Annotated in this window: 46 protein-coding genes and 1 riboswitch (1 of these 47 only partly in view); of the genes, 25 read left to right on the top strand and 21 right to left on the bottom strand. The window is 72.4% G+C overall.

The annotated features are described in order from the left end of the window. Nucleotides 1-189 precede the first annotated feature (189 nt). Nucleotides 190-1,221 (bottom strand): DNA topoisomerase IB, encoded by a 1,032-nt coding sequence (locus V9U70_RS22805; RefSeq protein ID WP_336678041.1) that lies wholly within the window; start codon nt 1,219-1,221, stop codon nt 190-192. A gap of 322 nt (nt 1,222-1,543) precedes the next feature. On the opposite strand from V9U70_RS22805, the gene V9U70_RS22800 reads away from it, so the two are divergent. Further along, complete coding sequence (locus V9U70_RS22800; RefSeq protein ID WP_336678040.1) at nt 1,544-2,356, top strand: serine hydrolase domain-containing protein; 813 nt, start codon at nt 1,544-1,546, stop codon at nt 2,354-2,356. On the opposite strand, the gene V9U70_RS22795 is transcribed toward V9U70_RS22800, so the two are convergent. Further along, complete coding sequence (locus V9U70_RS22795; protein WP_336678037.1) at nt 2,325-2,798, bottom strand: ATP-binding protein; 474 nt, start codon at nt 2,796-2,798, stop codon at nt 2,325-2,327. The genes V9U70_RS22800 and V9U70_RS22795 overlap by 32 nt on opposite strands. Nucleotides 2,799-2,880: 82 nt before the next feature. Between V9U70_RS22795 and V9U70_RS22790 the strand changes: the two genes are divergently transcribed. The 3 genes from V9U70_RS22790 to V9U70_RS22780 all read left to right on the top strand — a co-directional run bounded on the left by V9U70_RS22790 (nt 2,881) and on the right by V9U70_RS22780 (nt 5,564). Further along, nucleotides 2,881-3,705 (top strand): helix-turn-helix domain-containing protein, encoded by an 825-nt coding sequence (locus tag V9U70_RS22790; protein WP_336678035.1) that lies wholly within the window; start codon nt 2,881-2,883, stop codon nt 3,703-3,705. After that, the gene (locus V9U70_RS22785; protein WP_336678033.1) at nt 3,689-3,958 is read left to right on the top strand and encodes a DUF397 domain-containing protein; all 270 of its coding nucleotides are present in this window, start codon (nt 3,689-3,691) and stop codon (nt 3,956-3,958) included. The genes V9U70_RS22790 and V9U70_RS22785 overlap by 17 nt, the downstream gene beginning before the upstream one ends. 193 nt (nt 3,959-4,151) lie before the next feature. Further along, complete coding sequence (locus V9U70_RS22780; protein ID WP_336678032.1) at nt 4,152-5,564, top strand: MFS transporter; 1,413 nt, start codon at nt 4,152-4,154, stop codon at nt 5,562-5,564. Nucleotides 5,565-5,648: 84 nt separating this feature from the next. Here V9U70_RS22780 and V9U70_RS22775 read toward each other — a convergent pair whose 3' ends face one another. Next, entirely contained in the window at nt 5,649-6,320 is a 672-nt protein-coding gene (locus V9U70_RS22775; RefSeq protein ID WP_336678030.1) for a pirin family protein, read from the bottom strand. 103 nt (nt 6,321-6,423) lie between these two features. Here V9U70_RS22775 and V9U70_RS22770 point away from each other — a divergent pair, with 103 nt between their 5' ends. The 5 genes from V9U70_RS22770 to fabF all read left to right on the top strand — a co-directional run bounded on the left by V9U70_RS22770 (nt 6,424) and on the right by fabF (nt 11,293). Beyond that, on the top strand, nt 6,424-7,623 hold the full coding sequence (locus tag V9U70_RS22770; RefSeq protein WP_336678029.1) for a PucR family transcriptional regulator: 1,200 nt from the start codon (nt 6,424-6,426) through the stop codon (nt 7,621-7,623). A gap of 89 nt (nt 7,624-7,712) precedes the next feature. Further along, nucleotides 7,713-8,627 (top strand): ACP S-malonyltransferase, encoded by a 915-nt coding sequence (locus tag V9U70_RS22765; RefSeq protein WP_336678027.1) that lies wholly within the window; start codon nt 7,713-7,715, stop codon nt 8,625-8,627. A gap of 13 nt (nt 8,628-8,640) precedes the next feature. Then, entirely contained in the window at nt 8,641-9,642 is a 1,002-nt protein-coding gene (locus tag V9U70_RS22760; RefSeq protein ID WP_336678026.1) for a ketoacyl-ACP synthase III, read from the top strand. 63 nt (nt 9,643-9,705) lie between these two features. Next, nucleotides 9,706-9,954, top strand: a complete 249-nt coding sequence (locus V9U70_RS22755) for an acyl carrier protein (RefSeq protein WP_336678024.1) — start codon at nt 9,706-9,708, stop codon at nt 9,952-9,954. A 76-nt stretch (nt 9,955-10,030) separates the two neighbouring features. Next, nucleotides 10,031-11,293 (top strand): beta-ketoacyl-ACP synthase II, encoded by a 1,263-nt coding sequence (gene fabF, locus V9U70_RS22750; protein ID WP_336678022.1) that lies wholly within the window; start codon nt 10,031-10,033, stop codon nt 11,291-11,293. 126 nt (nt 11,294-11,419) lie between these two features. Here the strand turns inward: fabF and V9U70_RS22745 are convergent, their stop codons facing one another. After that, nucleotides 11,420-11,914 (bottom strand): DUF3145 domain-containing protein, encoded by a 495-nt coding sequence (locus tag V9U70_RS22745; RefSeq protein WP_336678020.1) that lies wholly within the window; start codon nt 11,912-11,914, stop codon nt 11,420-11,422. A gap of 372 nt (nt 11,915-12,286) precedes the next feature. Between V9U70_RS22745 and V9U70_RS22740 the strand changes: the two genes are divergently transcribed. Both V9U70_RS22740 and V9U70_RS22735 read left to right on the top strand, forming a co-directional pair. Beyond that, complete coding sequence (locus V9U70_RS22740; RefSeq protein ID WP_336678018.1) at nt 12,287-13,222, top strand: SGNH/GDSL hydrolase family protein; 936 nt, start codon at nt 12,287-12,289, stop codon at nt 13,220-13,222. Between the two features lie 250 nt (nt 13,223-13,472). After that, nucleotides 13,473-14,672 carry an amidinotransferase gene (locus V9U70_RS22735; RefSeq protein WP_336678016.1) on the top strand — a complete coding sequence of 400 codons (1,200 nt, stop codon included), beginning with the start codon at nt 13,473-13,475 and terminating at the stop codon, nt 14,670-14,672. On the opposite strand, the gene V9U70_RS22730 is transcribed toward V9U70_RS22735, so the two are convergent. The 3 genes from V9U70_RS22730 to V9U70_RS22720 all read right to left on the bottom strand — a co-directional run bounded on the left by V9U70_RS22730 (nt 14,660) and on the right by V9U70_RS22720 (nt 17,087). Continuing rightward, nucleotides 14,660-15,457, bottom strand: a complete 798-nt coding sequence (locus tag V9U70_RS22730) for an EI24 domain-containing protein (protein WP_336678014.1) — start codon at nt 15,455-15,457, stop codon at nt 14,660-14,662. The genes V9U70_RS22735 and V9U70_RS22730 overlap by 13 nt on opposite strands. A gap of 81 nt (nt 15,458-15,538) precedes the next feature. Then, on the bottom strand, nt 15,539-15,967 hold the full coding sequence (locus V9U70_RS22725) for an organic hydroperoxide resistance protein (RefSeq protein ID WP_336678013.1): 429 nt from the start codon (nt 15,965-15,967) through the stop codon (nt 15,539-15,541). Nucleotides 15,968-16,067: 100 nt separating this feature from the next. Beyond that, nucleotides 16,068-17,087 (bottom strand): NADP-dependent oxidoreductase, encoded by a 1,020-nt coding sequence (locus V9U70_RS22720; protein ID WP_336678012.1) that lies wholly within the window; start codon nt 17,085-17,087, stop codon nt 16,068-16,070. Between the two features lie 145 nt (nt 17,088-17,232). Here V9U70_RS22720 and V9U70_RS22715 point away from each other — a divergent pair, with 145 nt between their 5' ends. The 4 genes from V9U70_RS22715 (at nt 17,233) to V9U70_RS22700 (ending at nt 21,194) form a co-directional block, all read left to right on the top strand. Next, nucleotides 17,233-17,661, top strand: coding sequence for a MarR family winged helix-turn-helix transcriptional regulator (locus V9U70_RS22715; RefSeq protein WP_336678010.1), 429 nt, complete (start codon nt 17,233-17,235; stop codon nt 17,659-17,661). Between the two features lie 84 nt (nt 17,662-17,745). Further along, nucleotides 17,746-18,312, top strand: a complete 567-nt coding sequence (locus V9U70_RS22710; RefSeq protein ID WP_336678008.1) for a hypothetical protein — start codon at nt 17,746-17,748, stop codon at nt 18,310-18,312. A 174-nt stretch (nt 18,313-18,486) separates the two neighbouring features. Next, a complete protein-coding gene (locus tag V9U70_RS22705) occupies nt 18,487-19,524 on the top strand; it encodes a rod shape-determining protein (RefSeq protein WP_336678006.1) in 1,038 nt (345 codons plus the stop codon). A 41-nt stretch (nt 19,525-19,565) separates the two neighbouring features. Then, a complete protein-coding gene (locus V9U70_RS22700; protein ID WP_336678004.1) occupies nt 19,566-21,194 on the top strand; it encodes a GAF domain-containing protein in 1,629 nt (542 codons plus the stop codon). Between the two features lie 22 nt (nt 21,195-21,216). Here V9U70_RS22700 and V9U70_RS22695 read toward each other — a convergent pair whose 3' ends face one another. Beyond that, nucleotides 21,217-21,648 (bottom strand): Lrp/AsnC family transcriptional regulator, encoded by a 432-nt coding sequence (locus V9U70_RS22695; RefSeq protein ID WP_336678002.1) that lies wholly within the window; start codon nt 21,646-21,648, stop codon nt 21,217-21,219. A 136-nt stretch (nt 21,649-21,784) separates the two neighbouring features. Between V9U70_RS22695 and V9U70_RS22690 the strand changes: the two genes are divergently transcribed. The 3 genes from V9U70_RS22690 to V9U70_RS22680 all read left to right on the top strand — a co-directional run bounded on the left by V9U70_RS22690 (nt 21,785) and on the right by V9U70_RS22680 (nt 26,012). Then, nucleotides 21,785-23,014, top strand: a complete 1,230-nt coding sequence (locus V9U70_RS22690; RefSeq protein ID WP_336677999.1) for an MFS transporter — start codon at nt 21,785-21,787, stop codon at nt 23,012-23,014. A 138-nt stretch (nt 23,015-23,152) separates the two neighbouring features. Beyond that, nucleotides 23,153-24,673, top strand: coding sequence for an acyl-CoA synthetase (locus V9U70_RS22685; RefSeq protein ID WP_336677997.1), 1,521 nt, complete (start codon nt 23,153-23,155; stop codon nt 24,671-24,673). After that, nucleotides 24,663-26,012: a carboxyl transferase domain-containing protein gene (locus V9U70_RS22680; protein ID WP_336677996.1), complete on the top strand. Its 1,350-nt coding sequence runs from the start codon at nt 24,663-24,665 to the stop codon at nt 26,010-26,012. The genes V9U70_RS22685 and V9U70_RS22680 overlap by 11 nt, the downstream gene beginning before the upstream one ends. A 14-nt stretch (nt 26,013-26,026) precedes the next feature. Here the strand turns inward: V9U70_RS22680 and V9U70_RS22675 are convergent, their stop codons facing one another. The 6 genes from V9U70_RS22675 to kdpF all read right to left on the bottom strand — a co-directional run bounded on the left by V9U70_RS22675 (nt 26,027) and on the right by kdpF (nt 34,518). Beyond that, nucleotides 26,027-27,307 (bottom strand): MFS transporter, encoded by a 1,281-nt coding sequence (locus V9U70_RS22675; protein WP_336677995.1) that lies wholly within the window; start codon nt 27,305-27,307, stop codon nt 26,027-26,029. Continuing rightward, on the bottom strand, nt 27,304-29,850 hold the full coding sequence (locus V9U70_RS22670) for a sensor histidine kinase KdpD (RefSeq protein ID WP_336677993.1): 2,547 nt from the start codon (nt 29,848-29,850) through the stop codon (nt 27,304-27,306). The genes V9U70_RS22675 and V9U70_RS22670 overlap by 4 nt, the downstream gene beginning before the upstream one ends. Nucleotides 29,851-29,998: 148 nt before the next feature. Continuing rightward, nucleotides 29,999-30,610 (bottom strand): potassium-transporting ATPase subunit KdpC, encoded by a 612-nt coding sequence (gene kdpC, locus V9U70_RS22665; RefSeq protein WP_336677992.1) that lies wholly within the window; start codon nt 30,608-30,610, stop codon nt 29,999-30,001. Nucleotides 30,611-30,616: 6 nt separating this feature from the next. After that, the gene (kdpB, locus tag V9U70_RS22660) at nt 30,617-32,761 is read right to left on the bottom strand and encodes a potassium-transporting ATPase subunit KdpB (RefSeq protein WP_336677990.1); all 2,145 of its coding nucleotides are present in this window, start codon (nt 32,759-32,761) and stop codon (nt 30,617-30,619) included. Then, nucleotides 32,758-34,422 carry a potassium-transporting ATPase subunit KdpA gene (gene kdpA / locus V9U70_RS22655; RefSeq protein ID WP_336677988.1) on the bottom strand — a complete coding sequence of 555 codons (1,665 nt, stop codon included), beginning with the start codon at nt 34,420-34,422 and terminating at the stop codon, nt 32,758-32,760. Before kdpA ends, kdpB begins: the two co-directional genes overlap by 4 nt. Before the next feature lie 6 nt (nt 34,423-34,428). Continuing rightward, nucleotides 34,429-34,518, bottom strand: a complete 90-nt coding sequence (kdpF, locus tag V9U70_RS22650) for a K(+)-transporting ATPase subunit F (RefSeq protein WP_331917799.1) — start codon at nt 34,516-34,518, stop codon at nt 34,429-34,431. A gap of 295 nt (nt 34,519-34,813) precedes the next feature. Here kdpF and V9U70_RS22645 point away from each other — a divergent pair, with 295 nt between their 5' ends. Continuing rightward, on the top strand, nt 34,814-35,302 hold the full coding sequence (locus tag V9U70_RS22645; RefSeq protein WP_336677984.1) for a DUF3592 domain-containing protein: 489 nt from the start codon (nt 34,814-34,816) through the stop codon (nt 35,300-35,302). Between the two features lie 117 nt (nt 35,303-35,419). Here V9U70_RS22645 and V9U70_RS22640 read toward each other — a convergent pair whose 3' ends face one another. The 3 genes from V9U70_RS22640 to V9U70_RS22630 are packed head-to-tail and all read right to left on the bottom strand — an operon-like array spanning nt 35,420 to nt 38,365. Then, nucleotides 35,420-36,442 carry an ABC transporter substrate-binding protein gene (locus V9U70_RS22640; RefSeq protein ID WP_336677982.1) on the bottom strand — a complete coding sequence of 341 codons (1,023 nt, stop codon included), beginning with the start codon at nt 36,440-36,442 and terminating at the stop codon, nt 35,420-35,422. A gap of 34 nt (nt 36,443-36,476) precedes the next feature. Then, complete coding sequence (locus V9U70_RS22635; RefSeq protein ID WP_336677980.1) at nt 36,477-37,262, bottom strand: ABC transporter ATP-binding protein; 786 nt, start codon at nt 37,260-37,262, stop codon at nt 36,477-36,479. Next, nucleotides 37,262-38,365: a FecCD family ABC transporter permease gene (locus V9U70_RS22630; protein WP_336677978.1), complete on the bottom strand. Its 1,104-nt coding sequence runs from the start codon at nt 38,363-38,365 to the stop codon at nt 37,262-37,264. The genes V9U70_RS22635 and V9U70_RS22630 overlap by 1 nt, the downstream gene beginning before the upstream one ends. A 101-nt stretch (nt 38,366-38,466) precedes the next feature. Continuing rightward, nucleotides 38,467-38,589: riboswitch (cobalamin riboswitch) on the bottom strand. A gap of 646 nt (nt 38,590-39,235) precedes the next feature. Between V9U70_RS22630 and V9U70_RS22625 the strand changes: the two genes are divergently transcribed. From V9U70_RS22625 to V9U70_RS22615, 3 genes are read left to right on the top strand one after another with little or no spacing between them, the layout of a single operon-like run. Beyond that, nucleotides 39,236-42,880: a LamG-like jellyroll fold domain-containing protein gene (locus V9U70_RS22625; protein ID WP_419724012.1), complete on the top strand. Its 3,645-nt coding sequence runs from the start codon at nt 39,236-39,238 to the stop codon at nt 42,878-42,880. Between the two features lie 55 nt (nt 42,881-42,935). Then, nucleotides 42,936-49,403, top strand: a complete 6,468-nt coding sequence (locus V9U70_RS22620) for an RHS repeat domain-containing protein (RefSeq protein ID WP_336677977.1) — start codon at nt 42,936-42,938, stop codon at nt 49,401-49,403. A 6-nt stretch (nt 49,404-49,409) separates the two neighbouring features. Beyond that, nucleotides 49,410-49,970: a hypothetical protein gene (locus V9U70_RS22615; RefSeq protein ID WP_336677975.1), complete on the top strand. Its 561-nt coding sequence runs from the start codon at nt 49,410-49,412 to the stop codon at nt 49,968-49,970. Between the two features lie 54 nt (nt 49,971-50,024). Here the strand turns inward: V9U70_RS22615 and V9U70_RS22610 are convergent, their stop codons facing one another. Together V9U70_RS22610 and V9U70_RS22605 are read right to left on the bottom strand one after the other, a co-directional pair. Further along, nucleotides 50,025-50,162: a methionine/alanine import family NSS transporter small subunit gene (locus tag V9U70_RS22610; RefSeq protein ID WP_336677973.1), complete on the bottom strand. Its 138-nt coding sequence runs from the start codon at nt 50,160-50,162 to the stop codon at nt 50,025-50,027. Continuing rightward, nucleotides 50,162-51,694: a sodium-dependent transporter gene (locus tag V9U70_RS22605; protein ID WP_336677971.1), complete on the bottom strand. Its 1,533-nt coding sequence runs from the start codon at nt 51,692-51,694 to the stop codon at nt 50,162-50,164. The genes V9U70_RS22610 and V9U70_RS22605 overlap by 1 nt, the downstream gene beginning before the upstream one ends. A gap of 366 nt (nt 51,695-52,060) precedes the next feature. On the opposite strand from V9U70_RS22605, the gene V9U70_RS22600 reads away from it, so the two are divergent. Further along, complete coding sequence (locus tag V9U70_RS22600) at nt 52,061-52,216, top strand: hypothetical protein (RefSeq protein ID WP_336678398.1); 156 nt, start codon at nt 52,061-52,063, stop codon at nt 52,214-52,216. Nucleotides 52,217-52,726: 510 nt separating this feature from the next. Here V9U70_RS22600 and V9U70_RS22595 read toward each other — a convergent pair. Continuing rightward, entirely contained in the window at nt 52,727-53,560 is an 834-nt protein-coding gene (locus tag V9U70_RS22595; protein ID WP_336677969.1) for an alpha/beta fold hydrolase, read from the bottom strand. Nucleotides 53,561-53,667: 107 nt separating this feature from the next. Continuing rightward, nucleotides 53,668-54,507: an alpha/beta fold hydrolase gene (locus V9U70_RS22590; RefSeq protein ID WP_336677967.1), complete on the bottom strand. Its 840-nt coding sequence runs from the start codon at nt 54,505-54,507 to the stop codon at nt 53,668-53,670. A gap of 524 nt (nt 54,508-55,031) precedes the next feature. Here V9U70_RS22590 and V9U70_RS22585 point away from each other — a divergent pair. Together V9U70_RS22585 and V9U70_RS22580 are read left to right on the top strand one after the other, a co-directional pair. Continuing rightward, nucleotides 55,032-57,371 carry a sensor histidine kinase gene (locus tag V9U70_RS22585; RefSeq protein ID WP_336677965.1) on the top strand — a complete coding sequence of 780 codons (2,340 nt, stop codon included), beginning with the start codon at nt 55,032-55,034 and terminating at the stop codon, nt 57,369-57,371. Then, a protein-coding gene (locus V9U70_RS22580) for a response regulator transcription factor (RefSeq protein WP_336677963.1) crosses the window boundary here: on the top strand, nt 57,368-57,671 show its 5' end (the start). The gene runs 371 nt beyond the window's last position; the window shows 304 of its 675 coding nt (coding positions 1-304); it begins with the start codon at nt 57,368-57,370; its stop codon lies off the right edge, out of view. The genes V9U70_RS22585 and V9U70_RS22580 overlap by 4 nt, the downstream gene beginning before the upstream one ends.

Here is a 57,671-nt window from a genome sequence, read left to right as displayed (position 1 = left end):
CGAGCCGGCTGATGCGGACCCGGCCTGGGCGGGCGTCGGCCCGCCCCGGGGCAACGACGCCCATTCGTCCGCGAGGTGAGGGCCATCACCGGGATCACGGTGACGGTGTCGATGAGCCCCGGTATTGGCCGAGGCGTTCTGAAGCGCCCGTGGAGCGACGAGCACCTCGGAATATGGCGGCACATTTCGCTATCCCGGTGTTCGGGTTTCGTTCCGGAGCATGCGCAGCACGGCGCGTTCGGCGGGGCCGTGGGTGGCGGGGGTGCCGAACGGGCCTTCATCGCCGAGGCGGGGCAGGGCGTCGGCGACCGTCACGCCCTCTTCGTAGAGTTCGATCACCCGTGGGTTGATGTAGGAGGCGCGGCAGACAGCAGGTGTGTTGCCGAGGTACCCGGCCACTTCACGCGCCGCGCGGGCAATGGCCCGGCGCCGGGCGGTCTCACTGCGCGCGACGGGCTGAGAGACGGCCAGGGCCACGGCTGCCATGACAGTGGCGTGCCAGGTCCGAAAATCTTTGGCGCTGGTGTCCAGGCCGGCGAGCTCTTTGAGATATGCGTTGACGTCGTCCCCGTTTACCTCATGCCAGGAACGGTGTTCCCAGTAGGCCAGCAGCCGGTCGCCGCCGCCCCGCCGGCGCAGCAACGACTGGAGGGTGCGGCAGGCGGCGGGGTCAGCGACGGTCTGGACGGTCTCCTTGCCGTGCTTTCCGGTGTAGGAGAACAGGATTGCGCCGGCTTTGCTGCGAGAGTGCTCCCGCAACAGGGTGGTGAGGCCGTAGCTGCTGTTGAGTTCGGCGTACCGCTCGCTGCCGACGCGGAAGAAGCCGAGGTCGAGCAGGCGTACAGCGGTGGCCAGGACCCGCTGCCGAGTCAGTCCTCGATCACTCAGGTGACCCTCGACGGCCTTCCTCACCTCGGGCAGTACCTCGGCGACGTCGAGGACGTGTTCGTGCTTGGCCAGCTCCTGCTCGGCCCGGAACTGGGAGTGGTACATGTACTGGCGGCGGCCGGCGGCATCGGTGCCCACCGCTTGGAGGTGTCCGTTGACGCGGGTGCAGATCCACACGTCGCGCCACGCCGGTGGTATCACCAGCTCCCGGATGCGGCCCAGCACGACCGGATCGCGCACGGCCTGTCCTTGAGGGTCCAGATACCGGAAGCCTCGTCCGTGCCGCAGCCGACGGTAGCCGGGGTCGGTCGGGCGACTGTGATACAGACGCATCACACCTCCGAAACGTTGATAGGCGGCCACGGCCGGCTGCGTCGTCTTGTCAGCCGTGGGTACCCTCCGACTACCCGCTCTACCATGCGATGCGATGCGCCAGAGCGGGGCCGGGCACGCGGATACCGGGGTTCGTGCGGGGTCGCTGCCGCCCGGCCGTGTTACGACCCATTAGTTCCCTTTCGTCGGTCGCCGTCATGTTCCTCCACGCCAGGACCCTGGAATGCACTCGAAGCAAGTGGAACCGGCGAGGGCTCCAGGGGCGGCACCGCGCTGCGGCCCCCGCGCCGGGGCCGCGCCGGCGGACGTTAGGCTCGGACGCATGGAGAGCCTGCGGATCATCGACACCTGGCCGGTCCCGACGGCCGCCGCCGCCGTCGTACGGGCGGACGGCGCCGTCCTCGGTACGCACGGGCCGACCGCCCACCGCTTCCCCCTGGCCTCGGTCACCAAGCCGCTCGCGGCCTACGCGGCGCTGGTGGCGTACGAGGAGGGGGCGGTCGAGCTGGACGAGCCGGCCGGCCCCGAGGGCTCCACGGTGCGCCACCTCCTCGCCCACACCAGCGGGCTGGCCTTCGACGAGAACCGGGTGACGGCTCCGCCCGGCGACCGCCGCCTCTACTCCAACGCGGGCTTCGAGGCGCTGGGCGACCACATCGCCCGGGTGTCCGGCATCCCGTTCCCGGAGTACCTGCGCCAGGCGGTCCTGGAGCCGCTGGGCATGACGTCCACCTCCCTCGAAGGCTCCCCCGCCCGCGACGGCGTCTCCACCGTGGACGACCTGGTCCGCTTCGCCGCCGAGGTGCAGGCCCCCCGCCTCCTGGACCCCCGCACGGTCCTCGAAGCCCAGAGCGTCGTCCACCCGGGCCTGAAGGGCGTGCTGCCGGGCTACGGCCACCGGAACCCGAACGACTGGGGCCTCGGCTTCGAGATCCGCGGCCACAAGTCCCCGCACTGGACCGGCACGTCCTCCTCCCCCGCGACCTTCGGCCACTTCGGCCAGTCGGGCACCTTCCTGTGGATCGACCCGGTGGCCGGGGCCGCCTGCGTCGCGCTGACGGACCGGGCTTTCGGGACGTGGGCGTCGGAGGCGTGGACCCCGTTCACGGACGCGGTTCTGGCGGAGCTGGCCTGAACCGGCTGCCGCCCTTCTCCGGCGGCGTCAGACACTCGTACCAGACGGTCTTGCCGCTGCCGTCCCACCGCTTGGTGATTCCCCACGCGTCGGTGACGGCATCGACCAGGACGAGCCCCCGGCCCCCGTCGTCCAACGGATCACCGGTGATGGCGAGAGGCACGGCGGGGCTGCTGTCCGTGACTTCGACGCGGACGCCCTCGCCGCGCGGCAGCCGGAAGATGAAGGTCTGGCCGCGCCGGTCGGGCACGTGCCGCACGACATTGGCGATCAGCTCGGTGAGCGCCAGTTCGGCGGCGTCGGCGAGGAACAGCAGCTCCCAGGCCCTGAGATAGAGCCGCAGGACGCGGCGCAGGTGCCGGGCGGAGTGCTCGCCGAGGGCGAAGTCGGCGCGGTAGACGGGCTCCCCGGGATCCCTCCGGGGGACAAGTACGTGATTCATGTCACCAGGCTGCGACGCGCTGGCTACGCTCGGCTACGTACCGAAACGAACGCCGCGAGGCGTTGCACCCGGAGGTCCATCCGTGGCCAACATCCAGACGCTCGATCCCGACGCCTCCCCGCTCGCCTATTACGGCGGCGAGTTGCGCCGCCAGCGCGAGGCCCAGGGCCTGACGCAGCCGCAGTTGGGCGCCATCATCTTCTGCACGGGCTCCCTGATCGGCCAGATCGAGACGACGAAGAAGATCCCCACCCGTGACTTCTCGGAGCGCGTGGACGCGGCGCTGGGGACGGACGGGACGTTCTCGCGGCTGGTGGGTCTTGTGCTGCGGAGCCAGTTGCCGACGTGGTTCCAGCCGTACGCGGACATGGAGGCGAAGGCCGCGTACATCTCGACGTACCAGGCGCAGGTGGTCTACGGGCTGTTGCAGACGGAGGAGTACGCGCGAGCGGTCCTGGCCACCGGTATGCCCGACGACCTGGAGGGTCTGCTCGCCGCCCGGATGGAGCGCCAGCGGATCCTGGAGCGGGAGAAGCCGCCGCTGGCCTGGGCGATCCTGGACGAGGCGGTGCTGTACCGGCCGATCGGCGGGCATGAGGTGATGCGGGCCCAACTCCAGAAGCTGTTGGATTACTCGGCGCACCGCTGGATGCGGATTCAGGTGCTGCCGTTCGAGGCCGGTGAACACGCGAGCCTGGCGGGCTCGTTCAATCAGCTGCGCTTCGACGACGACCCGGAGATCGTCTACACCGAGGACGTCATCTCCGGACATATGACGGCCAACCCGGAGACGGTCAGAGAGGCCTCGCTCCGATACGCTCACCTCCAGGCCACCGCACTCTCCGTCGAGGAATCGGTGGCGCGGATCAGCCGCGTGATGGAGGAGCGTTATGGAGACCGACCCTGACCTGAAGAGCGCGGAATGGCGTAAGTCCAGCTACAGCGGTAACACCGGCGGCGAATGCGTCGAGTGCACCGTGACCGGCGGCGCCGCCTGGCGTACCTCCTCCTACAGCGGCAACACCGGCGGCGACTGCGTCGAGGTCGCCGACGGCTCCCCCTGCGGGTCCGTTCCCGTCCGCGACAGCAAGAACCCGTCCGGCCCCGCGATCGTCCTCGGGGCCCCCGCCTGGCAGGCGTTCGTGGACGGGCTGCGCTGACACCGCCTGCGCGGGGAGCGGCAGGAGCAGGGCGGTACGGGCGACTGGCCCCCGTACCGCCCTGCTCGGCGTCGCGCTCGCGTTCGCGCTTTATTCGGTTGCCCGGGGGCCGGCCCCTGCCATAGCTTCCCCTCTGGCCCCGCGTGGTCCGGACCAATGACCGGGGGCGTCGACCCACTGCGACGGGACGCCGATGACGACGGGACAGACCCTCCGAACGCCGGACGACAGCCTGCCGGGGATCTTCTCCCGGCAGTACGCGGCGGCCACTCTGACCTTCGCAGCGGTGATGTTCCTGACCGGCTTCGCCGCGTTGGCCGTGGTGCCCACGCTGCCGACCGCGGCCGAGGATCTGGACGGGGTGCCCCTGTTCCCCATGGTGGCGGGGAGCTTCGTGGCCGCCAGTCTGCTGGGCGGGGTGCTGGGCGGGCACTGGGCGGACCGCTCCGGCGCGCGGCGCCCCCTGGCCCTGGGCATGGCCCTGTCCGTGGTGACGCTGCTGGTGTCGGCGTCCAGCGTGTCGATCTGGCAGTTGGTGGCCGGCCGCTTCGTGGACGGTCTGGCGGCCGGGATGGTCGCGGTGTCGGTGACGACCGCCATCGGCCAGTCGTACCCGGAGTATCTGCGTCCCCGGATGCTCGCCATGATGAGCGCGAGCTGGATCATTCCCTCCCTGGTCGGCCCCCCGATCGCCGGAGTGGTCGCCGAGGCGTGGTCCTGGCGTGCGGTGTTCTACGGTCTGGCCGCGCTGACGGTGGTGCCCGCGATCGCCCTGGCAGCGGTCCTCCGCCGGGCCTCTGCGGGCGACGGGGGCCGGGCCGCCCCGCCCGACGACCTCCCGCCCGTGGAGGAGCGCGCCTCCCGGCCGCCGCTGCTGGTCGCGGCGCTGCTCAGCCTGGGCGCGGCGCTCGGCCAGTACGGCGTCTCTGGGTGGGATGTGCGCCACCTGCTGTTCGCCGTCGCCGGAGTGGGGCTGCTGGTGGTCTTCGCGCCCCGCCTGCTGCCGGAGGGGACGTGGCGCAGCGCGCGCGGGCTGCCCACCGCGGTCCTGCTGCGCGGGCTGACCTCCGGCACGTACTTCACCGTCGAAGCGCTGGTGCCGTTGATGCTGATCACCGAACGGAAGGTCGCCGCGGTCACGGTCGGCGTCGCGTTCACCGCCTCAGCGGTGCTGTGGGCGGGCGCGTCCTGGGCCCAGGGCAAGCTCCTCCAGCACGTCGCCCGGCACCGCCTCGTCACGGCCGGCGCCCTGGTCATGGCGGCGTCCGTCGCCTTCGCCGTCGCGGGCAGTCTCTCGGGGGCGTCCCCGCTGCTCGCCATGGCGGCCATGCCGCTGGCGGCGATCGGCATGGGCATGCTCGATCCCTGCGTCACGGTGCTCTCGCTCTCCCACAGCGCTCCGGACCGGCTGGGCCACACCACCAGCGCCATGCAGACCAACATGAACCTGGGACAGGTCGTCGTCCTGGCGTGCGCCACCGCCGTGCTCAACGCCGGCCTGGCCGCGGGGGCCGGGCGGCTCGGCGGCTACGCGATCACCTTCTCGCTGCTGCTCGTGCCGACCCTGCTGGTCGCCGTCCTGGCCGTCCGGGCGCGCAACGACTGACCTGCGGCCGCCGCCCACTCCAGCGAACGGCACCGCGGGCGGGCGCAGGGCGGACCCCCGGCACGCCGCCCGGCGCGGGTCTCGTCACGGCGGGGGCAGCGGTCGGCCCAGCTCCCACACCAGCAGCTCCGCCGCCGTCGCGGCGACCGCCTCCAGGCCCCGCGCGCCGGTGACCCGGGCCGCGTCGCCGGGGCCCAGCTCCTCGTCGCCCAAGCCGATCCTGCCGCGTACCACGTGCGCGTACAGGCGCTCCGCGTCGGGGAGCGGCGTCCGGCCGCCGCAGGGCAGCCGGTGCGGGTGCAGCGTCGCACCGGCGGCCGGCAGGGCGTACGGGGCGGAGTCGGCGATGCCGGGGACGACCGTGTACGAGGGGTCGCCGCCCGGCTCCAGGGGCGCCAGCCACATCTGGAGGAAGGTCAGGGGGCCCGCGCCGTCGTTGCGTTCGACGTGGCGGACGCCGGAGGCGGCGCTCAGGTGGGCCAGGTCCCCGGCGCGGACGACCGTGGAGTGGCCGGCCGAGTCGCGGTGGGTCAGCTCGCCCTCGACGACCCAGGTGACGATCTCCGTGTGGCTGTGCGGGTGTTCGTCGAAGCCCGCGCCCGGCGCGAGGCGCTCCTCGTTGCAGGCCAGGACCGGGCCGAAGCGGAGGTTGCCGGGGTCGTAGAAGCGCCCGAAGGACAGGGCGTGCCGGGTGTCGACGCCGGTCGCCCCGTCACCGCCCCGGTAGCGGTCCTCGGCCCGGTGTACGGATATCACCCGGCCACGGTAGCCCGAAGGCGTCCGCCGGGCGTCCCCCTCCCTGGGGTCACTCCCGGCCCGGCCCTCCGGGGGCCCGGCCCGATAAGGCAGTCTTGTCCTCGTGTCCCGACCCGATCCTGAGCACTCCGCCGCCCACGCCGCCCATCTGCACGCCGCGACCCTGAAACGGCTGGAGCGGTCCTCCGGCCGGCTGGCCGCGAACGCGATCGCCCGCATGGACGAATCGCTGCCGTGGTACCGGGCGATGCCCCCGGAGAACCGGTCCTGGATCGGCCTGGTCGCCCAGGCCGGCATCGCCGCTTTCACCGAGTGGTTCCGGCACCCCGAGACCCCGCAGGCCATCTCGACCGACGTGTTCGGCACCGCCCCGCGCGAACTGACCCGGGCGATCACGCTGCGGCAGACCGTGGAGATGGTGCGGACGACCATCGAGGTCATGGAGGCCGCGATCGAGGAGGTCGCCGCTCCCGGCGACGAGTCGGTGCTGCGGGAGGCGCTGCTCGTCTACGCGCGGGAGATCGCCTTCGCCACCGCCCAGGTCTACGCCCAGGCCGCCGAGGCCCGCGGCGCGTGGGACGCCCGGCTGGAATCACTGGTGGTGAACGCGGTGCTGTCCGGCGAGGCGGACGAGGGGGCCGTCTCCCGGGCCGCCGCGCTGGGCTGGAGTTCGCCCGAGCACGTCTGCGTCATCCTCGGCACCGCTCCCGACGGGGACAGCGAGCTGACCGTGGAGGCGATCCGGCGCGCGGCCCGGCATGCGAAGGTGCAGGTCCTGACGGGCGTCCTGGGCAACCGGCTGGTCGTCATCGCCGGCGGCAGCGAGAATCCGCTCCAGGTCGCCAAGGGGCTCATCGGCCCCTACGCCGCCGGGCCGGTCGTCGCGGGGCCCGTGGTCCCGGACCTGCTGGCCGCCACCCGGTCCGCCCAGGCGGCGGCCGCCGGGCTGAAGGCGTGCGCGGCATGGCAGGACGCTCCGCGCCCGGTGCTCGCGGACGATCTTCTTCCGGAGCGCGCGATGGCGGGAGACCCTGCCGCCCGAGTCCAGCTGGTGGAGGAGATCTACAGACCACTGGAGGAGGCCGGTTCGGCTCTTCTCGAAACGCTGAGTGTCTATCTCGAACAGGCGAGCAGTCTGGAGGGGGCCGCGCGGATGCTCTTCGTGCACCCCAACACCGTGCGCTACCGGCTGCGACGTGTGACCGACGTCACCGGATGGTCTCCCTCCGATGTGCGCTCCGCGTTCACCTTGCGCATCGCCCTGATCCTGGGGCGCTTGGCGGCGGCAGGCCCTCAGTCCTAAACTTTTGTCGGACTTCAACAATTTGCCCGACGGTTCTTCGTCCCTGTCCCCACGGGCCTGCGGGGCCGTCCACAAGAGAGAGTGTGAGGGTGCTCGTACTCGTCGCTCCCGGCCAAGGCGCTCAGACGCCCGGCTTCCTGACTCCCTGGCTCGACCTCCCTGGCGCCGCCGACCGCATCGCGGCCTGGTCCGACGCCATCGGGCTCGACCTTGCCCACTACGGCACGCGGGCCGACGCGGAGGAGATCCGTGACACGGCCGTGGCCCAGCCGCTCCTGGTCGCCGCGGGTCTGCTCTCCGCGTCCGCCCTGGGCGCCTCGCCGTCCGTCGTCGCGGGCCACAGCGTCGGTGAGATCACCGCCGCCGCGCTCGCCGGCGTCATCGAGGACGAGGCGGCGCTGCGCTTCGTCCGCACCCGGGGGCTCGGCATGGCCGAGGCCGCCGCGGTCGCCGAGACGGGCATGGCGGCCCTGCTCGGCGGCGACCCCGCCGTCACCGTCCCGCACCTGGAGAAGCTCGGGCTGACTCCGGCCAACGTCAACGGCGGAGGCCAGATCGTCGCCGCGGGCACCCGGGCACAGCTCGCCGCCCTGGAGGCCGACAAGCCCGAGGGCGTGCGCCGGGTGGTCGCGCTGAAGGTGGCCGGGGCGTTCCACACGCACCACATGGCCCCGGCCGTGGAGAAGCTGCGCGCGGCCGTCGGGGACCTCACGGTCGTCGACCCGACCGTGACGTACGTGTCCAACGCCGACGGCCACACCGTCGCCACCGGCACCGAGGTCATCGCCCGGCTCGTCGGGCAGGTCGCCAACCCGGTCCGCTGGGACCTGTGCATGGAGACCTTCCAGTCCCTGGGCGTCACCGCACTCGTCGAGCTGAGCCCCGGCGGCACACTGACCGGGCTCGCCAAGCGCGCGCTGCCCGGCGTGAAGACGCTCGCGCTCAAGACCCCCGACGACCTCGAAGCGGCCCGCGCGCTCATCTCCGAGCACGCGGGCGCCTAAGGAGCCCGAGAGCATGTCGAAGATCAAGCCCAGCAAGGGCGCCCCGTACGCGCGGATTCTCGGTGTCGGCGGTTACCGCCCCACCCGGGTCGTGCCGAACGAGGTGATCCTCGAAACGATCGACTCGTCCGACGAGTGGATTCGCTCCCGCTCCGGTATCGCCACCCGCCACTGGGCCTCGGAGGACGAGACCGTGGCCGCGATGTCGATCGAGGCGTCGGGCAAGGCCATCGCCGACGCCGGCATCGACCCCGCTCAGATCGGCGCGGTCGTCGTCTCGACCGTCTCGCACTTCAAGCAGACCCCGGCCGTCGCCACGGAGATCGCCCACAAGGTCGGCGCGGGACGGCCGGCCGCCTTCGACATCTCGGCCGGCTGCGCGGGCTTCGGCTATGGTCTGACCCTGGCCAAGGGCATGATCGTCGAGGGCTCCGCGGAGTACGTGCTGGTGATCGGCGTGGAGCGGCTCAGCGACCTGACCGATCTGGAGGACCGTGCGACGGCCTTCCTGTTCGGCGACGGCGCGGGCGCGGTCGTCGTGGGCCCCTCGCGGGAACCGGCCATCGGCCCGACCGTATGGGGCTCGGAGGGCGACAAGTCCGAGACCATCAAGCAGACGGTGGCCTGGGACACGTTCCACGCGGACCGCCCCGAGAAGTTCCCCGCCATCACGCAGGAGGGCCAGGCGGTCTTCCGCTGGGCCGTCTACGAGATGGCGAAGGTCGCCCAGCAGGCGCTGGACGCGGCCGGGATCTCCCCGGAGGACCTGGACGTCTTCATCCCGCACCAGGCCAACATGCGGATCATCGACTCGATGGTGAAGACCCTGAAGCTGCCGGAGCACGTCACGGTCGCCCGTGACGTGGAGACCACCGGCAACACGTCCGCCGCCTCGATCCCGCTCGCGATGGAGCGGCTCCTGGCGACCGGTCAGGCGAAGAGCGGCGACACCGCGCTCGTCATCGGCTTCGGGGCGGGTCTCGTCTACGCCGCGACGGTCGTTACCCTCCCCTAGGCACACCGGGCCTTTTGGTCCGTACGCACGAACCCTGAAGAAACCCACCGAAGGAGCGCCAAGATGGCCGCCACGCAGGAAGAGATCGTCACCGGTCTCGCCGAGATCGTCAACGAGATCGCCGGTATCCCGGCCGAGGACGTCCAGCTGGACAAGTCCTTCACCGACGACCTGGACGTCGACTCGCTGTCCATGGTCGAGGTCGTCGTCGCCGCCGAGGAGCGCTTCGACGTCAAGATCCCCGACGAGGACGTCAAGAACCTCAAGACCGTCGGCGACGCTGCCGACTACATCCTGAAGCACCAGGGCTGATCCGAGCCCGGCTGTGTCGCCACCCGGCGGTGGCGCCGCTGATTCACGACCCTCTACACGTGGAGAAGATTTTCCAGTGAACTCGACCAATCGCACCGTGGTCGTCACCGGTATCGGCGCAACCACTCCGCTGGGTGGCGACTCCGCATCGACCTGGGAAGGTCTGATGGCCGGCCGGTCCGGCGTCAGGCCTCTCGAAGGCGAGCGCTTCGCCGAACTGCCCGTCAAGATCGCCGCTCTCGCGGCGGTCGACCCGGGCGACGTACTCCCCCGTCCGCTGGCCCGCAAGCTGGACCGCTCGGCGCAGTTCGCGCTGATCGCGGCCCGCGAGGCCTGGGCGGACGCCGGCTTCACCGGCAAGGCCGGCGACGACGCGTCGGTCCGCCCCGAACGCCTGGGCTCGGTCATCGCCTCCGGCATCGGCGGCGTGACCACCCTGCTCGACCAGTACGACGTGCTGAAGGAGAAGGGCGTACGCCGTGTCTCCCCGCACACCGTCCCCATGCTCATGCCCAACGGCCCGGCGGCCAACGTCGGTCTTGAGGTCAACGCGCAGGCCGGTGTCCACACCCCCGTCTCCGCCTGCGCCTCGGGCGCGGAGGCCATCGGGTACGCCATCGAGATGATCCGCACCGGCCGTGCCGACGTGGTCGTCGCCGGGGGCACGGAGGCGGCGATCCACCCGCTGCCGATCGCCGCGTTCGCCAACATGATGGCGATGTCCAAGAGCAACGACGAGCCCGAGAAGGCCTCGCGTCCCTACGACACCCGCCGGGACGGCTTCGTCCTCGGCGAGGGTGCGGGCGTCGTCGTCCTGGAGTCCGCCGAGCACGCCGCCGCGCGCGGCGCGAAGGTCTACTGCGAGGTGCTGGGGCAGGGGCTGTCGGCCGACTCCCACCACATCGCGCAGCCCGAGCCCACCGGGCGGGGCATCGCCGCCGCGATGCAGAACCTGCTGGACTCCAGCGACCTCAAGCCGTCGGAGGTGGTCCACCTCAACGCCCACGCCACGTCGACGCCGCAGGGCGACATCGCCGAGATCAAGGCGCTGCGCAAGGTGCTGGGCGACGACCTGGACCACGTCGCGATCTCCGCGACCAAGTCGATGACGGGGCACCTGCTGGGCGGCGCGGGCGGCATCGAGACCGTCGCGACGGTCCTCGCACTGCATCGGCGTACGGCTCCGCCGACCATCAACGTCGACGACCTCGACGAGGCGATCGACGCGGACGTCGTGCGCGGCGAGCCGCGGGCGCTGCCCGAGGGGCCGATCGCGGCGATCAACAACTCGTTCGGGTTCGGCGGCCACAACGTGGTGCTGGCGTTCAGGACCGTGTGACCCTGCGCCGTCCCGGCGTTCCGTGACGGAAGAAGCCCGCCTCCCCGGTCCTCCGGGAGGCGGGCTTCCGGCGTGCGGGGGTGCTCCGGCAGGCGGGCTCCTGACGTGCGCGGCGCGTTCCGCGGCTCACACCACCTGGTGGAGCCAGCGGACCGGGGCGCCCTCGCCCGCGTGGCGGAAGGACTCCAGTTCGTCGTCCCAGGGCTTGCCGAGCAGGGAGGCGATCTCCGCCTCCAGGTCGCTCTCGCCGCGCGTCGACCGGGCCAGGGCGGCCCTCAGCCGGTCCTCCGGGATCAGGATGTCGCCGTGCATGCCGGTGACGGCGTGGAAGATGCCGAGGCCGGGGGTGGAGCTGTAGCGCTCCCCCTCGGCGGTGGGGCACGGCTCCGCGGTCACCTCGAAGCGCAACAGGTCCCAGCCGCGCAGGGCGGAGGCGAGCTGCGAGGCGGTGCCGGCGCGGCCCTTCCAGGAGAACTCGGACCGCCAGGTGCCGGGGGCGGCCGGCTGTCTGACCCAGTCCAGCTGGACCCGCACACCGAGCACGTTCGCCACCGCCCATTCGACGTGCGGGCACAGCGCGCGCGGTGCGGAGTGAACGTACAGGACTCCACGTGTCGTCACCGGAACCTCCCGTGTGGGACGAGGTACGCCTTCCCCAGCGGCCTCGTGCCCGCACCGCCTTTTTCCGGCCGGTTCCCGAGGTTGTCATCAGTAAACAGCATCGGGAGCTAATCTCCTGAAAAGGGACAGTATGTGACGAGATGTAATATACCGGACCGACTCGCGTGCGCGCGGGCGTGCGGGATGCCACTGGTTCGACGGGGAAAAGCTACCGTGCGCCGGGGCCGCCCGTGTGACGTACCGTCGGTCCCGGGCCCCCTGATGCGACGGCTTTCACCCGACCGGGCACGCACGCCCATGACCTGGGGCTGTCGGGCCTGCCAGGGGCCGGCCCCTGGCAGGGGTCAGGGCACGACCGGAGGGGATCGGCGCATGCCGGAGCAGGGAAAACGTCCGCGGAAGCGTGGTGCCGCCGCGTTGACGGCGCTCTCCTGTCTGGGTGTCGCCGCGCTGGCCGGCTGCGGCGGAGGCGACGGCGACGCGGCACGGAACGCGCCCGCCGCCTCGCGTACCGCGGCGCCGTCGCCCACGCCCACTCCGGGCTGGGACCCGGCGCCGGGCTCCGTCGCGGCCGTCGGGGACTCCATCACCCGGGGCTTCGACGCCTGCGGGGTCCTGGCCGACTGCCCGGAGGTGTCGTGGGCCACCGGCAGCGACGGTGCGGTGCGCAGCCTCGCGGTGCGGCTGCTCGGGCCGTCGAAAGCGGCGGAGCGCAGCTGGAACCACGCCGTCTCCGGGGCCCGGATGGCGCAGTTGCCCGCGCAGATGGCCCTGGCGGCGAAGGAGCGGCCGGAGCTGGTCACCGTGATGATCGGCGCGAACGACGCCTGCCGGGACTCGGTGCGGCTGATGACTCCGGTGGCGGACTTCCGGGCCTCGTTCGAGACATCGCTGCGCCGGTTGCGGGCCGGGGCCCCGAAGGCGCAGGTCTACGTCTCCAGCGTGCCGGACCTGAAGCGGCTGTGGTCCACCGGGCGGACCAGCGAGCTGGGGAAGAAGGTCTGGCAGCTCGGGATCTGCCGGTCCATGCTGGCCGACGCCGACGATCTGGGGCCCGCGGCCGTGGCCCGGCGGGACGCGGTGCGGGAGCGGGTGGTGGCCTACAACGAGGTGCTGCGGGACGTGTGCGCGAAGGACCGGCACTGCCGGTACGACGGCGGCGCGGTGTTCGACTTCCGCTTCACCGGGGCGCAGCTGAGCCCGTGGGACTGGTTCCACCCGAGCCGCGACGGCCAGGCCCGGCTGGCGGAGATCGCCTACCGCAACGTCACGGCGGCCGAGCCCCCGGCGCGGGGACCGGCGGCCTGAGGACGGACGGTCGCACGGATGGCCGCAGCGCGCCCGGGACGGTCCGCCGGCGGGCGGGGACCGCTCCGGGGCCGGCGGGGCCAAGGGAGGGAAGGGCTCCGGGGCCGGCGCCGGGCCCCGCCGCCGCGCGGCGCGGGCGTGCGGCGGGTCGGCGGCGGGGCTCGGCGGGGCCTGACGAATGGCGCGGGCCGGTCCTGCCCCCTCACCATGAGGAGCGTGATGTGCCCGTCGGCGACGAAGGGGGTCGACCATGGCCGTGGAGCCGGGCTACGACGACACGACGGCGGACGTGGCGGAGAGCCGTCTCGCCGCCGCACCGGCCGCCGGAGGCGCGGCGGCGCACTCCCGGGCCGCCGGGGCCGCGGCCGAGCTCGTCTCACCGGTCGGGTCCCACAACGAGTGGGACCCGCTGGAGGAGATCATCGTCGGCCGCCTCGACAACGCGACGATCCCCTCCAGTCATCCGGTGGTGTCCTGCAACGTCCCGCCGTGGGCGGCCCGCCTCCAGGGGCTCGCGGCCGGGCGGAGGTATCCCCGGAGACTGATGGAGCCGGCCCAGCAGGAGCTGGACGCGTTCGTCGCCCTCCTCCAGTCGCTCGGCGTCACGGTCACCCGCCCGGACCCGGTCGACCACCGGCGCCGCTTCGCGACCCCCGACTGGGTCTCGCGCGGCTTCTGCAACACCTGCCCGCGCGACAGCCTGCTCGTGATCGGCGACGAGATCATCGAGACCCCGATGGCATGGCCCTGCCGGTACTACGAGACACACTCGTACCGCACGGTCCTGAAGGACTACTTCCGGCGCGGGGCCCGCTGGACGGCCGCGCCGAAGCCGGAGCTGACCGACGAGCTGTTCGCGCCGGACTTCCGTGCCCCCCGAGCCGATGAGCCCATGCGCTACATCCTCACCGAGTTCGAGCCGGTGTTCGATGCGGCGGATTTCATCCGCGCGGGACGCGACCTGTTCGTCACGCGCAGCAACGTCACCAACGCCCTGGGCATCGAATGGCTGCGCCGCCACCTGGGCCCCGGCTACCGCATCCACGAGATCGAGAGCCGCTGCCGTACGCCGATGCACATCGACACCACGTTCCTCGTCCTCGCGCCCGGCAAGGTGCTCGTCAACCCCGAGTACATCGACGTCGACCGGCTGCCCGCCGTGCTGGACGGGTGGGACGTGCTGGTCGCCCCCGAGCCCGACCCCATCGAGGACCGGGTGCTCAGGACGACCTCGCTGTGCGGCAGGTGGCTCAGCATGAACGTCCTGATGGTCGACGAGAAGCGGGTCATCGCGGAGCGGCACCACACCGGCATGCTGCGCGCGCTCGAACGGTGGGGGTTCGAGCCGATCCCGTGCGACCTGCTGCACTACGCGCCGTTCGGCGGCTCCTTCCACTGCGCGACGCTCGACGTACGGCGGCGCGGCGGCCTGGAGTCCTACACCGGCTGATCGCCCGCCGCCCGCGCGTCCGGGCCCCCGCCCGGCTTCGCGTCCGTGCCGGGGGCCGTCAGGTCGCGGGCGAGGAGGGTGGCTCCGGCGACGGCGCCCGGCATGAGGAACACCGCGGCGAACGGGACCAGGAAGGCCAGGGCCAGCGGGACGCCGAAGCCGAGCACCAGCAGCCGGCGGCCGCGCAGCAGGACGAGGCGGTCCTTCAGGACCATGCCCCTGCGCTGGAGGGCGACCGCGGTCAGTTCCTCGGCGAGGAAGTAGCCGGATACGCAGAAGGCCAGCGCGGGCACGACGGTCTGGCCGATGACCGGGATGAAGCCGCAGGCGAAGAGGGCGATTCCGTACAGGGCGACGCGCAGCAGGACGCGCACGGAGTCGCGGGCGGAGATCCACAGCTCCCGCCAGAGGGACAGCCCGGACTCGGGGACCTCGCCGCCCTCGCCGCGGTCGACCTCCTCGGAGAGCGACTCGTAGAACGGCTGGCCGACCAGGAGCGTGACGGCGGTGAAGGTGACGACGGCGAGGAAGAGCCCGAGGACGAAGACGAGCGCGGTCAGAGCGGTGCGCAGCAGGGCCTGCCAGGGCGAGGACCAGGCGTCGGCGAACGGGGTCGCCCAGGCGACGAGGTCGTCCGCCCCGTGGCCGAGCCCGACGAGCGCGCCCGCGTAGACGAAGAGGGTGATGAGTCCGGGCAGCAGCCCGAACCCGAACCAGCGCCCGCGCCGGGCAACCCAGCGCTGACCCTTCATCACATAGCCGAAACCCGCGCCGAGATCACTCATGGGCGTCAGCGTAACCACCTGCGGAAAGCGGCGAGGACCGCACCCCGGGCGGGGCGCGGTCCTCGTTCGGCGGCGCTGCGGTCAGGCGACCGAGAGCTCGACCTTGATGTTTCCACGGGTGGCGCTCGAGTACGGGCAGACCTGGTGGGCCTTCTCGACGAGCGACTGGGCGGTGGCCCGGTCGACGTTCGGGATGGAGGCGGTGATCGCGACCTCCAGGCCGAAGCCGCCGGCCTCGTTCTTGCCGATGCCGACCGACGCGGTCACGGTCGAGCCGGAGATGTCGGCCTTCTCCTGACGGGCGACGACACCGAGAGCGCCCTGGAAGCAGGCGCTGTAGCCGGCCGCGAAGAGCTGCTCCGGGTTGGTGCCCGCGCCGCTGCCGCCCATGGCCTGCGGCGGGTTGACGACGACGTCGAGCTGACCGTCGTCGGAGGAGACCCGTCCGTCGCGGCCGTTCTCGGCGGTGGCGACGGCGGTGTAGGCGACGTCTATCTTCTGGATGGTCATGGTGTGAGAATTCCTCCAGTCAGTGCGCCGCGACTCGCGCCCACGATCGCGACGGCCTGCGGATGAGCCTAACGGGTGACCGTGGCCGGCAGGGGGCGGGTCAGACGAGCGAGACGATCATCTTTCCGGTGTTCTCGCCGCGCAGCAGGCCGACGAACGCGTCGTAGCCGTTCTCGATGCCCTCGACGGTCGTCTCGCGGTACTTCAGCTCGCCCGAGGCCAGCCAGCCGGCGACCTCCTGGACGAACTGCGGCTGGAGGTCGGCGTGGTCGCCGACGAGCATGCCCGTCAGACGCAGCCGCTTGCCGATGATCAGCGCCATGTTGCGCGGGCCGGGAGTCGGCTCGGTCGCGTTGTACTGGGCGATCATGCCGCAGATGGTGGCCCGGCCGTGCACGTTGAGCGCGCTGATCGCGGCTTCGAGGTGGTCGCCGCCGACGTTGTCGAAGTAGACGTCGATGCCGTCGGGGGCGGCTTCCTTGAGCTGCTCGTGGACGGGCCCGTTCTTGTAGTTGAAGGCGGCGTCGAAGCCGTACTCCTCGGTGAGGAGCCTGACCTTCTCGTCGGAGCCGGCGGAGCCGATGACCCGCGAAGCGCCCTTGAGCTTGGCGAGCTGGCCGACCTGGCTGCCGACCGCCCCTGCCGCGCCGGAGACGAAGACCGCGTCGCCCTCCTTGAAGGAGGCGACCTCGAACAGGCCCGCGTAGGCGGTGAGGCCGGTCATGCCGAGCACACCGAGGTAGGCGGAGAGCGGGGCGAGGTCGGGGTCGACCTGGACCGCGTGCCGGGCGGGCACGTCGGCGATCTCACGCCAGCCCAGACCGTGCAGGACGTGGTCGCCCACGGCGAACCCGTCGGCGTTCGAGGCGATGACCTCGCCGACCGCGCCGCCGTCCATGGGGTGGTCGAGCTTGAAGGGCGGGGTATACGACTTCACGTCGTTCATCCGGCCGCGCATGTACGGGTCGACCGAGAAGTACTTGTTGCGGACGAGGATGCGGCCTTCGGCCGGAGCGGCGACCGCGGCCTCACGCAGCGCGAAGTCCTCGGCCTTGGGCCAGCCGTGCGGGCGGGCGACGAGGTGCCATTCACGGCTCGACGTGGGAAGTGCTGCAGACATGGGCTCGGGTTCTCCTCAATGTCCTACGGGGGTGCGAAGCGTCCGCGGCTCCGCGGCTCGGGAGGCGCACGAAAAGCTTCATGACGTGAAACAACCATGCTCCTGAATATTTCATATTGTCAAGTAAATCGGTACGCTGTCTTCCATGGCCACTCGTACAGACCCCCTGACCCTTGAGGTCGTCGAACTCATCGGCACCGTCGTGGCCCGCTACCACGAGGAGTACGAGCGGGCCGCCGCCGAGCACGCCCTCACCGGGGCCCAGGCGCGGGTGCTCGGCCTGCTCTCCCTGGAGCCCCTGCCGATGCGGAAGATCGCCCTCACCCTGAAGTGCGAGCCGTCGAACATCACGGGGATCGTCGACCGGCTGGAGGCCCGGGAGCTGGTCGAGCGCAGGCCCGACCCGGCCGACCGGCGGGTGAAGCTGGCCGCCGCGACGGCCAAGGGCGCCCGCACCGCCCGCGAGCTGCGCGATGCGCTGGACTTCGCCCGGGAGCCGCTGGCCGGTCTCTCCGAGGCCGAGCGCACGACGCTGCGTGACCTGCTGCGGCGCATGCTGGGCGAAGAGGCGTAAGCACCCGGTCCGCGCGGCGTGCACGGCGGCGGCCTGCTCACGCACTCGCTCGCTCACTCACTCACTCACGGGAGAATGGGCGGCATGACCGATCCCGCCCCCTTCGGCCCGCTCCAGTTCCAGCTCGTCCTCCTCCGCCGGATGGCCGACCACCGACCCGAGCTGGTCGAGGAGGCCCGGCGCCGGCTCGGCGCCCGACCCGCCGACCTGCGGGAGGCCAACCGCCGCTGGCAGGCGATGGTGCGCGCACCCCGCGGGCGAGGACCGCTGCGCCGCTACCGCTCGGTGCTCGGCGAACCCGAGCACACGCTGAAGCGGCGCGTCGGGGACCTGGAGTGCGAGGCGCTGCTGTGGCCGGTGCCGCTCTGGCCGGACCTGCGGTTCGAGGTGACGGCCGGGCCGGGCGGGGCGGTGTGGAACGAGTGGCTGGTACGGGCTCCGGGGGCGAAGGGCCCTCGGCTCACCTCACCCGCCGCGCTGCGCCCCTGGTCGTGCACGGTGGAGGAGGCCGCCCGCGCCTTTCCCCCGGCGCGGCCGATGGAGGGCAGCGCGCCGACCCGCTGGGCGCTGGCCCTCACCGACCCCGGGACCGGGCGGGAGCGCGTCGCCGAGTTCACCTGGGGCCTCTTCCAGCGGCTGCTTCCGGAGTGAGGCCGCCGGACGGCGGGGCAGCGGGGCCGCCGTCCGGCGACCGCGCCTGGCGGGCCGTCAGCTCCCGTCCCCGTACGGCGCATCCCAGCGCGCGCCGGGGCGCGGAGGGGGCGACGATGCGAGGAGTGGCCGGCCGCCGCCGGCGCCCCCTCCGCGCTCCCGGGAGAGCCTGTCGTGACCGTCAGCCTTGAGCAGTTGCAGCGTTGCCATGTCGCCGTCGATCTCGGGGCCGCGAGGACCCGTGTGTACGTCAAGGGACTCGGGCTCGTCGTCGACGAACCCAGCGTCGCCGCCGTCAACACCCGTACCGGCTCCCTCATCGCCGTCGGCGCGCTGGCCGAGCAGATGACCGGCCGCACCCCCGCGTACATCCGGGTGGCCCGCCCGGTGTCCGGCGGCTCCGTCGTCGACATCGAGATGGCCCAGCGGATGCTGCGTCATCTGCTCGGCGACAAGCTCCGCCGCCAGTTGCGCCGCAAGCCCCGGCTCCGCGCCGCCGCCTGCACCCCGCACGAAGCCGACCCGCTGGCCCGGCGCGCGACGGTGGAGACCCTGGTCGGGCTCGGCGCCCGGCGGGTCGAGCTGGTCGACACCCTGATCGCCGCCGCCGTGGGGTGCGGGCTGCCGGTGGAACAGCCCACCGCCACCATGATCATGGTGTGCGGCGCGGCGACCACCCAGATCGCGGTGCTCTCGCTCGGCTCGATCGTGACCGCCCTGCGGATTCCGGTGGGCGGCAACGCGATCGACGACGCGGTGGTCCAGCACCTGCGCCAGCACCACGAGCTGATGCTGCCGAGCCAGTCCGTGCGCCCCCTGCAACTGGCCCTGCACGGCAACGGGCTCCAGCTCACCGGCCCCGCCCGGACCGAGATCCACGGCCGCGACGTGGCCACCGGGCTGGCCCGCTCGGTGCAGGTCGACACCGCCGCCGTACGCACCGCCATCCACGCCCCGCTCACCGCGGTGCTCGACGGGGTGGGCAGGGTGCTGCGCGACTGCCCGCCCGATCTGGTGGCCGACCTCGCCGACCGCGGGGTCATGATGGTGGGCGGCAGCGCCCTGCTCCCGGGCCTCGACCAGATGCTGCGCGACGCGACGGGCATGCCGGTGCACATCGCGGAGCGGCCCGACACCTGCGCGGTGCTCGGGCTCGGGGCGATGCTGGACGGCAAGGTCCAGCCGATGGCCCTCAACCAGATGGCGGGCTGAGCCCTCCGGCGGGCCGGACGAGCGATGCGGACGGCGTACGGATGACGGCCCACGAGCCGGACGGCACCGCTCCCCCGCCGACCGGGTGCGCGGGAGCCGACCGCGCGGCGGGCGGCGGAGGCGGCCGGCCCGGGCCGTTCCTGGAAGCCGCCCTCGCCGTCGGCGGCGACCTCGACCTGGCAGCCGTCCTCCAGCGGATCGTGGACACCGCCACCTCCCTGACCGGCGCCCGCCGGGGCGCGCTGGCGGTGCTGGAGCCCGACCGGGACCGGATCGGCGAGCTGTACACCGCGGGCACGACGGCGGCGGAGCGCCGGCTCGCCGAGCGCCTCCCGCACGGCGATCCCGACGCCCTGGACCTTCCGGTCGAGGGCCCCCGCCCGCTGCCCTCGGATGATCACGGCGCCGCCGCGTCCGCGCCGGACCGCCTGTCGGTACGGGGCTTTCTGCGGGCCCCGGTCCCGGTGCGCACCGAGGTGTTCGGCCGCCTGCGCCTCGCCGGGAAGCCGGCCGGGTCCTTCACCGACACCGACCTGGCGCTGCTGCGGGTCCTGGCCTCGCAGGCGGGCTCCGCGATCGGCCACGCCCGGCTCTACGAGGCCGCCCGGCAGCGCGAACGCTGGATCGAGGGCACGGCCGCCGTCACCACGGCCCTGCTGACCGGCGCCAACGCGGCCGACGCGCTGATGACGGTGGCCGAGCAGGCCCGTGTGCTGGCCGGCGCCTCGGCCGGGGTGATCCTCCAGCCGACCCCGGAGGGCGGTATGGAGATCGTCACCGCCTCCACCCTGGACGATCCGGCGGGCATCGTGGGAACGGTGATCGAGCCCGGCTCCCCCGTGCTCGTCCAGTTGCTCGGGGGCGAGCCGGTCTTCGTCGAGGACTCGGCCACCGACCCCCGGATGACCACCGGCGTGCGGTCCCGCTTCGGGCCGAGCATGATGCTGCCGTTGCAGAGCGGCGGCCGGCTCATCGGCACACTCGCGCTGCCCCGGCGGCGCGGCGAACCGCCGTACTCGGCCGTGGACCGCCTGCTGGCGACGCAGTTCGCCTCGCAGGCGGCGCTGGCGCTGGTGATGGCGGACGCGCAGGCCGACCGGGAGCAGCTGGCGGTGTACGAGGACCGCGACCGGATCGCCCGTGATCTGCACGACCTGGTCGTGCAGCGGCTCTTCGCCACGGAGATGATGCTGGAGTCGACCCGCCGGGCCGCGTCGAAGGAGCCCGGTGGGGCCGGGGCCGCCGGCGCGGGGACCGGCGCTCTGCTCGGCCGGGCCGTGGACGAGCTGGACTCCACCGTCCAGGAGGTCCGCACCGCGATCTTCGCCCTCCAGCAGCCGCCCGCCGAGGCCCCGAGCACCTTCCGCGGCCGGGTGCTGCGGGAGACCGGGGGCGCGGCGGCGCTGCTGGGGTTCCCGCCGTCGGTGCACTTCGCGGGGGCGGTGGACGCGCTGGTGGGCGAGGCGGTGGGCGGGGAGCTGCTGGCCGCGTTGCGCGGGGCGCTGGCCGCCGCGCACCGCAGACCGGGGGTGGGGGCCATCGAGGTGGAGGTGGACGCCACGGTGCGGCTGCCGGACGGGCGCGGCGCGGTGCGGCTGATGGTCGCGGACGACGGGCGTGCCGAGGACGGCGGGCGGTCGACGACGGTGACCTGGCAGGCGCCTCTGTGACCTGCGGCGGCGGCCCGAGCCATCAGCGCTTCGGGGCGGCCCGCAAGGCGATCCGGGTGGTGGAGTGCGCGACGCCCGCCTCCCGTTTCAGCCGGCGCAGCAGGGCGTCCAGCGCTCCGGGGTCGGCGGCGGTGGCGCGCAGGAGGTAGTCGTGGCCGCCCGTCAGGTGCACCACCTCTGTGATGCCGGGGAGTGCCAGGACGGAGCGTTCGAACTCCTCGTTCGTCGTGTCGAGGCGCAGCGTCACGTCGATGAAGACGACCAGGCCGGAGCGGGTGTCGGCGGCCGGGTCGATGATGACGGTGAAGCCGCGGATCACCCCGTCCCGGCGCATCCGGCGGACCCGGTCGCCCGCCGCGTTGGCGCCGAGTCCCACGCGTACGCCCAGATCGCGGTAGGAGATCCGCGCGTCTTCCTGGAGAATGCCGAGGATTTCCCTGTCCAACCGGTCCATGCCTCAATTGTCCCAGCTTGTTGCGACAGCGGCTGCGGGTGGCCCGGCAGAGCCTCCCGGAGGCCGGAGGCTTCCCTGGGCCCCGCATGGAGCAGTCCGGCGGGCCGTACGGCTCCGCACGCTCTTGACTTGGCGTGTGAACAACGCCGTCGCCCACTCCTCCGAGCCCCCCGCCCCGACGGCCGCGGCCCCGCCCGTTTCCGCGGCCGCGTACCGCAATCTCGTCGTGGCGACGGTCGGGTTCACGCTCACCTTCTGGGCGTGGAACCTGATCGCGCCGATGTCCGGGGACTACAAGGACCGGCTCGCTCTCAGCTCCTTCCAGCAGTCGCTCCTGGTGGCCGTGCCGGTGCTGGTCGGGTCGGTCGGCCGTGTCCCGGTGGGGGCGCTCACCGACAAGTACGGCGCGAAGCTGATGTTCCCGCTGGTGTCCGCGCTGACGATCGTGCCGGTGCTGCTGCTGGTCCCGGCGCGGAACTCCTACGGGGCGATGCTCGCGGTCGGCTTCCTGCTGGGGCTCGGCGGCACGACGTTCGCCATCGGCATCCCGCTCGTCAACTCGTGGTTCCCGCCCGCCAAGCGGGGCCTGGCGCTGGGCGTCTTCGGCATGGGCATGGGCGGGGTGGCCCTGTCGGGCTACTTCACCCCGCGCATCGCACGGCACGGCGACGACCTGCCCTTCCTGATGGTCGCCGTGGCCCTGGCGGTGTACGCGCTGCTGGCCGCCGTGCTGATCAGCGACCGCCCCGGCCGGAAGGCGCCCACGCAACCCCTGGTGCGACGGCTCGGCGAGGCCGGTCGGCTGCGGGTGACCTGGGAGCTGTCGGCGCTGTACGCGATCGGCTTCGGCGGCATCGTGGCGTTCGGGGTCTACCTGCCGACGTATCTGAAGACCTGGTACGAGATGTCGCCGACCGAGGCGGGCGCCAAGGCGGCCGGGTTCGCCCTGGTCACCGTGGTCTTCCGGCCGGTCGGCGGCTGGCTCTCGGACCGCCTGCACCCGGTGGTGGTGACGTCGTGCGCGTTGCTGGCGGCCGCCCTGATGGCGGTCGTGCAGGCCTTCGAGCCACCGCTGGACCCCGTCGGCACGATCGCGCTGCTGTGCATGGCGGCGGGGCTCGGCGCGGCGAGCGGCAGCGTGTTCGCCCTGGTCTCCCAGGTGACGCCGCAGCAGCAGGTGGGCAGTGTGACGGGCATCGTCGGTGCGATGGGCGGGCTCGGCGGCTTCGTTCCGCCGCTGGTGATGGGGGCGATCTACAGCGCCAAGGACTCGTACGCTATCGGCTTCATGCTGCTGTCCGACCTGGCGCTGGCGGGGTGCGTGTACACGTACGGCCGGATGCGGACCCTTCGGCGGGACGGCTGAGCCGCTACCGGCTCCGCGCGCCCCCGCCGGAGTCGGGCACGGCGGCACGGGTGGGACGCGCCCTGTCCGGCAGGCCCGCCGAAACCCGTCGTGCCACCGGCCGTCACAGGCCGGCCGGCACCCCCTAGGCTTCCCGGCGTGACCCTTCTTCTTCCCGCGCTCCAGTCCCCCACCGGCCCGGCCGCCGACCGGGAGGCCGTCCGCTTCGACGGGCTCCGTCTGACGTACGGCCGGCTGGCGGAGGCGTCGGGCGCCCTCGCCGCACGGATCGCGGACGCGGGCCGGGTCGCCGTCTGGGCTGCCGCGACGCCCGAGACGGTGATCGCGGTCGTCGCGGCGCTGCGCGCCGGAGTTCCGGTGGTGCCGCTCAACCCGCGCACCGGGGACAGCGAGTTGGCCCACATTCTGGCCGACAGCGCGCCCACGGCCGTCCTGGCGGGCCCGCACGACGAGCTGCCGCCGGCCCTCGCGGAGCTGCGGCAGGTGCGGGTCGACGCCGCGGCCGGGGCGACGGCGGACGAGGCGGCGTCCGGGGCGACGGCGGGCGGGGACCCGGTGGGCGGGCCCGTCCCCGAGTCCGCGCTCTCCCCCGAGGACCCCGCGCTGATCGTCTACACCTCCGGCACCACCGGCCCGCCCAAGGGGGCCGTCCTGCCCCGCCGGGCCGTCGCCGCCTCGCTGGACGCGCTGGAGGAGGCGTGGGACTGGACCGAGGACGACGTGCTGGTCCACGCGCTGCCGCTGTTCCACGTGCACGGCCTGATCCTGGGCGTCCTCGGGCCACTGCGGCGCGGCGGCGCCGTGCGCCACCTGGGGCGGTTCTCCCCCGACGGGGTGGCCCGTGAGCTGGCGTCGGGGGGCACGATGCTGTTCGGGGTGCCGACCATGTACCACCGGCTGGCCGAGGCGCTGGACGCGCCGGCGGGCACTGCCGGGCGCGACGCGCTCGCCGCCGCGCTGGCCGGGGCGCGTCTGCTGGTCTCCGGATCGGCGGCGCTGCCCGTGCACGACCACGAGCGCATCGCGGCGGCCACCGGCCGGCGGGTGATCGAGCGGTACGGGATGACGGAGACGCTGATGAACACGGGCATCCGGGCGGACGGCGCACCGCGCCCCGGCACGGTCGGGCCGCCGCTGCCCGGCGTGGAGCTGCGCCTGGTGGAGGACGACGGCGCGGTCCTCCACGAGCCGCGGGCCGTCGGCGAGATCCAGGTGCGGGGGCCGAACCTGTTCAGCGGCTATCTGAACCGCCCCGACGCCACGGCCGCCGCGCACACGGCGGACGGCTGGTTCCGTACGGGGGACGTCGGCACGGTGGACGAGGACGGGTACGTCCGCATCGTCGGGCGCCGGGCCACCGACCTGATCAAGAGCGGCGGCTACAAGATCGGGGCGGGGGAGATCGAGAACGTCCTGCTCGCCCACCCCGGTGTGCGCGAGGCGGCCGTCACCGGGGAGGCCGACGCGGACCTCGGCGAGCGCGTCGTCGCCTGGGTGGTTCCGGTGAACCCGGGGTCCCCGCCCGCCGCCGCGGAGCTGGCGGACCATGTCGCCGCCCGACTGGCCCCGCACAAGCGCCCGCGCACCGTGCGCTATCTGGACGCCCTGCCCCGCAACGACCTGGGCAAGATCATGAAGAGGTCGCTCCATGCCCGCTGACTCCGCCGCCCGGGCGACGGCCCGGGAGATGATCGCGCTGCTCACCGGCCCGGCCGGCTTCACCGAGCACCGCCCGCCCGCCCGCACCCTGCCGGCCGACGGGCCCCTGGGCTGGGCGGGGTACGACGCGGCGCGGGAGCGGGCGGCGCTGCGGACCGGCGAGGAGGAGTCCGTGGTCTACGGCGCCGGGGTCGTCGGCGACCGCGCGTGCGTGCTCCTCTCCTTCGAGTTCGGCTTCCTGGGCGGCTCGTTGGGGCAGCTCACCGGCGACCGGCTGGAGGCCGCGTACGCGCTGGCGCTGGCCCGGCGGCTGCCGCTGGTCTCGCTCGTCGCCACCGGTGGCAGCCGGATGCAGGAGGGGATGGTCGCGCTCACCCAGCTCCAGCGGGTGGCCGCCGCGTCCACCCGGCTCCGGGAGGCCGGGCTGCCGCAGCTCGCCGTGGTCCGCGACCCGACGACCGGCGGCGGCTGGGCCACCGTGGGGGCGGGCTCCGACGTGGTGCTGGCCCTGCCCGGTGCGCAGGTCGGCTTCGCCGGCTCCCGGGTGCGGCCCGCGGACGCCGAGCCGTACGCGTACAGCGCCGAGGGCCAGTGGGCGGCGGGCCAGGTCGACGCCGTCGTCCCGGCCCACGAGCTGGCCGCCACCGCGGCGCACTGGCTGCGCGCGCTCGGCCCGCACGAGGCGCCGGCCGCCGCGCCCCTGCCCCGCGCCCTCTCGGCGGCCCGCCTCCCGGAGACCGGGCGCGAGGCGGTGGAGCAGGCCCGCTCGCCGGGGCGCCCGCGCGCGGAGGCCTATCTGGCGGACTACTTCGCCGTACGGCTCCCGCTGAACGGGGACCGGTGCGGCGGGAGGGACCCGGGGCTGCTGTGCGGCTTCGGGCTGCGCGAGGACGGGCGGCCCGTCGCGTACGCCGCCCAGTGCGGGACCCCGGCCCGCCCGGCCGGATACCGCACGGCGGCGCGCACGATCCGGCTGGCCGACCGGCTCGGCGTCCCCGTCCTCACCCTGGTCGACACCCCGGGGGCCGCCAACGACGCCGAAGCGGAACGGGCGGGTGCGGGCGCGGCCATCGCCGATGTCTTCGCGGCGATCGCGGCGGCACGGGTCCCGGTGACGACCCTGGTCATCGGCGAGGGCGGTTCCGGCGGGGCACTCGCCCTCGCGGCGCCGGACAACACCCATGTCACCGCGGACAGCTACTTCTCCGTCATCGCCCCGGAGTCGGCCGCCGCGATCCTCAAGCGCCCGCCGTCCGAGACGGGGGCCACCGCCGACCAGCTGCGGCTGCGCCCGCAGGACCTGCTGGAGCTGGGCATCGCCCGCTCCGTCGTCGGCTGAGGCGCGGACGCCTCTTAGGGCTGCGGGTCGCGGGCGTCGTAGCGGGCGAAGGCCCGCCACTTCACGGCGAGCAGGCCGACCGCGGCCAGACAGGCGAGGCCGCCGCCGGTGATCGCCACGGTCGGCGAGAGGAGGTCGGCGGCCGAACCGGCCAGGAAGTCCCCGAGCCGGGGCCCGCCCGCCACGACGACGATGAAGACGCCCTGGAGCCGGCCGCGCATCGCGTCGGGCACGGCCGCCTGGAGCATCGTGTTGCGGAAGACCATGGAGACGGTGTCCGCGCACCCGGCGAGCGCCAGGAAGAGCAGCCCGAGCCAGAGGTTGCGGGTGAGTCCGAAGACGGCGACGGCGCTCCCCCAGCAGCCGACGGCCAGCAGGACCGCGAGACCGTGCCGCCGGACGCGCCCGAGCCAGCCGGAGAACACCCCGCCGAGCAGCGCGCCGAGCGCCGGGGCGGCGACGAGCAGCCCGGTGGTGCGCGCGTCGCCCCCGTACCAGAGCACGGCGACGACCGGGAAGAGCGCGCGGGGGTGGGCGAGCACCATGGCGCACAGGTCGGTGAAGAAGGTCATCCGCAGGTTGGGCCGGGTCCCCAGGAAACGCAGCCCGTCCAGCACGGAGGCCCGCTTCGCCGGCTCCCCCTTTCCGCCCTCCGCGTCGCGCTCGGGCAGCATCGAGGGCAGCCGCCACATGGCGTAGAGGGAGGCGGTGAAGGTGACGGCGTCCACGGTGTACGCGGCCCGGTACCCCCACCAGCCGACGATCAGACCGCCCAGCATGGGCCCGACGAGCGCGCCCGTGGTACTGGTCATGGAGTTCAGGGCGTTGGCCGCGGGCAGCTGCTCCGCGGGCAGCAGCCGGGCGATCATGGAGGAGCGGGCCGGTGCGTTGAGCGCGAAGCAGACGGCCTGGAGGGCGACGACCGCGTACAGCAGGCCGACCCGCTCGACGCCCGCGACGGCGGCGGCCACCAGGACGAGGGCGAGAACGAACGACCCGGCGGCGCTGAACAGCCCCAGCTTGCGCCGGTCCACCGTGTCGGCGACGGCTCCGCCGTACAGCCCGAAGACGACGAGGGGCGCCAGCGAGCAGAAGCCGATGAGGCCCACGGAGAACGCGGAGCCGGTGATGTCGTAGACCTGGAGCGAGACCGCCAGCGCCGTCATGCCCTGGCCGACCCAGGAGACGGTGTTGCCGAACCAGAGCCGCCGGTAGTCGGGCGAGACCCGCAGCGGGGTGAGGTCGGCGAGTATCCGGGGGCGGGGCGGCGCGGGCGGCCCGGTCGTTTCGGTCACAGAGGATGGTAGCCGTCGGCCTGATCGCCCCGGCCGCCACGGGGCCCGGCCGCGGGGAGCGTCACCACCATCGTCAGACCGCCGCCGGGCGTGTCCTCCGCGGTGACCGTGCCGCCCATCGCCTCGACGAACCCCCGGGCGACCGCGAGGCCGAGGCCGACACCAGCCCCGCGCGGGACGTCGTCGTACCGCTGGAAGGGTTCGAAGACCGCCACCTTGGCCTCGTCGGGGACGCCGGGCCCGCGGTCGGCCACCCGCAGCTCCACGCGGTCACCGACGGCTTTGGCGAAGATCCGTACCGGTGAGCTGCCGGGGCCGTGGACGAAGGCGTTCTCGACGATGTTGGCGACGGCCCGCTCCAGCAGGCCCCGGTCCACGACGACCATCGGCAGGGTTTCCGGGACGTCCAGGACGACGCCGTGGGCCGGCACGCCGACCAGCGCCATCGGCACGACCTCGTCGAGATCCGTCTCCCGTACCAGCGGAGTGAGGGTCCCGGTCCGCAGCCTCGACATGTCGAGCAGGTTCCCGACGAGGTGGTCGAGGCGGTCGGCGCCCTCCTCGATACCGGCCAGCAGTTCGGCCCGGTCCTCCTTCGACCACGCGACGTCGCCGGCGCGCAGAGACGTGACGGCCGCCTTGACGGCCGACAACGGAGTGCGCAGGTCGTGGCTGACAGCGGCCAGGAGAGAGGTGCGTATCTTGTTGCCCTCGGCGAGCTTCCGGGCCTTCGCAGCCTCGCCGACGAGGCGCTGACGGTCCACCACGACGGCCGCCTGGGAGGCGAAGGCCCCCAGGACACGCCGGTCCTCCACGGGCAGGACGCGCCCGGTCAGGGCCATCGCCAGACCGTCGCCGACCGGCATGTCGACGTCGGCGTCCTCGGGCCGTCCGGCCGGCCGGACGGCCCCGACGCTCGCCACACAGGTCCACGGACCTGAGCCGCCGGTCCGTTCGAGCAGCGCCGCGGAATCCATGGCGAACGTCTTTCGGACCCGGTCGAGCAGCGCCTCCAGGCTGGTGTCGCCGCGCAGCACGCTGCCCGCCAGCAGCGACAGGGTCTTCGACTCGGCGCGCAGCCGGGCGGCCTGCTGGGTGCGGCGCGCCGCACGGCCCACGACGGACGCCACCGCGACCGCGACGGCGAAGAAGACGGCGATCGCCATGATGTTCTCGGGGTCCGCGATGGTCCAGGTGTGCACGGGCGGGGTGAAGTACCGGTTCAGGAGCAGCGAGCCGACGGCGGCGGAGGCCAGCGCGGGCCACAGCCCGCCCAGCAGCGCGGTCGCGACGGTCAGGGACAGGAACAGGAGCATCTCGTTGGTGAGCCCCGACCCGCCGCCCGCCGAGGTGAGGGCCAGGCAGAGCAGCAGGGGGCCGGCCACGCCGACGAGCCAGCCGGCCGCCGTGCGGGGACCGCCGAGACGGCTCCGCGGGGGTGTGGGCAGGCTGCGCCCCCGGCCGATCGCGTCATGGGTGACGATGTGGACGTCCAGGTCGGGGCCCGAGTCGCGGGCGACGGTGGCGCTGACCCCGGGGCCGAACACGTACTGCCACGAGCGGCGGCGGCTCGCGCCGAGGACGATCTGGGTGGCGTTGACGCCCCGGGCGAACTCCAGGAGCGCGGACGGCACGTCCTCGCCGATGACGTGGTGGAAGCTGCCGCCGAGGTCCTCGACGAGCCTGCGCTGGACCGCCAGCTCCTTCGGCGAGGCCGAGGTGAGGCCGTCGCTGCGGGCGATGTAGACCGCGAGGACCTCCCCGCCGGCGCCCTTCTCCGCGAGTCGCGCGGCCCTGCGTATCAGGGTGCGGCCCTCGGGGCCGCCGGTCAGCCCCACGACGATCCGTTCCCGGGAGCCCCAGATCGCCGAGACCTCCTGGTCGGAGCGGTACTGGTTGAGGTACTCGTCCACCCGGTCGGCCACCCACAGCAGCGCGAGTTCCCGCAGAGCGGTGAGGTTGCCGGGACGGAAGTAGTGGGCCAGGGCCGCGTCGATCCGGTCCGGCCGGTAGACGTTCCCGTGGGCCATGCGCCGGCGCAGCGCCTCGGGCGCCATGTCGATCAGCTCGATCTGGTCGGCGCGGCGGACGACCTCGTCCGGGACGGTCTCGGCCTGCCGCACCCCGGTGATCGATTCGACGACGTCGCCCAGGGACTCCAGGTGCTGGATGTTCGCCGTCGCTATGACGTCGATGCCCGCGTCGAGCAGCTCCTCGACGTCCTGCCAGCGCTTGGTGTGGCGCGAGCCGGGGACGTTGGTGTGCGGGAGCTCGTCCACCAGGGCGACGGCGGGCCTGCGGGCCAGGACGGCGTCCACGTCCATCTCGGTGAAGACGGCCCCCCGGTAGGTGATCTCGCGGCGCGGTGTCTGTTCCAGGCCGTGCAGCATGCCCCTGGTGCGCGGGCGGTCGTGGTGCTCGACGAAGGCGACCACGCAGTCGGTCCCCCGCTCGACGCGGCGGTGCGCCTCGGAGAGCATCGCGTACGTCTTGCCGACGCCCGGGGCCGCGCCGAGATAGATCCGAAGCCTGCCGCGTCCCATGTGTGCGTGTCCTCGTCTCGAAGCCGGTGGTGCCGTGGCGCGCTGCGGCCGGGGCGCGGTCGGACTTGCGCCGCGAGTTCCCGTGCCCGATTCCATGATCGGGCACGGGGCGCTCGCGGACCCTGCGGTCCGCGCCCCGGCCGGCCCCTCAGCTCGCGACCAGGTCCCGCAGCGCGAGGTTCAGCCGCAGGACGTCGACGTGCGGTTGTCCGAGGAAGCCCGCGGTGCGGCCGGCGGTGTGGTCGTCGACCAGCCTGTCGACCTGCCCAGGGGTCAGGCCACGGGTCTCGGCCACGCGTGCGACCTGGATCTTCGCGTACGCCGGGGAGATGTGCGGGTCGATCGCGGAGGCCGAACCGGTGACCGCGTCCTTCGGCACCGCGGACTCCGGGACGCCGTTGAACGCGGCCACCCGCCTCCTGGCGTCCCCGACCGCCTCGGTCAGCCGGGCGTCGGAGGCCCCGAGCTGACCGGACCCGGTGGCGAGCGGATCGTAGCCGCTGTTCGAGGGGCGGGGCTGGAACCACCGGGGGTCGGGCCGGTCCGTGCCCTCCAGGTTCCAGGTCTGGCCGATGAGGGCGGAGCCGGCCTCCTTGCCGTCGACCGACACGATCGAGCCGTTGGCGTGGGCGGGGAAGAGGCCCTGGGCCATGCCGGTCACCGCGAGCGGATAGGCGACGCCGGTCATGAGGGTGAGGACGAGCAGCATGCGGAGCGCGGCCCAGGCCAGGCGTCCGGTGTTCGCCGGGGAAGGATTCATGGCGGATCAGCCGATTCCGGGGATGAGGGTGAGGAGCAGGTCGATGATCTTGATCCCGGCGAACGGGGCGATCAGGCCGCCCAGTCCGTACAGGCCGAGGTTCCGGCGGAGCATCCGGTCCGCGCCGGCCGGCCGGTAGCGCACGCCCCTCAGGGCGAGCGGGACCAGGGCGAGGATGATCAGTGCGTTGAAGATGACGGCCGAGAGGATGGCGGACTGGGCGGAGGCCAGCCCCATGATGTTCAGCCGGTCCAGGCCGGGGTGGGCGGCCGCGAACATCGCGGGGATGATCGCGAAGTACTTCGCCACGTCGTTGGCGATGGAGAAGGTCGTCAACGCCCCTCGGGTGATGAGGAGTTGCTTGCCGATCTCGACGATCTCGATCAGCTTGGTCGGATCGGAGTCGAGGTCGACCATGTTGCCGGCCTCCTTCGCGGCCGAGGTGCCCGTGTTCATCGCCACGCCCACGTCCGCCTGCGCCAGGGCCGGGGCGTCGTTGGTGCCGTCGCCGGTCATGGCCACGAGCTTGCCGCCGGCCTGTTCCCGCTTGATGAGGGCCATCTTGTCCTCGGGGGTCGCCTCCGCGAGGAAGTCGTCGACGCCCGCCTCCTCGGCGATGGCCCGCGCGGTCAACGGGTTGTCGCCCGTGATCATGACCGTTCTGATGCCCATGCGGCGCAGTTCGCCGAACCGTTCGCGCATCCCTTCCTTGACGACGTCCTTCAGATGGACGACGCCCAGGACGCGCGCGCCCCTCCCGTCGTCCTGGGCCACCAGGAGCGGTGTGCCGCCGGCCTGGGAGACCCGGTCCGTGAGCGTCCGGGCGTCCTCGCCGACCTCGCCGCCCCGCTCCTCCACCCAGGCCATGACCGAGCGGGCGGCCCCCTTGCGTATCCTCCGGCCGTCCACGTCCACGCCCGACATCCGCGTCCGGGCGGTGAACGCGGTCCACTCGGCGTCGGCCAGTTCGCCGCGGTGGCGCTCGCGCAGCCCGTACCGCTCCTTGGCGAGGACCACGACGGAGCGTCCCTCCGGCGTCTCGTCGGCCAGCGAGGAGAGCTGGGCGGCGTCGGCCAGTTCGGCTTCCGTGGCGCCCCTGACGGGCACGAACTCGGCCGCCTGCCGGTTTCCCAGGGTGATGGTGCCGGTCTTGTCGAGCAGCAGCGTCGACACGTCGCCCGCCGCCTCGACGGCCCGCCCCGACACGGCGAGCACGTTGCGCTGGACCAGCCGGTCCATGCCGGCGATGCCGATCGCCGAGAGCAGCGCCCCGATCGTCGTCGGGATCAGGCAGACCAGCAGGGCCGTCAGGACGATCAACGACGTCTGCTCGTCGGCGCCCGCGTGGACGGCGAAGGGCTTCAGGGTGACGACGGCGAGCAGGAAGACGATCGTGAGGGACGCCAGCAGGATGGTGAGGGCGACCTCGTTGGGGGTCTTCTGCCGGGCCGCGCCCTCGACCAGGCTGATCATCCGGTCGATGAACGTCTCGCCGGGCCGGGCCGTGATCCGGACGGAGATCCGGTCGGACAGCACCTTCGTGCCGCCGGTCACCGCGGACCGGTCGCCGCCGGACTCCCGGACGACCGGGGCCGACTCGCCGGTGATGGCGGACTCGTCGACCGCGGCGACGCCCTCGACGACGTCCCCGTCGCCGGGGATGACGTCGCCCGCCTCGCAGACCACCAGGTCGCCGACGCGCAGGTCGACGCCGGGGACGCGCTCCTCCCGCCCGTCCAGGACCCGGCGGGCCACGGTGCCGGTCCTTGCCGCGCGCAGGGTGTCGGCCTGCGCCTTGCCGCGGCCCTCTGCGACGGCCTCTGCGAGGTTGGCGAAGATCGTGGTCAGCCAGAGCCAGGCGGCGATCGCCCAGCCGAACCAGTCGCCCGGGTCGCGGACCGCCAGCACGGTGGTGAGCACCGAGCCGACCAGCACCACGAACATCACGGGCGAGGCGACCATGACGCGCGGGTCGAGCTTGCGCAGCGCGTCGGGGAAGGACCGGACCAGCTGGGCCGGGTCGAAGAGTCCCCCGCCGACGCGGCCGGCCCGCGGCGCGGGCCCCGTCGGAGCGCCGGTGGGGGGAGCGGGAGGGGCCGGGGCGGTCGTCTGGTGGGACACAGCGTCCTGTTCCGTTATGCCGGGGATCATGCCGCCAGTCCTTCGGCGAGCGGTCCCAGCGCGAGGGCGGGGAAGAAGGTCAGACCGGCGATGATCACGATGGCGCCGATGAGCAGGCCGGTGAACATCGGTTTCCCGGTCCGCAGGGTGCCCGCGGTCGCGGGCACGGGCTGCTGCCCGGCGAGCGAGCCGGCCAGCGCGAGGACGAACACCATCGGCAGGAAACGTCCGAGCAGCATGCACAGTCCCAGCGCCGTGTTGTGGAAGTCGGTGTCCGCGCCGAAGCCGGCGAAGGCCGAACCGTTGTTGTTGGACGCCGAGGTGTAGGCGTACAGGACCTCGGAGAACCCGTGGGCCCCGGTGTTGGTCATGGACGACTCGCCGTGGCCGGTGGCCATCGCCACCGCCGTGCCCGTCAGCACGAGCGCCGGGGTGATCAGGATGCAGCAGGCCGCGAGCTTGATCTCGCGGGCGCCGATCTTCTTGCCCAGGTACTCCGGTGTCCGGCCGACCATCAGCCCGGCGAGGAACACCGCGATGACGGCCATGACCAGCATGCCGTAGAGGCCGGAGCCGACCCCGCCGGGCGCTATCTCGCCCAGCATCATGCCCAGCAGGAGCACCCCGCCGGACAGGCCGCTGTAGGAGTCGTGGAACGAGTTGACCGAGCCGGTCGAGGTCATGGTCGTGGAGACCGCGAACAGGGACGAGGCCCCTTCTCCGAACCGCTGCTCCTTGCCCTCCATGGCACCGCCCGCCAGCTGCGACGCGGTGCCGGGGTGGGCGTACTCGATCCAGGTCACCAGGACCACGCCGGCCAGCCAGAGGCCGGCCATCGCGGCGACGATCGCATACCCCTGCCGGACGTCGCCGGCCATCGTGCCGAACGTGCGCGGCAGCGAGAACGGGATGACCAGCAGCAGGAAGACGGTCAGGAGGTTGGAGAAGCCGTTGGGGTTCTCGAAGGGGTGGGCGGAGTTGGCGTTGAAGTAGCCGCCGCCGTTGGTGCCCAGGTTCTTGATGGCCTCCTGGGAGGCGACCGCGCCGGGGCTGATGGACTGCGTCTGGCCGGTGACCGTGGTGATCTCGTGGACGCCGGCGAAGTTCTGTATGGCGCCGGCCGCGACCAGCAGGACCGCGGCGATCACCGAGACGGGGATCAGGAGGCGGACGACCGCGCGGACGAGGTCGGCCCAGAAGTTGCCCAGTTCACCGGTACGGGACCGGGTGAAACCGCGCACCAGGACGAGGGAGACGGAGATGCCGACGGCGGCGGAGACGAAGTTCTGCACCGCCAGGCCGGCCGTCTGGGCGGCGTGGCCCATGTCGGTCTCGCCCGCGTAGGACTGCCAGTTGGTGTTCGAGACGAAGGAGGCGGCCGTGTTGAAGGCCTGGTCCGGGGCGATCGCCGCGAAGCCGAGCGACAGCGGCAGGTGCTCCTGCGTCCGCAGGAGCAGGTAGAGGAACAGCACGCTCACGGCGGAGAACGCCAGCACCGCCCGCAGGTAGGCGGGCCAGCGCATCTGCGTGTCCGGGTGGGCGCCGACGGCACGGTAGATCCACCGCTCCACCCGAAGGTGCCGGCGGGAGGAGAAGACGGCCGCCATGTAGTCGCCGAGGGGCCGGTGCACCAGAGCGAGCGCGGCGACCAGCGCCGACACCTGGAGCACATCGGCAAGTACGGGGTTCACAACTGCTCAGAACCTCTCCGGCTTGACGAGCGCGAGGACGAGATAGCCCAGCAGGGCGGCGGCCACGATCAGGCCGACGACGTTCTCGACGGTCACAGCCTGGCCACCCCCCTCGCGATGAAGACCACCAGCGCGAAGACCGCGACCGTGATGACGACGAAGGCCAGATCGGCCATCGCATGCTCCTCGTAGAGGTTCGGGAAGAACGGACAGGACGAGAAAACCCCATGTCAGGGGGGAAGTCGCCATCCGTTGACGCCGCCTTGACGGGACGGGCCCCTCCCCTGACGCCCTTCATACGAGGAGGGGGCCGCCGGGCCCCCGGGGCGGTGCCGCCCCGTTTCGCCTGCCGGGCTCCGGGAAGGCGCCGGAGCGGAACGGGGGGCTGTTCATGGACATCGTCAAACGCGTAGGGGCCCTGGTGGCCGCACTGGTCCTCCTGCTCCTGGGCGGACTGGTGCTGGTGATCGCGGGGGGCCTCGCGACCAAGGCCGGCGGCGACGGCTGGACCGCGCCCGACCGCCCGGCCGACGCCGTGGTGACCGGACATGTGCAGACCCGGTCCGGAGGCGGCCCGGCCGGGGCCCGGTGGGCGCCGCGCGTGACCTACGAGGCGGAGGGGCGCCGCTACACCGCGCGGCTGCGGGGCAGCGAGGCGGGGCGCGGTCTGCGCGTGGGCGCCCCCGTCGAGGTGGTCTACCGCGCCGACCGGCCCGGCCGCCCTTACACGAGGCAGTACGCCGAACAGGGGGCGCCCGGCGTCGCGACCGACATCGTGGTCATCGTCAGCGCCGTCGTCATGGCCGTCGCCCTGCTCACGTTCGGATGGCTGCTCCTCACCGTCGCCCGGGGCACGCGCACCACGGTCCTGGACTTGTGACGGGCCCCGCCGGGGCGGACGCCCGGTTGCCGCCTCCGCCGCGGGCACGTCGATCCGGAACAGGTCCGGCCGGGGCGGGCCGCGCGATGCGCCCGCGGCCCGCCCCACCCTTTGGGGTCAGGAGCCGAGGGCCCTCAGGTCCGCCGCGAGCGAGGCGATGGCCGCGGGGTTGCGGGGGCTCTCGACGAGGTCGACGTAGTCGAGGACGACGAACCGCTCGTGCTTGACGGCGGACACGTTCGCCAGCGGCTTGTAGGACAGGAGGAACTCCTTCTTCTGTTCCGCGGTGGTGTCCCCGTAGTCGTTGATCACGATGACCTCTGGGTCGCGGGAGACGACCGTCTCCCAGCCCACGGTGGCCCAGCTGTCCTTGAGGTCCTTCATGACGTGGTCGCCGCCGGCCTTGGTGATGATGTCCTGCGGCCCGGCGTAACCGCCGGACGTGAACGGCTTGTCCTGCCCGCTGTCGTAGAGGAAGACCCGAGGCCGGGCGGCGCCCTTCAGCGCCTTCGCCTCGGCTTCGGCCACCTGCTCGCGGAACGTCTCGATGAGGGCCTCGGCCCGGTCCTCGACGTCGAACACCGTGCCCAGGTTCCGCAGATCCGTGTACAGCGCGTCGAGCGGCGCCATCACCCCACGGGCCTTGCCCCGCCCGTTGCGGCAGGACTCGCTGAGCAGATACGAGTCGACGCCCACGCGCCGCAGTGCGGCGGGGGTGAACCCCTCGCCCTCGTTGAACCCGTAGTTCCACCCGGCGAAGACCAGGTCGGCCCTGGCGTCCAGGACCAGCTCCTTGTTGATCCGCTCCTTCGACAGCCAGGGCGTCCTGCGGTAGGCGTCCTTCCACGGCACCGCCGTGAGGTCCCCCTTGTCGTCGGGCATGACGTATCCCGCCATGTGGTCCTCAAGGCCCAGGGCGAACATGATCTCGGTGATGCCGACGTCGTTGGTCACCACGCGCTGCGGGGCCTTCTGGTACGTCTTCTTCTCCCCGCAGTTCTCGACGGTGACGGGGTAGTGGCTGTCGGACGCCCGGGCGGCGACCCCCTTCCCCTCCCCCGGGGCGACGTTCGCCCCGCAGCCGGTGAGGGCGAGGGCCAGGGCGAGGGCGACGGCGGTGGGGCGTGCGAGGTTCGGCATGGCGGTGATGACTCCTTCGAGACGGACGAGGGCGCTACCGGGGTGCGTCGCTGAGCGGGAGGCGGTCGAAGAGCAGCTGGACCGCGCCTGTCTCGGGGTGGGGGACGCGGTGCGCCCGCACCCCGAAGACCTCGGCCAGCAGCTCGGGGGTGAGGACGTCGTGGGGCGCCCCGGAGGCGACGATCCGGCCGCCGTCGATGACGTGGAGGAGGTCGCAGTGGAGTGCGGCCAGGTTGAGGTCGTGCAGCGCGGTGAGCACGGTCAGCCCGCTGGTGCGCACCAGCGCCAGGACCTCCAACTGCTGTGCGATGTCGAGGTGGTTGGTGGGTTCGTCCAGCACCAGCACCCGCGCCTGCTGGGCAAGGGCGCGGGCGATCAGCACGCGCTGCTTCTCGCCGCCGGAGAGCGTGAGAAAGCCGCGGTCGGCGAGGTGGCCCGCGCCGACCCCCTCCAGGGCGGCGGCGCACGTCCGCCGGTCCTCCTCTGTGGCCCGGGCCATGGACGACTGGTGCGGCAGCCTGCCCATGGCGACGATCTCGGCCACCGTGAAGTCGAACTCCGCGGCCGCCTCCTGCGGAAGGGCGGCGAGCCGTCGCGCACTGTCGCGCGCGCCCATCGCCAGCAGGTCGTCGCCGCCGATCCGGATGGCGCCGGCCGTGGGGCGCAGGGCCCGGTACACGCACCGCAACAGGGTCGACTTCCCACTGCCGTTGGGCCCGACGAGCCCCACGAACAGGCCGCTGCCCGCCCGCAGGGTGACGTCCTGCACCAGCCGCGCACCGGCGATCTCGACCGTGAGCGCGTCGATGTCGACCTGCATCACACACCTCCGAAGGTGTAGGTACGGCGGCGCATCAGCAGCACGAAGCACGGCACGCCGATCACCGCCGTCAGGACGCCGAGAGGCAGCTCCGCGGGGGCGAGCACCACGCGCGACAGGACGTCCACCCAGATCAGCAGGACCGCTCCGGCCAGGGGGGCGACGGCCAGCAGCCTGCGGTGGTCCGCGCCCACGAGTATCCGAGCGGCGTGCGGGACCATCAGGCCCACGAAGCCGATCGCCCCGCTGACGGCGACCACCGCCCCGGTGACGGCGGCGGCGGTGAGGAAGAGCTCCTTGCGCAGCCGCCCGGCGTCCACGCCCAGCGCGGCAGCGGTCTCGTCGCCCATCGCCAGGGCGTTCAGCCGCCGGGCCGACCAGCAGAGGTGGACCAGGCCGCAGAGGACCGCACCGGCGGCGATCGGCACGGAGGACCAGTTCGCCCCGCCCAGGCTGCCGAGCAGCCACATCATCGCGGACCGGGCCGCCTCGCCGTGCTCCGCGGCGAACACCATGAAGGTGGTCACGGCAGAGAAGCCGTAGTACATCGCGGTGCCGGTCAGCACCAGCCGGAGCGGCGTCAGCCCGCGCGGGGTCCGGGCGATCGCGTACACCAGCACCATGGCCGCCAGGGCGGAGAGGAACGCCGCCGTGGACAGGGCCCAGACCCCGAACGCGCCGAACGCGCCGAAGATGAGGACGGCGTTGGCGCCGACGGCCGCGCCGGAGGAGATGCCGAGGACGAACGGGTCGGCGAGCGCGTTGCGGACCATGGCCTGCACGGCGACGCCCACGGCCGCCAGACCGGCGCCGACGACCGCGGCCAGCACGGCACGCGGGAAGCGCAGCTCCCACACGATGGTGTAGGCGGAGACCTCGTCCGGGGCTATGGACCCGCCGGTCAGCCCCGCCCACAGGTAGCGCAGGGCCTCGGCCCACGAGAGCCCCGACGCCCCGACGGCCGCCCCGCAGACGAGGGAGACGGGGAGCGCGACGCACAGCACTGCCACGAGCAGGGGCAGCGAAGGACGCGTGGGCGGTCGGGGCCCGCGCTGCGCACTGCGGTGCGGCGCGGCGGGTATGCGGTCGCGGAGCGTGGCCACAGGCGGATCGCTTTCGCCTCGGGCCGTGCACCTGCGTGATCGAAGGGGCGGCTCCGGGCGCCGGGCGCCGGGCGCAGCACCTCTCGCAGTCCACGGCGATTGACAGGAGCTTTCACCACCGCGGGTAATCGGGCTCGCGGAGCCTTGTCCAGGGCTCCGCCTACCGTTGCGGGTCAGCGCCGGACTTCGACCGGACTTCCCCCACGAGGCGTTCGCAGCTTAGCGCGTGTTCCCCCGCTCCTCCCGGCCGGAAGGAGCGGGGGCGCGGGGAGGCCGCCCGCGGAACGTGGCTCTGAGGTTCGTCCTGTCCGGACGACGAGTCGGCCGAGCACGCCCCAGGAAGGCGATACAAGCCAAAGCGCCGGACGCCCTCGGCCCCCTGAGGGCGAAATGGAGGCGTGTGCCCGCATGAGGGCGGGGCTTTCGCGCCACCTGGGCCCGCCCGAGGCAGTGAGATCCGTGTCACAGCGGCCGGCCGGGCCCAGAAGAGGGCGGCGGAGCTCGGCCGGGCCCCGCGCCGGGGGCGTGAGGCGAGGTCGTTCACTCATGCAACTGGGCTGGAAGGCAACGTACGTGATCACCCGTCAGGTGAAAGGGGTCGCACGACGGGGCGCGTTGGGCGCGCCTTCGTACCCCTTCGACTCACTCCGGGCCGACCGTCGGCCCATTTCCGGCATGTCCTCATCACGCGTCGCTTGTGCGGGAGGAGCGCCGATGATCACCTCTTGACGGCGCGCATGACGTGCTGCCTATTCTCGCCGCCTTTACAAGGTATTCACATGGGTGGGGATTGTGCGGTTGATACGGGGGCGAGGGCTGAAGCCGGCCCGCGGCCGAAGACACAGAAGTGCGCTCGCGGGCATCGCGTTCGTGACGGCCGCGGCAGCGTTGGGGCTTCCGGCGCCCGCGGCCGGGGCGGCTGGACCGGAGCCCGGCCCGGCTCCTCTGTCGGAGGGGCAGAAGGCTCTCGCGGCGGCCGGGAAGTCGGGGCAGCGGGTCGAGGTGGCGGGTGAGCGGACCGAGCGTTCCACGGTCTTCGCGAACCCGGACGGGTTCACCTTCACCCTGGAGGAGTCCGCGGTACCGGTCCGCGTGGCCAAGTCCGGCGGCGGCTGGCAGGCGCCGGACGCGACCCTGGTGCGGCGCGCGGACGGCACAGTCGGCCCGAAGGCCGCGGCCGTGGGGCTGGCGTTCTCCGCGGGCGGGAGCGGCAAGCCGCTGGCGGAGATCTCCGACCAGGGCCGGTCACTGGAGCTGAGCTGGCCCGGACCGCTCCCCGAGCCGCAGCTCGACGGGGCCGGCGCCGTCTACCCGGATGTGCTGCCGGACGTCGATCTGAAGGTCACCGCCACCCCGGAGAGCTTCCAGCACGTGCTGGTCGTCAAGACCCCGGAGGCGGCCGCTCTTCCCCGGCTGAAGGAGCTGGAGTTCGGACTCACGACCGACGGACTGACGGTCCGCAAGGGGGAGTCGGGCAACCTCGTCGCCGTCGACGGCGACGGCAGGACGGTGTTCAAGGCGCCGCCCGCCCAGATGTGGAACTCGGCGGGCAGGGCTGAGGCGGAGCAGCAGCCGGCCCCAGTGAAGCTCAGGGCGCCGGCCTCGGCCGCCGCCTCGGAAGACGAAGAGCCGAAGTCGCCGGCGGACCCGGCGGAGTCCGCTCCGTCCGGCTCGGGACTCGAGCCCGGCCAGGGCGACGACGTCGCCCGGATGGACGTCGACCTGGCCGGGGACTCCCTGTCCGTCGTGCCGGACGCCGGTCTCCTGGCCGAGACCGATCCGGCCGCCTTCCCGTTGTTCATCGACCCGACCGTCACCTGGGGCGAGTCGGAGCGGACCCTGCTGCGCAGCGACGGATACGAGTCCTACGGCTGGGGGAACGGCGCGGACGACCGCGGCAAGGGCGTGGGCAAGTGCGGTACGTGGGGCGGTTACTCCTGCGGCCCGGGCTATGTGCAGCGGCTGTACTTCGAGTTCTCCCCGGCGAGCCTGAAGGGCAAGAAGGTCCTGGACGCCACCTTCCGGGCGACCGAGACCTGGTCGTTCACGTGTGACGCCCGCTGGGTCGACCTGGTGCGGACGAACAACATCTCCTCCTCCACCACCTGGTCGTCGCGCCCCAAGGAACTGGACTGGATGGGCGACCGGCATGTGTCGGCCGGGCGTGGCACGGCGTGCAGCCCCTCCCAGCCGTCCGCCGCGATCGAGTTCAACGACAATCCCGCCGAGAGCAACGAGAACCTGACGCCGACCGTGCGGGACTTCGCGGCCGGCAAGTTCTCCCGGCTCACCCTCGAACTTCGCGCGCACGACGAGTCGGACACCTCCGCCTGGAAGCGGTTCCGCAACGATGCCGTCCTGGCGGTCGACTTCGTGGGCCTGCCGGCCAAGCCCTCCGGCATCGGGATCGTGTCCGGCTCCAGCACCGTGTGCGAGACGACGGAGAACGATCCGGTGGTGGTCAGCGACCCCACCCCCGCGCTGACGGCCACGGCGCAGACCGCCTCGGGCGGCGAGAAGGACGCACAGCTGCGCGTCTACTTCGACGTGGATCACAAGAACGGCGACGGGACCTGGTCGGACACCAGCGCCGGCAACGGGGACCTGCGTCCCTCCAGCGGTTATGTCGGTGACGGCGTGAAGCTGACCATGTCCTGGTCGGCGCTGTCCGACGACACCACCTACCGCTACCGGGCGTGGGTGCGCTCGTACTACGACGGCGGCAAGAACCACCTGTCGGGTCCGTCGAACGCCTCGACCACCGGCTGGTGCTATTTCAGGATCGACTCCTCGGCGCCCGAGCCGCCGGTGATCACCGTCGGCTCGCCCTACACGCCGTGCACCCCACAGGACTGCCGGGCCCACGGCGGCCCCGGCGAGAAGGCGGCCTTCACCTTCGCTCCGCCGTCGGGCGAGACGGGCATCGTCGCCTACCAGCACAAGCCGTCCGAGGGTGCGTGGTCGCCGAAGAAGAGCGGGTCCACGGTGTCCGTGGACGTCACGCCTCAGCGCTCGGGCACCCACACGCTCCATGTGCGCGCCTATGACAGCTTCGGCCGCTACCGGGACAGCGCGGTGGACTTCCTCGTCGCGGCGGGCGAGGGCCCGGTGGGCCGGTGGCACTTCGACGAGACCACCGGTGCGGCGAAGGACTCGGCGACCGCGGCCGGCTCGGCGCGGCGCGATGCCACGCTCGGCGCGGGAGCGGTCCGTGACGACCGGGGCCGACGCGGACTGCTGACGCACGGCTTTGACGGGACCCCGTTGGAGACCCCGCTGACCGACCGCGGGCTGTCGCTGGACGGCGCCGGCGCGTACGCGGCGACATCCGGCCCGGTGCTGGAGACGCGCTCCGCGTACACCGTCTCCGCCTGGGCGCGGCTGGACAGCACGGCACAGGACGGGATCGTCCTCTCCCAGGACGGCGCGAACTACAGCTCGTTCCTCCTCTGGTACGAGACGTCGTACGACGCTTGGGTCTTCGGCGTGAAGGAGAAGGACGAGGACAACGGCCAGGCCTACTTCGGCGTGGTGGCCAAGGCCCCGGCCGCCGCGAACGTGTGGACGCATCTGGCGGGCACCTACGACCCGGCCACCCAGCAGCTCCGCCTCTACGTCAACGGACTGCTCCAGGGCACACGCACGGTACCGGGTTCCTGGTCCTCTTCCGGCTCCTTCAACATGGGCCGCTACCTCTGGGCTGGCAAGCGCTACTGGCCCTTCGACGGCTCCATCGACGAGGTGGCCGCCTGGCAGCGCGCCCTGCTCCCGTCGGAGATCGCGCAAGAGGCTCGGCTGCTGACCTCGGAGGGCTTCAACGGCGCCGAGCTCGTGGCGGACTGGTCCGCGGAGCGCGGCAGCGGCGCCTCGATCGCGGACACGACCTCCGGGTACGGCAGGAGCCTGGCCCTGACCGGAGGGGCGTCGATCCAGAGCGGCGCCATCGCTCTGGACGGAGTGGACGACGCGGCCGGTACGGCGGGCCCGCTCGTCGACGACACCGGATCGTTCACGGTCACGACGCTGGCCTCGCTGGACGGCAACGCGCTCGCGTCCCGGGACGTCGGCTACACCGGGCAGGTGCTGGGCCAGCGCACCGCCGACGGGTCCGCGTGGGGCTTCTGGTTCGAGATGACCGGCAAGGACACGGTCCTCGACGAGGAGACCTTCGAGGAGCGCACCGTGCCGGTCGGCCGCTGGCACTTCGGCCGTCTCAACGCCGACGGCGCCTTCTCCTCCGTGGTCTCGGACGAGGTCGCGGCACTGGACGCGGAGGTCAGGCTGACGGGCGTGTTCGACGCCCAGGACGGGACCGTCTCGCTGCGGCTGGGGTCCCTTCTCAACGGCGCCCCTCTCGCCTTCACGGCCAAGGCCGGAGCGGGGGACTTCGCGATCGGCAGGGCCTTCGCCTCAGGCGGCTGGAGACACCACCTGCCCGCGCGCATCACGGAGGTGCGCCTGTGGGCCGGGGCCATGGCCGGCCAGGAGCAGATCGAGCTCCGCGTCGGCGACTGATCCCTTCGACGGGCGGCGCACCAGACGAACTTCCCGTGACGGGCGGACGGATTCCATGACTTTTGGCATAGGCACAACAACACGAAAAAGAGAGCGGCGTGGCGCCGTACAGCGTCAAGGCGGCCGACTGCTGTTGCGGACGCTGGCGTTCTCGCTGGTCGTTCCGCTGGGGCTGGCCCCGGCGTCGACCGCGGCGGCAGCGGCAGGACTGGGCAGGCCGGATCTGCCCGGGCAACGCGCCAGCAAGGTCGAGCCGGTGACCGGGCTGGGCGCCCAAGAGGCCAGGGAGAAGGTCGCGCGGGACCGCAGGACCAATGCCGAGCAGGCCCGGCTGGCCCGGCTCGAGCAACAGGGCAGGTGGCCGGGGGCCGGCTCCGCGACGGTGAAGCTCACCGGCGGGAAGGCCGCCGCGGCCGCGCCCGGCGGGCTGCCCGTGACCATCACCCCACGCTCCGGCGAGAAGAGGGCGGCGCTGTCCGGGGCCACGGCCCGGATCACGGTGCTGGACCAGAGAGCGGCGCGGCGGGCCGGCGTCACCGGGGTGCTGCTCACGGCGGAGTCGGCCGTCGGCGGTGCGGCCGAGATGAGCGTCGGCTACGGGCGCTTCGCTTCGGCGATGGGCGGAGGCTGGGCGCAGCGGCTCCAGGTGGTGCGGCTTCCGTCCTGTGCGCTGACCACGCCGGAGAAGGCCGCCTGCCGCGAGCAGACGCCCCTCGCGTCCGACAACAGCCCCACCGAGCAATCGGTGTCCGCCCGGGTCGGCCTCGCCGAGGCCCCGCAGGGCCTGTCCGCCCGGTTCGCTCCCACGGCCGCCGCCGGCTCGGGCGCGACCGTACTGGCGCTGACCGCCGGCGCGGACGGCGGCCCCGCCGCCAACGGGTCCGGCGACTACTCGGCCACCGGCCTGTCGGAGTCGTCGGCGTGGGAGGCGGGCGGCAGCTCGGGCTCCTTCGCCTGGTCGTACGACTTCACCGTGCCGCCCGCGGCGGCCGGCCCCACGCCGAGCCTTTCGCTGACGTACGACTCGGGGAGCGTCGACGGCCGCACCGCGACGACCAACAACCAGGGCACGGCGGTCGGTGAGGGTTTCGCCCTGACCGAGTCGTACATCGAGCGCGCCTACGGCAGCTGTGACGACGACGGCCACGAGGACGTCCACGACCGCTGCTGGACCTACGACAACGCCCGTCTCGTCCTCGACGGCGCGTCGAGCCGACTGGTCAAGGACGAGAAGTCAGGTCAGTGGCGGCTGGAGGGCGACGACGCGTCGAAGGTGACCCGGTCCACCGGGGCGGCCAACGGGGACGACGACGGCGAGCACTGGACCGTGGTGACCGGTGACGGCACCCGGTACGTCTTCGGCCTCGACAAGCTGGACGGCGCCACCACGCAGCGCACCCACTCGACATGGACGGTACCGGTCTTCGGCGACGACTCCGGCGAGCCCGGCCACTCCGGGGGCAGCGCGTTCGCCGACCGGTCGCTGACCCAGGCGTGGCGGTGGAACCTCGACTACGTCGTCGACACCAGCGGCAACGCCGCCACCTACTGGTATGCGAAGGAGACCAACTACTACAAGAAGAACAAGGCCGCCAAGGCAAGCGCCCTCTACACGCGCGGCGGCTACCTGAAAGAGATCCGGTACGGTCTGCGCGAGGGCGCGCTCTTCACCGACGACGCCGACGCGAAGGTGACCTTCGGCTACGCCGAGCGCTGCACGGCGACCGACTGCGAGAAGCTGACAGAGGACACCGCCGACCACTGGCCGGACGTCCCCTTCGACGCGATCTGCTCCAAGGACGACGCCGACTGCAAGGCCTCGTCCGCGGCCTTCTTCACGCGCAAGCGCCTCACCGGCCTGCACACCCACGCGTACAACGCCGGAAAGGACGCCTACGATCCGGTGGACTCCTGGCAGCTGGAGCAGCGGTACCTGGACGGCGGCGACATCGGCGACACGTCCGACCACGCGCTGACCCTGACATCGATCAGGAGAACGGGCAAGGCGGGCACGGCCATCGCCATGGACCCGCTGTCGTTCACGTATCAGATGCGGCCGAACCGGGTCGACGCCACCGATGACATCCTGCCCCTGACACGTCCACGCGTCTCCACCATCACCTCGGAGACCGGCGCGATCACGACGGTCACCCTGTCGTCGCCGGAGTGTCGTCGCAGTGAGGTCCTCGGCGCTGCCCAGGACTCCAACACCCGCCCGTGCTATCCGCAGTTCTGGCGCGTCAACGGCGCCAAAGAGGCTTCGGTGGACTGGTTCCACAAGTACCGGGTGCTGGCCGTCGTGGTCTCGGACCCGGCCGGTCACAACGATGCCGTGGAACACGCGTACGACTACGTCGGCGCGGCCTGGCGCTACGGCGATTCGCCATGGAAGCCGAAGGACGAGCGCACCTGGTCCGACTGGCGCGGCTACCGTCAGGTGACCGTCCACAGCGGCGCGAAGGGCACCACCCGGTCCAAGACCGTCTCGCTCTATCTACAGGGCATGCACGGCGACAGGAACAAGGACGGCACCGCCAAGTCGGTCACGGTCGCCGCCCTGGCCTCGCCGAGCGTCGGCATCGGCGGCATCACCGACCACGAGCAGTACGCTGGCATGCTGCGGGAGCAGGTGACCTACGACGGCTCCACCCCGATCGAGGTGACGGCGAACCGGCCGTGGTCGAAGGAGACCGCCCGTCAGAGCACCCCCGACGCGGGTGACCACGTCGCCCGCTACACCCGGGTCGAGAAGACGACCGCCTACACCTACCTCACCGCCGACAGGACGTGGCGCTCCCGGGCCGTGGAGACCGCGTTCGACGCCTACGGGATGCCGTACCGGGTCGAGGACCGCGGCGACGGAGCCAAGAGCGGGGACGAGACCTGCACCCGTACCTGGTACGCCCGCAACACCGCCACGGGCGTGACCGGCCTGGTCTCCAGGACCCGCACCGTGGCGGCGACGTGCTCCACCGCGGAGGCCGACCTCGACCTTCCGGCCGACAGCGCACGCCGAGGTGACGTCCTGGCCGACACCGCGACCGCCTACGACGGGGCCATCTGGTCGCCGTCGATGAAACCCACCGCCGGGCTGGCCACCTGGACCGGCCGCGCCCAGGGCTACAGCTCCACGGGCGCCCCCTCCTGGCAGAAGACCTCCGCCACCGCCCACGACGCCCTCGGCCGCACGCTCACCGTCTCCGACGCCGCGGGCCACACCATCTCGACCGCTTACACCCCGGCCGAGGCAGGCCCCCTCACCCGCACGATCACCACCAACGCCAAGGGCCACCGGACGGTCGACTTCCTCGACCCCCGCCGCGGCCACCCGCTGCGCAGCTACGACGCCAACACGAAGAAGACGGAGCTCGTCCATGACGCTCTCGGCCGGCTGACCGACGTCTGGCTGCCCAACCGCAACCGCGCGGCCGGTTACGGCCCCAGCACCACGTTCAGATACAGCATCAGCAACGAGAAGCCGTCGTCGGTCGCGGCCTCCGCCATCAAGGCCGACGGCAGGACCTACAACACCGTGCACACCCTCTACGACGCGCTGCTGCGCCCGCTGCAGACCCAGTCCCCCACCCCGCAGGGAGGGCGGCTGCTGACCGACACGCGCTACGACTCCCGGGGCCTGGCCCACGAGAAGTACGCGGACATCTTCGACACCTCCGCCACCCCGAACGGGACCTACACCCGGGCCGAGTACGGCGAGGCCCCCGCGCAGACCGAGATCGTCTTCGACGGCGCGGGCCGCACCGTCGCCACCACGCTCCATGTGTTCGGTGTGAAGAAGTGGACCACGACCGCTACCCACACGGGCGACTCCACCGCGACCTCGGCTCTCCTGGGGGGATCGGCGACCCGCACCATCAGTGACGCGCGCGGGCGCACCGTCGAGACCCGGAACTACGCCGGCGCCCAGCCGAGCGACGAGGAGTACGGCGGGAGCCCGGGAACGGCCCACACGTCCACCGCATTCCGGTACGCGCTGGACGACCAGCCGTTGTCGGTCATCGGTCCGGACGGGGCGAAGTGGACGTACGGCTACGACCTCTTCGGCCGGCAGGTCAGCGTCGACGACCCCGACAAGGGCACGTCCACCAGCGTCTACAACGACCTCGATCAGCTCGTGGAGTCCGCCGACTCACGTGGCACGTCCATCCTGACCGCGTACGACGAGCTCGGCCGGCCCACCGGGACCTGGTCGGGCGCCAAGACCGACGCCGACCAGCTCACCGCCCACACCTACGACACGGTCCTCACCGGCCTGCCGGCCACCTCCACCCGATACGTGGGCGGCAGGACCGGTCAGGCGTACACCAAGACGATCACCGCGTACGACAGCCTGTCGCGCCCGACCGGGACGCGTCTCACCCTTCCCCCGAGCGACCCCCTCGTAGTGGCCGGGCAGCCCGCGTCGGTGGACTTCTCCAGCCACTACCGCATCGACGGGATGCTGCAGAGCAGCACGGAACCGGCCCTGGGCGGCCTGCCGAAGGAGTCCGTCGAGTACGGCTACACCGACCTGGGCCAGATCACCTCCGTCGTGGGGAGCACCGGCTACCTGCTGGACGCGACCTACTCGGCTCTCGGCCAGGCACAGCAGCTCACCCTGGGCACGGCGAACGCCGAGAGCCACAAGAAGGTGTACGTCACCAACACCTATGAGGAGGGCACGGGCCGACTGACCCGCAGCCACGTCACGGACCAGACTCACCCGTACATGCTGCAGGACCTGAACTACACCTTCGACCAGGCCGGCAACGTCACCTCCATCGCCGACCCCGTCACCCTCGGGGGCGCCGGCGTCCCCGAGACCCAGTGCTTCGCCTACGACGGCCACCGCCGCCTCGTCGAAGCGTGGACGCCCGCCTCCCAGAAGTGCGCCGCCCCCCGCAGCGCCGACCAGCTCTCCGGCCCGGCCCCCTACTGGACCGGCTACACCTACAACCAGGCGGGCCAGCGCACCAGCGAATCCCGGCACAAGCCGTCCGGCACCACCCGGACGACCTACTGCTACACCAACGCCCAGCCGCACACGCTGAGCGGCACCACTGCCAAGGACGACTGCACCGCCCCGGAACGCTCCTACGCCTACGACTCCAGCGGCAACACCACCAAGCGTCCCGGCCCGGACGCCCAGCAGGACCTCACCTGGTCCGAGGCCGGACAGCTCTCCCGTCTCAGCGAGAACGGCACCACCACCGACTACCTCTACGACGCCGACGGCGCGCTGCTGATCCGCACCACCGAGGACGGCGAGCGGGTCCTGTACGCCGGAGCCACCGAGCTGCACCTCGCCGCCGACGGCACCAGCTGGGCCCAGCGCCGCTACGCGTCGGCCGGCCTGACCCTCGCGGTCCGCTCCAACCGGTCCGGATCGTCGGAGCTCTCCTATCTCGCCGGTGACCATCACGGAACGCAGAGTCTCGCCGTGAGCGCTCAGGGGACCCAGGCGGTCACCAGGCGGCACACGACACCGTTCGGTGAGGCACGAGGGGCGTCGGCAGCCGGCGACTGGCCGGACGACAAGGGGTTCCTGGGCAGGACCAGGGACGAGACGACCGGGCTCACCCATATCGGCTCCCGTCAGTACGACGCGTCCACCGGCCAGTTCATCTCCGCGGACCCGGTCCTGGAGGCGGACAGGGCGCAGACCATGAACGGCTATGCGTACGCGGCGAACAACCCCGTCACCTTCTCCGACCCCTCCGGGGAGGCGCTGGAGGAGTGCATGAGCGGGATGTACCGCTGCCGCAACGGCAGGGAGGTCCTGGGGAAGGGGCACAACTACGACAGGATCGTCGCCCAGAACGCCAAGCGCGAGGCCGTCCACGCCGAGAACCGCCGGAAGCACGCACGCCAGCAGGAAGTGGGACGGCGCGCCGGCGCGGCCTACCGGTTCGGCCTCACCATTCCGGCGAAGGTCCACCTCAACCCGAAGGCCACGGAGGTCGTGGCCATGTGGTTCATGGGCGCCGCGCCCGCCGCGTACCACTTCGACGAGAACGACAGGTTCACGGCGGGCGTGCAGAAGCACGTCTGGCTCGACGTGGTGCGCAGGATTCTGTCCCACCGGAAGAACCGGGTCGGTGAGCAGATCAAGGGCCTCGACTACAAGACCCAGTACGGTGCGAACATGTACGGCCTCCCGCTCAAGGGGCTCATGGCGGGCGAGCTGTCGGACGCGATCATGCAGTTCGTCGGCGGTGCGGACGATCCGCAGACGGAGGAGGGGGCGACTCGCGCGACTCTGGGTTCCTTCAACCTCAAGGCCACGGTGACCGACTACCAGCCGCTGTCACGCACCGGCACCGTCGAGTTCGAGCTCACCAATAGGATGACCGTCGAGTCCCTGACACGAGGGGTCTCCACGGAGGGGTACGAGGGCGGCGCCAAGGACTCCGGCGCGGTGGCCCTGTCGAACACCGTCCGGGGGATATTCCCGAGCGGCCAGCGGGACATGTCCATCACCGTGACCTGGAGCGAGACCATGCACATGCCAGAGCCCACGGGGTAGGCGGAGATGACCGGACCCACCGTTGCGCGACGGACCCTGGCCTCCGGGCTGATCGCGATGGCTCTCGCGGCCGCGGGGACCTCCTGTGTCGACAGCCGCTCCGCCCCTCCCCCGCCCCCCGTGCCGGTGGAAGCGGCCGACCTCCGCGGGACCTGGGAGGGGTGGGCGGGGAGCACGCTCACCCTGCGCCGGGGCGGAGCGGCCGAGGTCGCGAACCTGGACGGTCAGGAGTTCAGGTTCGACGACGAGTGGCGGATGACCGGCGCCGGCAGCTGGTCCCTGATCAAGCCCGGCCGCTACTCAGGAGGCAACACGGTGGGTTCCGGCTACGTCGTGCGCGTCGCCGTGACCCGCTCCGCGGAGGGCGGGGAGGGCGCCGCCGAGAGGACCGGAGCGCCCTCGCCGTCCCCCCTGCCGACCGAAGCGGCGGCACGGACGTCTCCTCCCCCGCAGGCGGCTTCCTGGGATCTCGGCGTCACCGAGAACAAGGCCGGTGAGCTGACGCTCTACTTCCTGACGTCGGACCCCGACGTGCGGGACACCTACCGCCTGACGAAGAAGGCCTGACGGCCCTCGCCCGGCGCCGACGCGCCCGCCCCGGCATTCCGGAGGCGGGCGCGGTCACTCGGCCGGGCTGCGGCCGGGCGGCGGCTGGTCCGCGGGCTCCGGATGCCTCCGCAGCCGGAGGATCGCGGTGATCAGTCCGCCCCAGACGATGAGAATGGCGATGATCATCATGACGATGGCGCTGGCGGACATCAACGGTCCTTTCCGTCTGCGGGCGGCTCCAGGTCCAGGTCCGCGTGCTCACCGCCGGCCGGCCACGGCATCAGGGTGAGGATCACCCCGACCAGCAGTGCTCCGATGGCGACGCTCCAGCCCGCGGAGAGCAGGAACTCGGTCGAATAGCCCTCGTAGTTGTCCTCGAACTCGGCCCGCAGGCTGTCGACCATCATCCAGCCCAGGACCAGCGGGGTGATGACACCGAGGCAGATACGCCACCAGCGGCCGAGCCGGATGGCGGAGGTGGCGTCGGCGTTCTGCTGGAGGCTGGGCAGCTGCCGCAGCACCCAGACGATCACGACCAGCCCGACCAGGGCTGCCAGCGCGATGCCGTACTGGTTGATGAAGTGGTCGGACGCGTCGAGCAGATAGATGCCGGACTCGGTCGGGAACAGCAGGAGCGACACCAGCGCGACCAGGCCCCCGATGCCCAGGACCGCCGGAATGCGCCCCATACCGGTGCGGTCCTGCACGGCGGAGACGACGACCTGCACGATGGAGATCAGCGAGGAGAGTCCCGCGATCACCAGGGAGCTGAAGAACAGCACGCCGAAGAGGCCGCCGAGCGGCATCTCCGAGATCACCGCGGGGAAGGCGACGAACGCCAGGCCGATGCCCGCGCTGGCGACTTCGCCGACGCCGACCCCCGAGGCCGTCGCCAGATAGCCCAGGGTCGCGAAGACCCCGATGCCCGCGAGGATCTCGAACGAGCTGTTGGCGAAGCCCGCCACCATCGCGGAGCCCGTCAGGTCGGCCCGCCGGCCCAGGTACGACGCGTAGGTGACCATGATGCCGAAGCCGATGGACAGCGAGAAGAAGATCTGTCCGTAGGCGGCGACCCAGACGCTGCCGTTGCCGAGTTCCGACCAGTTCGGCGAGAAGAGGGCGTCGAGGCCGAGAGCCGCCCCGTCCAGCGTGAGCGCCCGGATCACCAGGGCGGTGAACAGGACGAAGAGCAGCGGAATGAAGACCTTGTTGGCGCGTTCGATGCCTCGCCGGATGCCGAAGGCCAGGACGACGAGCACCACCGCCCACACGATGATGAGCGGCCAGAACACCCCGGGCACGAAGCCGTCCAGGAAGCCCGGCGTCTCCGGCGCCCGCAGGAAGTCACCGAAGAGGAACGCCTCCGGGTCGTCGCCCCACTGCTGTCCGACGGAGAAGCCCACGTAGCGCACGGCCCAGGCGATGATGGCAGCGTAGTACGTGGCGATCACGAAGGAGATCGCCACCTGCCACCACCCGATGACCTCCACCGGCCGGGCCATCCGGCGCAGCGCGGCGGGGGGCGAGAGCCGGTACTTCCGCCCGATGGTGTACTCCATGATCAGCAGCGGGATGCCCGCTGTGAGGAGCGCGATGAGATACGGCAGCAGGAAGGCGCCACCACCGTTCTCGTAGGCGATGGCGGGAAACCGCCAGATATTGCCGAGCCCGACGGCCGAACCGATGGCAGCCAGCAGGAAGCCGGTGCGGGTGGCCCATTGCTCACGTGGCTGCTTCGTCATCATGGAGTCCTCGGGTCTCCTCATCGCGTCGACGGATCAAGCTGATGGCACGTTAGCGCGGAGTGGGGCCGACAGCGGGGTGACAGGGCCCGGCGGACGACGGTCACATCGGCGAGTCCGACCGGGCCCTGCTCGGGAAGCGCGTCACCTCGTCCGTATCGCCTCTCGGCTGCCGCCTGCTGCCCTCAGCGCCTGTCCGTGGAGTGTAGAGCGTCGTGCGGAAGGCCTGCCCGGTCCCGGCAGCACCCACCGGCCGGCGACCCTCATGATGTCCGGTCGACAGGAACCAGCCTGATCCAGGAGAGCCGGCGCCGATCAGGCAGCCCTGACCGCAGGGCACAGCCGTTCCGACGACGACCATGAGAGGTGACGACCACGGTGTTCGACGACATCTTCGGCTCCGCGGGCAAGGGCGCGGGGCTCTTCTCCGTGACCACCGACAGCACGAAGCCCCAGCCTGGCGAGGGAATCGACTTCGAGGACTCCGACGAGGGCACGTACGACGACAAAAGGCCGTTGTGACGCACGGCCGGCGTCACAGCACCGAGCCACTCACCGGCCAGCACGTGAGTGAGGGACGGCGGGCGGGGGGCAGCGGACACGCACGAAACGCGACGGCCGCACCCCGAACAGCCGACGAGCCCCGGCCATCAGTGGTCGGGGGCTCGCTCGCGTATCCGCAGGACTCGGTTTCTCCTACACGCGAGAGCGTGCTCGACGATGTCGCCGCCAGGATTGCGGGCTGGTGGCTTGAGGGTGTCCGGAGGCTCAGGGTCGGACAGGCCGCAGCGTCCGGCGCGGTGCGTCGCAAGGCACTGGAACGTCCTCGTCGCGGGGCGCTTCGGGTGTTTCGGCAACGCCGCGAGGTGCCGCGCCAGGCGTCGCGGACCCGGGCAAGGTCCGCCGCACACGCCCTAGCTAGGTGAGGAGGGCCAAGCGGACGGCTCGCTCGACGTACTGGGCGGTGTTGGCGTGGCCTGCGGCGTCGGGTGTGGACCAGGGTGGCGCGCTTGATGAGACGTCGGCCGCCGGTCACTTGGCGAGGAACGAGAGGAGGGCGTCGGTGACTTCCTGCGCGTGGGTCCACAGCAGGCCGTGGGGGGCGCCGTCGATCACGACGTAGTCGGCCTGCGGAAGTGCCTGGTGGAAGCGTTCCCCGGTGGCCTCGATGGGCAGGATGCGGTCGGCGGTGCCGTGCAGGATCAGGGCCGGGACGTCGATCTTGGGCAGGTCGGCGCGGAAGTCGGTGGACCAGGTGGCCACGCAGGCCAGGGAGGCGTACGACGAGGCGCCGGCCGCGACGTTCCAGCTGTTGCGGACGGCTTCCTCGCTGATGCGGGTGCCGAGATTCTCGTCGAGGTTGTAGAAGTTCTCGTAGAACTCGGTGAAGTAGGCGTAGCGGTCGGCGGTGACGGCCCCTTCGATGTCTTCAAAGATGGCGCCCTCGACGCCGCCGGGGTTGTCGTCGGTCTTGAGGAGGAAGGGTTCGAGGGAGGCGAGGAAGGCGGCCTTGGCGATCCGGGCGGAGCCATAGGCGCCCAGGTAACGGCCGACCTCGCCGGTGCCCATGGAGAAGCCCACCAGCACGACGTCGTTGAGGTCGAGGGTCTCCAGAAGCACGTTCAGGTCGGCGGCGAAGGTGTCGTAGTCGTAGCCGGTGGTGGGCCGGCTGGAGCGGCCGAAACCGCGCCGGTCGTATGTGATCACTCGATAACCGGCCGACAGGAGTGCGGCGGACTGCTTCTCCCAGGAGTGGCCGTCGAGCGGGTAGCCGTGGATCAGCACGACCGGCTGCCCCGTGCCGTGGTCCTCGTAGTACAGCTCGATGCTGGTGGAGTTCTCCTGGTCGACGGTGATGAACGCCATGGTGGTTTCTGCCTTCCGGTGTGAATGCGTCTGAGGGTGCGGTGCACGGTCGGGCACGGCTGTGCGGGTGCGGTGAGCTGGGGCGGGCGACAGGACGGGGCGATGGGTCATCGGACCGTGCGGGCCGCCTGTTCGACGATGCGGGCGACGGCTCCGGGGCGGGACACGGAGACCGCGTGCGACGCGTCGATGGCCGTCGTGCGGGCCTTGGCGCGGGCCGACATGAACCGCTGGGCGGCCGCAGGGATGTTGCGGTCCTCGGTGGTGATCAGCGACCAGGAGGGGATCGTCTTCCAGGCGGCTTCGGTGGACTTCTCCTCCAGAGCGGCGGCGGCGACCGGACGCTGGCCGGCGGCCATGAGCCTGGCTTTGTCCGCCGGCACGTCCGCGGCGAACTGGTAGCGGAACTTCTCGGGCTTGATGTACACGTCCGCGCCCTGACCGCCGTCGGGCAGGAAGTAGTCGACGGACTCGACGGCCTCGCCGAGGGTGCTGCCGGGGAACTTGTTCGTCAGGCCGAGCGAGCTCTCCCCGGCGTCCGGCAGGAACGCCGCGATGTAGACCAGAGCCTTCACCTTGTCCTCGAGGCCCGCGGCGGCCTGGCTGATGACGGTGCCGCCGTAGGAGTGGCCGACCAGGACCACGGGCCCGTCGACGTGGTCGAGGACGCTGCGCAGATAGGCGGCATCGGTCGCCGGACCGCGCAGTGGGTTGGCGGCGGACACCACCGGATAGCCGGCGCGCTGAAGCCGGGCGACGACACCGTCCCAGCTCGCGGCGTCGGCGAACGCTCCGTGTTCCAGCACGATCGTCGGACGTGTCGGGTGATGGGGCGTCGCGCCGGCTGTACCGGGCAGGGTGACGGCGGCGACGGACAGGCCTACGGCCGTGGTGACGCCGAGCAGCGCGGATCTGCGGCGCGGACGGGCCAGGCGGGTGACGCGCATGCGTGAGATCTCTCTTGGTCGGTTGGTGGTCCTCGATGGACCGTGTGGGCGAAGCAGGCCGGTGCGTCCGGAGAACGGCGCCCCGGGCCGCCTCGCGGGTGACTGGGTTCGCGTACGTCCGCCCGCGCCTGGGATCAGCACGGCTCGGACTGCTGATGGCCGTCGGCGGCAGCGGCACGGGGAGCAGCTGCGGGTCTGCGGCTCGAGTGATCCTGAGGCATTGATCTCGCCCGGTCACCGGGGGTGGAGCGTCCTTCGTCTCATACGACGACCGGACGGCCGGACCGGTTCACCCGAGAACGGGCTGCTCGTTCACGGCCAGTCGTCGGGCTGTGCGGGCCACCGCGATCAGCGGCTTCCGGACGTGGTCGAGCCTATGGCCGAGGGGATGCCGCAGCCGTCACGCCCCGGGATGATCGCCACGTGGCACTGTGGGTGCAGAGGCTGCAACCCAGGTAAGAGAGCGGGCTCCCCTCCCAGCAGGACGACGGCCGCGTACCCGTGGTCCTAGTCTTGCGTCCGCCATGAACCGAACCGATGAACGACTGCTTCCGCTCCTGTTGACAGGCGCCCAGACCGCGGTGTGGCCGGGGGCGGACCTGGTCCGTGGAACCGTCCCGCCCGGGTCGGCCCTTCTCGTGGCGGCCCTCGTCGTCGGCCTGGTGACCGCCGCGCTCTCCCTTCGTCGCACCAGGCCGGTGCCGGTCCTCACTGTGGTCGCCGCTGCCTGCGCGCTGGGCGCCGGACCGCTGCCCGAGGGGGCGGTGGCGGTTCTGGGGACCGCGGGCGTCACTCTGGCCCTGTTCACCGTGTCCAGTGAACGCGACTCCTTCACTGCCCTGTTGTGCGTGTTCGCGCTCACCGTGTGGCAGATCCTCTACGGCCTCACACTGCACGGGCTGGAAGAGCGCGACGGGCTGGACATCGCTCTGACTGCGGTGCTGTACGCCGCCACGTTCACGGCCGGGCTGCTGGTCCGGCGGACCCGTCGTTCGCGGCGGGCCGCGCAACAGCGACTGCAGCGGGCCGAGATCGAACGGCACCGGCTGCCGGCCGCCGAAAGGCGTCGGATGGAGAGGGAGCTGCACGATGTCAGTGCCCACCATCTGACGGCCGTGGTGGTCACGGCGGGCGCGGCGCTCGGCTTGCGTGACCGCCGTCCCGAGCTGGTGGACGAGGCACTCCGCTTCGCGGCCGACACCGGTCGTGAGGTGACCCAGGCACTCGGTGCGGTCAGGTCTCCGGCGCCGTCACGGGAGCAACTGCCCACCCCGAGGGAGCGGCTGCTGGAGTTGGTCGCCGGGTTCTCCCAGCTGGGCCGAGGAGTGGAGTGCGCGATCGATCACCTCCCTGACGGTGCTCCTGCGGACGCGGCGTACGGCATCGTGCGTGAGGCGCTCACCAACGTGGCACGGCACTCACCTGGCGCGGCCACGACCGTGACCTGCCGGTACGGTGACGCCGGCACGGAGGTCGTGGTCGCCAGCGCGCCGGCGCCGGCCGGTTCTGTGGCGCACGGCGCGGACCTCGGTTCGGGACGTGGCCAGGGTTTCCTGCGGTCGCGGGCACGGGAGGCAGGTGGCGTGCTGACCAGTGGCCGGACGGCCGAGGGCGGGTGGGAGGTTCGCGCCGTCCTGCCCGGGCGGGCCACCACAGCCTCGAAGGGGCGGTTGGTTCCGTACGGCTACCGCCTCGCGCAGGCCGTGACCGCCGCCGGGCTCGCAACGCAGCCGCTGCTCCCCATGCTGGTGTTCGGGGAGGACACCGCGTCGAACAGCCAACAGGTCTCGGCAGGGGCGCTCTTCGCGCTGCTGGCCGCGGCGCAGGCGCTCGCGCTGCTGTGGCAGCGTCGCGCCCCCGGCGCAGCACGAGGTGTCGTGCTCGGCCTCGTCCCCCTCTGGCCGGTGGCGATGGCCGTCGGTGATTACACCGGTTGGCTGCTTCTGCCGCCCTTGCTGAGCATGGTCGCCACGTGCGCGGTGGTCGCCTCTGCGGCGGCCGCGGCCGCTGCCCGCCCGCTCGGCGCCGAGCGCCGTCCACGCCTGCCGCCCGAAGCACTCGTGGCTGCCGCGGCCGTGGGCCTGCACGGCACGGCCACGACGGCCGCCGTCCTGCACCGGGGTACACATGTGCCCCTCTGGGCCATCGTCGCGGGAGCGTCGGCTCAGGCGGCCCTGGCGGCGGGCACGGCGTGGTGGGCCGGCACTGTGCGAGGGCGCCGCGCACGGACCGTGCGCCGTGAGCAGACGGAAAACCTCGCGGCGTGGACCGAGGAGGCGGTCCGGGACGCGTGGGCGGAGCGCCGTCGCATCGCCGCCGGGCTGGAGACCACGGTGCTGGCGCGCACGGCCGACATGGTGGCGCAGGCCGAGGCGGGCCGACTCGATGCGGTCGTCGCACGCGCCCGCGAGGCCCTCGCGGCGATGCGGGCCCTGCTCGACACCGTCCGCGTGGCGGACGCGGCGCCCTCCTTGGGGCCGCAGCCCACCCTCCAGGCTCTCGACCTCCTCGTCCTCCAGATCCGGGCGACCGGTCGTGAGGTCGACGTACGGTGGAGCGAGCGTATGCCGAGACGGCTGCCCACCGCTGTGGACCTGGCCGCGTACCATGCCTGCGAAACCATGCTCACGGCCGACGGCGACGGTCCGATGGCCCTGGCGCTCGACGCCGATGAGTCCGCGTTGACCGTGGCGGCGACCGGTGTGCCGGACAATGTCCGTCCCGCCCTGTGCCGCCAGCTCGCGGTACGTGCCGCGGTGATCGGCGGGACTCTCACCACCGACCTGCGGGGCCCGGTGTGCGTCCGGCTGCCGCTGGTCGCGCCACCGACGGCGCGCCAGGACGACGAGGGAAGACAACGATGAGTCTCAGAGTGCTGGTCGCCGACGACCAGGGCATCGTGCGCGCGGGGTTCGCGGCCGTGATCGACGCCGAGGCGGACATGACGGTCGTCGGCGAGGCCGCTGACGGCGCCGAAGCGGTGCGTCTGGCGGAGGAGTCGGCGCCCGACGTGGTTCTCATGGACGTCCGCATGCCCGGACTCGACGGCATAGCGGCCACGCGCATCATCACAGGCCGCCCCGACGCACCCCGTGTCCTCGTACTGACCACTTTCGACCTTGACGCCTACGTGTTCGACACACTGCGTGCCGGCGCCTCCGGCT

This window comes from Streptomyces pratensis, assembly GCF_037137275.1.
GTDB lineage: Bacteria > Actinomycetota > Actinomycetes > Streptomycetales > Streptomycetaceae > Streptomyces > Streptomyces pratensis_B.
The sequence above is the reverse complement of the archived record's forward strand: the minus strand, read 5'-3'. Positions and strand labels throughout refer to the sequence as shown.

Bases quoted from the DNA above. Each gene is read 5' to 3' on its own strand.
- V9U70_RS22805 (WP_336678041.1), bottom strand. From the start codon at position 1,221: ATGCGTCTGTATCACAGTCGCCCGACCGACCCCGGCTACCGTCGGCTG.
- V9U70_RS22800 (WP_336678040.1), top strand. From the start codon at position 1,544: ATGGAGAGCCTGCGGATCATCGACACCTGGCCGGTCCCGACGGCCGCC.
- V9U70_RS22795 (WP_336678037.1), bottom strand. From the start codon at position 2,798: ATGAATCACGTACTTGTCCCCCGGAGGGATCCCGGGGAGCCCGTCTAC.
- V9U70_RS22785 (WP_336678033.1), top strand. From the start codon at position 3,689: ATGGAGACCGACCCTGACCTGAAGAGCGCGGAATGGCGTAAGTCCAGC.
- V9U70_RS22780 (WP_336678032.1), top strand. From the start codon at position 4,152: ATGACGACGGGACAGACCCTCCGAACGCCGGACGACAGCCTGCCGGGG.
- V9U70_RS22760 (WP_336678026.1), top strand. From the start codon at position 8,641: ATGTCGAAGATCAAGCCCAGCAAGGGCGCCCCGTACGCGCGGATTCTC.
- V9U70_RS22755 (WP_336678024.1), top strand. From the start codon at position 9,706: ATGGCCGCCACGCAGGAAGAGATCGTCACCGGTCTCGCCGAGATCGTC.
- V9U70_RS22740 (WP_336678018.1), top strand. From the start codon at position 12,287: ATGCCGGAGCAGGGAAAACGTCCGCGGAAGCGTGGTGCCGCCGCGTTG.
- V9U70_RS22735 (WP_336678016.1), top strand. From the start codon at position 13,473: ATGGCCGTGGAGCCGGGCTACGACGACACGACGGCGGACGTGGCGGAG.
- V9U70_RS22730 (WP_336678014.1), bottom strand. From the start codon at position 15,457: ATGAGTGATCTCGGCGCGGGTTTCGGCTATGTGATGAAGGGTCAGCGC.
- V9U70_RS22725 (WP_336678013.1), bottom strand. From the start codon at position 15,967: ATGACCATCCAGAAGATAGACGTCGCCTACACCGCCGTCGCCACCGCC.
- V9U70_RS22720 (WP_336678012.1), bottom strand. From the start codon at position 17,087: ATGTCTGCAGCACTTCCCACGTCGAGCCGTGAATGGCACCTCGTCGCC.
- V9U70_RS22715 (WP_336678010.1), top strand. From the start codon at position 17,233: ATGGCCACTCGTACAGACCCCCTGACCCTTGAGGTCGTCGAACTCATC.
- V9U70_RS22710 (WP_336678008.1), top strand. From the start codon at position 17,746: ATGACCGATCCCGCCCCCTTCGGCCCGCTCCAGTTCCAGCTCGTCCTC.
- V9U70_RS22700 (WP_336678004.1), top strand. From the start codon at position 19,566: ATGACGGCCCACGAGCCGGACGGCACCGCTCCCCCGCCGACCGGGTGC.
- V9U70_RS22695 (WP_336678002.1), bottom strand. From the start codon at position 21,648: ATGGACCGGTTGGACAGGGAAATCCTCGGCATTCTCCAGGAAGACGCG.
- V9U70_RS22680 (WP_336677996.1), top strand. From the start codon at position 24,663: ATGCCCGCTGACTCCGCCGCCCGGGCGACGGCCCGGGAGATGATCGCG.
- V9U70_RS22670 (WP_336677993.1), bottom strand. From the start codon at position 29,850: ATGGGACGCGGCAGGCTTCGGATCTATCTCGGCGCGGCCCCGGGCGTC.
- kdpC (WP_336677992.1), bottom strand. From the start codon at position 30,610: ATGAATCCTTCCCCGGCGAACACCGGACGCCTGGCCTGGGCCGCGCTC.
- kdpB (WP_336677990.1), bottom strand. From the start codon at position 32,761: ATGATCCCCGGCATAACGGAACAGGACGCTGTGTCCCACCAGACGACC.
- V9U70_RS22645 (WP_336677984.1), top strand. From the start codon at position 34,814: ATGGACATCGTCAAACGCGTAGGGGCCCTGGTGGCCGCACTGGTCCTC.
- V9U70_RS22640 (WP_336677982.1), bottom strand. From the start codon at position 36,442: ATGCCGAACCTCGCACGCCCCACCGCCGTCGCCCTCGCCCTGGCCCTC.
- V9U70_RS22635 (WP_336677980.1), bottom strand. From the start codon at position 37,262: ATGCAGGTCGACATCGACGCGCTCACGGTCGAGATCGCCGGTGCGCGG.
- V9U70_RS22620 (WP_336677977.1), top strand. From the start codon at position 42,936: ATGACTTTTGGCATAGGCACAACAACACGAAAAAGAGAGCGGCGTGGC.
- V9U70_RS22615 (WP_336677975.1), top strand. From the start codon at position 49,410: ATGACCGGACCCACCGTTGCGCGACGGACCCTGGCCTCCGGGCTGATC.
- V9U70_RS22610 (WP_336677973.1), bottom strand. From the start codon at position 50,162: ATGTCCGCCAGCGCCATCGTCATGATGATCATCGCCATTCTCATCGTC.
- V9U70_RS22605 (WP_336677971.1), bottom strand. From the start codon at position 51,694: ATGACGAAGCAGCCACGTGAGCAATGGGCCACCCGCACCGGCTTCCTG.
- V9U70_RS22595 (WP_336677969.1), bottom strand. From the start codon at position 53,560: ATGGCGTTCATCACCGTCGACCAGGAGAACTCCACCAGCATCGAGCTG.
- V9U70_RS22590 (WP_336677967.1), bottom strand. From the start codon at position 54,507: ATGCGCGTCACCCGCCTGGCCCGTCCGCGCCGCAGATCCGCGCTGCTC.
- V9U70_RS22585 (WP_336677965.1), top strand. From the start codon at position 55,032: ATGAACCGAACCGATGAACGACTGCTTCCGCTCCTGTTGACAGGCGCC.